The following is a 51,463-nucleotide window of genomic DNA, read 5'->3' on the forward strand; positions in this document are numbered from 1 at the left end:
AACTACAAAACTCCACGGGAACTATTCACTAGTTTCTGTGGAGTTTAGAAATGTACTTTTCTGGTACTGATATATTTCGTATTTATTTTTGGACAAGTGGCTAACTTGTTCTTGTAATTTTCGATATTGAATTGATTCAAGAAAAAGGTATCTACCTAACACCTACCGTTATTGCTACTTATTCAATTCCTGCTTACGGTGAAGGGAAATTACCTGATTATATGGTCGATAAAGCTAAAGGCTTTAAGGATAAGTTCTATGCTCGTATGAAAGTAGCAATTAAAGGTGGCGTCACATTAGCTTTTGGTACTGATGCGGGAACTCCATTCAATACTTTTAGCGATATTCCTAAGGAATTGGAATTATTGACAGATGTCGGAGCAAGCAATGAAGAAGCTCTCTTCGCAGCAACTAGAAACAGTTCTCACTTGTTAAGAATCGATGATAAATATGGTTCAATTAAAGAAGGCAAAATTGCTGATTTCTTAGTTTTAGATGAAGATCCATTAAAAGATATCAAGGCCGTTCAACAAAAAGATAAACAAGTTTACAAAAAAGGTAAATTGGTCGAATAAATATTTATATCATTGTGAACTCAAAAAGACACAGTAATCGTTTTTCGATTGCTGTGTCTTTTGTCGCTATTAAAAAATTTCAATTGAAATCAAAGTAATTTCAAGAAGACAGACGCAATAATAACTGATGCGACAGATACTGTTGCAAAGCCTCCAACTAACATTTTTGGCAGGATATTGGCAGTTAAATATTCTTCCTCGCCCTTGTTATTTGCAACACTGTGGCAAACTTCAGTGGTTAAAACAAAATCAGCCGGGAAACCAAATAAAGCTGTCAGTGAACAGGCAAAAGCCATATTTTTACTCATACCAAAAGGTTTTGCTAAAGCAAATGAAGCTAAAAACATTCCAAAGATACCTAAGAAAATCAAGACAATGATTTGGATAATGATATTTCCAATTACTTGTGGGGTCGTGAGACTTAATTGCGAGAAGATATATGCAAGTAGACCATACATCAACCAATTGAAGACGCCTGCTTTGTTTAGGACACTGTCTTCCAAGAAGCCTAGTTGATGGGCGATAACACCGAAGATCAAACAAATGACATTAGCATTGATGACGCCATTCATCAAACCTGCTACCCAATTACTCAATAGAGCAACTAAAGCCACACGAACGATGATAAAGACCGGTGTCTGATATTGGTCGGGTAAATTCAAAACCGGTTTTTTATTATTTTCGTCAACTTTTTCTTGGTGAATCATTTTAAAGACATTTGAGTCGGGGTCGTCTTTTCCATGATTATATTCAGTTACTAAACGATTGCCTTCTTTTCTCAATAAGAGTGAAGTTAAAGGATAGCCAATCATTGAATGCATAATATACATTGAAACAGGTAGTGCGACTAATGTAGTAATACCAGCTGCCTTTAAACCATTAGTCATCAATAGTGCAGCAACTAAACCTCCAGTTAATGGTGGAATAGCGGCAACGACTGTGTGCCAATTGTAAATAAAAGTACCTACGATCAAAGTGAAAATCAATGTGCCGCAAACCCCTAAAAGGGCAATACACACTGCTTTCCACTGAGCTAATAATTCTTTGAAATTCATTAAGGTACCAAGGTGAACCAATAGTAGAGAAATGCCGATTCCAATAAAAGAACTATTAAACGATGCTTGAGCAACAATATTTTTGGGCAAGACGGTCCAAAAGCCAATCACGAAGCAAATAGCTGTAATAAAAATTGAAGGGATGAAGGCTTTTGTTGCAGCCGATACCCAATCTCCAATTAACATAAAAACCATAACAATAGTAAATGCAATAAGATAATTCATAAGCTTGCCCTCCTAAATAACAAGATTAAAAAATTATTAGAATTTAACTTATTCTTTTTTTATTTTTATGTCAAATTTAATTTTTATAATATCAGGAAATCAGGCTTATCAACGCCTAAACTGTGGTAAAGCTTAAATTAAAATATTTATTATTTAAATTGGAAATAATTAATAAAGCGTTGACAATAATTAAAATGAATCTTAGAATTTGGTCAATAAATTTAGGAGGCATTACTATGACACAGACTTTATATAAAAATTTCAATTTATTTGATGGCAACAAAGCTAGTATTCAAAAGGATGCTTGGTTTATCGTTGATGATGAGTCAGGCAAAATTGTTAAATTAGGTTTTAAGGATACACCTAATTCACAAGAAGTTGTTGATCTCAAAGGGAAGTACGTGATGCCAGGATTGATTAATGCTCACACTCACATCATGATGAATCCCCAAACGAATAAATTGGAGTATTTGTCTGAAGCTGAAGTTACTTTTACTGTCTTAAAAAACCTAAAAGAATTGTTAAAAGCAGGTATTACATATATCAGAGATTGCGGCTGTGCCTTTGATGTCGATATTAAATTGGCTAGATTGCAGGCCGAGGGTCAACTAGGTGGTACCGAAATCTTGCCTTCAGGTCGTCCTATGAGCATGACTGGTGGTCACGGTGATTTTACCGAAGGACTAGATGGCGAAACGACTTGGGGTAATTTAGTAGATTCTACTGATGAGATGAGAAAAGCAGTCCGTCACGAATTTAAATTGGGTGCTAAGAACATCAAGGTTATGGCAACTGGTGGCGTTATGTCAGCGACTGACCAAATTGATGATACAGAACTTTCAGTTGATGAAATTAAAACTGCTGTTGAAGAAGCCCATTCAAAACACATGACAGTTGCCGCTCACGCTGAAGGAGCAAACGGAATTCACAATGCAATTGTTGCTGGAGTCGATTCGGTTGAACACGGTTCTTATGTAACTGATGAAGACATCGATCTAATGCTTAAACAAGGCACTTATCTAACACCTACATTGATTGCTGCTTATACGATTCCTGAATACGGCGAAGGTAAATTGCCACAATATATGTTGGATAAGGCCAATTCATTTATTAAAGATTTCTATGAACGTGTTGGCGTGGCAGCTAAAGCTGGCGTTAAATTGACTTTTGGGACTGATGCTGGAACGCCATTCAATGGCTTTAAAGATGCTACTAAAGAGTTTGAATTGATGACCTCAGTTGGTGCAACCAATGAACAAGCTTTGTTTGCAAGTTCTAAGAACAGTGCCAAATTACTTGGAATCGACAAAGATTATGGAACTTTGGAAGAAGGCAAGGTTGCTGATTTCTTGGTTCTAGATAATGATCCGGTTGCTGATGTCAAAGCTATTCAACAAGAAGATAAAGCAGTTTATAAGAAAGGTATTAAGGTGTTTTAGAGGTTATTAATTATGACGAAAACATTTATTAATTTAAACTTGTTCGATGGCGTTAAAAATGAAATTGTGAAAAACAGTTATTTGACGGTTGACGACAAGGGAAAAATTTTGGCAAAGGGCATTGGGACTCCTGATGATTCTTATCAAAAAGTTGATTTGAAAAATAAGTTTGTTATGCCTGGTTTAATTAATGCACATACGCACATTATGATGAATCCAGTTACAAATAAATTGGAATATCTTTCTGAAGCTGAGGTTACATTTACAGCTTTGAAAAATTTGCAGACGTTGTTGCATGCAGGGGTCACTTACATCAGAGATTGCGGTTGTCCGTTTGATGTCGATATTAAATTACGTCGTCTTCAAGAAGATGGACAATTAGGAGGAACTGAAATTTTGCCCTCAGGTCGACCAATGACGATGACTGGTGGTCATGGAGATTTTAAAGAAGATTTAGACGGTCATGTAACTTGGGGTCATTTGGTTGATTCACCAGATGAGATGAGAAAATCAGTTCGTCAGGAATTTAAACTTGGAGCTAAGAATATTAAAGTTATGGCAACTGGTGGCGGGATGTCTTCAACCGATCAAGTTGACGATACCGAGTTAACTGAAAGTGAAATTCGTGTAGCTGTTGAAGAAGCCCACACCAAACACATGACGGTAGCGTCACATGCTCAAGGCAACAATGGGATTCAAATTTCCCTAGATGCTGGAGTTGATTCAATCGAGCATGGTATTTATGTTGATGAAAAGCAAGCAGAGTTTATGAAAGAACACAATGTTTATTTGGTGCCAACCTTGAATGCTTGTGCAGGAATCGATAAGTATGGTGTCGGTAAGATACCAGATTATATGATTAAAAAGAATGATATCGTTAAGAAAGATTTCTTCAAAAATATCGGTATGGCTTTGAAAAAAGGTGTGAAAGTCGTTGTTGGAACTGATGCTGGTACACCATTCAATAGTTTTGAAACTGGTACGACCGATGAATTGGAATTGATTGCAGGACTTGGTGTAAGTCCTTATCAAGCCTTGCTTGGAACGACTAAATATGCGGCTGAATTATTGGGAATTACTGATAATTATGGAAGTCTTGATGTGGATAAGTTTGCTGACTTTTTAGTTTTGGATGAAAATCCACTGGAGGATATCAAAGCTGTTCAACAAAAAGATAAACAAGTCTATAAAAAAGGACAATTAGTCAAATAAAAATTTTCTGTAAATTCTAGAAATAATTTTCAATATTTTGTATAATGAATACAGATATTACAGGTTTGGCTATGACAGAGCATATTGTCATAGCTCATTTTTTTTGGAATTTTCCGTTAAAAATGGGTAATATTAAATATATATCTAGAAAAAAGAGGCAAAAACGTGGAAGATAGAGTATCAACACGTGTAAAATTATCGATTTTAGCGGTTGGATTATTGTCATTTACCGGAATTTTGATTGAAACTTCAATGAATGTAACCTTTCCAACTTTGACTAAGGAATTGAATGTCAGTTTAGGGACCGTGCAGTGGTTGACGACTGGATATTTGTTGCTAACAACCATTGTCATGAGCACAACGGCTTACGTGTTAAAAAAGTTTCATCCGTTGAAAATTTTTATTTTTGCGGCTTCACTATGTTTAGTGGGAACGCTGGTTTGTTTGTTCTCGCCAACCTTTCCAATTTTAATGGCAGGGAGACTTTTGCAGGCGATTGCGACTGGATTGTCAACTCCATTAATGTTTAATTTAATTTTTGAAGAGATTCCACCAGCTAAATTAGGACTTTATACAGGATTAGCTGGAGTGGTGATTTCTTTAGCTCCAGCTTTAGGACCAACTTATGGAGGTATAATCAATCGACTTTGGACTTGGCGTGAGATTTTTGTTGGCGTGATTCCTTTGATTGTAATCTTATTTATTCTTGGATGGTTTACTGTTCGAGGCAAAGTCAGGGGTACAGAGGGAATTTCCTTTGATTATTTAAGTGTTGTCTTTTTGGCGGCAATCTTTTCAATGGTTCTCTTTACCTTTGACCAGGCAGGTAAACATGGCTGGACTTCAAGCCAATTCATCTTGTGGATTATTGCTTCGGTTGTTGTATTCTTGCTTTTTGCTTGGTACAACAAGAAGAGTTCTCGTCAATTGATTGACTTTTCAATTTTGAAATTACCAGTGCTTCGTTTAAGATTATTTGGTTATTTTAGTTTGCAATTCATCAATATTGGTTTGTCATTTGTTATTCCAATTGTTGCGCAAACAGCATTGAAGATGAATTCAGCTCAAGCAGGTTTGACTTTGTTGCCGGGGTCATTATTAGGTGCTTTATTAGGGCCAGTTGCTGGTACCTGGTATGATAAAAAGGGTGCTTTGCCACCTCTTTTGACTAGTGGAATTTTGATTACAGTTGGTTCAGCATTATTTTGGATCAATAGTGATAACTTATCCTTTGTCACTATCACTTTGATTTATATTGTGGTTAGATTAGGCTTTAACTTTGGTTTCGCTAATTCATTATCTGATGGTAGCGTTCAAGTTACTGGTAGAAAAAAATCTGATCAAAACTCGTTATTTAGTATGATGCAGCAATACGCTGGTTCATTAGGTACGAACGTTTTATCAGTCGTTATTTCAGCGGTGGCTTTGACTAGTGGTACAAATGATGAGGTCATAAATACCCTCATGGGTGCTAAACTCGACTTTATTTTGTTGACCGTTTTGTCAGCTTTAGTCTTGTTATCGGTGATTTATATTTATTACAAATATGAAAAAAAGAATAATTAATTTTTAAGTCCTGACTTTTAGAGAATCAGGACTTTTTTTAGTGTCGACAAAACTGTTACAAAGAGTCTTGATTTGTTAAAATAGTAGTAGTTAATTTCGGTTTTATTGGAGAATATATGTCAGAAAATAAAAAATTACTTTTAATAGATGGAAACAGTGTCTCGTTTCGAGCATTCTTTGCAATGCACAACGTTTTAGACAAATTCGTCACTGGTGAGGGAATCCATACTAATGCCTTGTATGCCTTCAATAATATGTTAGAAATCATCTTAAAAGATGAAAAGCCAACACATGCTTTAGTAGCCTTTGATGCAGGGAAAACGACCTTTAGAACAGAGATGTTCAAAGAATATAAGGGTACACGTGCTAAAACTCCACCTGAATTGATGGAACAATTGCCTTTGATTCAAGATTTATTGAATTATCGAGGAATAAAAACTTATGAATTGCCAAATTATGAGGCAGATGACATCATCGGAACTATGTCTCATAAAGCCGCAAATGAAGGCATGGATGTCACGATAATCACAGGTGATCGGGATTTGACCCAATTATCAACTGATAAAATTACCGTTAAAGTCAATGTTAAGGGTGTCACTGAAACGGAGAGCTACACTCCAGAACACGTCAAAGAAAAATTAGGAATCACACCCAAACAAATTATCGATATGAAAGGCTTGATGGGAGATAACTCCGATCATTATCCTGGGGTCGAAAAAGTCGGTGAAAAGACCGCTATCAAATTAATCAATCAATATGGCAGCGTTGAAGATGTTTATGACCATGTTGATGAGATGAAAAAAAGCAAATTAAAAGAGCATCTAATTAACGATAAGGACAAAGCTTTTTTAAGTAAGAAACTCGCCACGATCGATTTAGATGCTCCAATTGAAATTGGTTTAAGCGATGTTGAATATCATGGCGATAATCAAGAACAATTGATGCAGTTTTATCAAAAGATGAATTTCAAATCATTTTTAGATCGAATGGATGCACCAACAAAAGATTCGACAGCTGAATTAGCTGACCTTGATGTTAAGGAATTAAATAAAGCAAGTGTCGAAAAATTAGTTCAAGAAAATCAAACTTTAACGTTGATTGTTGAAGGTTTTGGCGATAACTACCATACTTCGCCAATTATTGGTCTAATGATATCTGATGGGAAAAATTACTATGGAACGACTGACTTTTCTATTTTGGAAAATGAAGCTTTGAAGGCTTGGTTAGCTGATAGTTCTAAGGAAAAGTATTTGTTTGATAATAAGGCAACGATTGCGATGTTGCATCGCTATGGCTGTGAAATTGATGGCGTGACGTTTGATATGCTGTTAGTCGCTTACTTGTTGGATTCTAATGATAATAAGCAAGACATCGGACTCGTTGCCAGAAATTACAATATCAATTTACCAACCGAAGATGAATTTTATGGCAAAGGCGTCAAAAAAGCTGTGCCAGAAGATGATGATTTATTATTGAAATTTTTAGCTCAAAAAGCTCAAGTTATCGATAAACTCAAAGATAAAATGATGGCTGAATTAAAGGACAATGATCAAGATAGTTTATACGATGAAATTGAATTGCCATTGTCTAAAGTCCTAGCTGAAATGGAAATCAAGGGAATTACTGTTCAAGCATCGAAATTAAAAGAGATGGAGAATACCTTTGGTGCCAAATTAGCTGAGATTGAAAAAGATATTTATAAAGATGCTGGGAAAGAATTTAATATCAATTCACCTAAGCAACTGGGCGTCGTCTTGTTTGAAGACTTAAAACTGCCAGTTATTAAAAAGACTAAAACTGGTTATTCAACGTCAGTCGATGTCTTAGAGAAATTGAAAGATAAATCGCCGCTGGTTCAAAAAGTCTTAGATTATCGTCAAATTTCTAAGATTCAGTCAACTTATGTTGTTGGCCTCCAAAAATTCATTCAACCCGACAACAAGATTCATACGATTTACTTGCAAACTTTGACGCAAACGGGTCGTTTGTCATCAATTGAACCTAACTTGCAAAATATTCCGATTAGAGTTGACGAAGGTAAAAAGATTCGTAAAGCCTTTGTTCCTCAACATGATGATTGGGAGATTTTCTCAGCTGATTATTCTCAAGTTGAATTGCGTGTGCTAGCTCATATTTCGGGAGACGAGCATATGCAAGAAGCCTTTAAAGAAGATTACGATATTCATGCTCACACTGCTATGCGTATCTTTGGCTTGAATAGTACTGACGAGGTAACTCCGAATATGCGTCGCCAAGCTAAAGCGACTAACTTTGGTATCGTCTATGGAATTAGCGATTATGGGCTATCTCAAAATATTGGTATTAGTCGAAAACAAGCTGGAGCTTTTATTGATTCTTATTTTGAACAATATCCTGGCGTTAAGCAGTACATGGATGATATCGTTAAGTATGCTCGTGAAAATGGCTATGTTGAAACAATTATGCATCGTCGCCGTTATTTGCCAGATATTCATTCAAAGAATTTTAATGTTAGAAACTTTGCTAAAAGAACCGCTATGAACACTCCTATTCAGGGAAGTGCGGCTGATATTATTAAGGTTGCTATGATTAATATGCAAAAGATGCTTGAAAAAGAGAAATTACAAGCTAATTTATTATTACAAGTACATGATGAAATGATTTTTGAAGCTCCAAAATCAGAAATTGAGACGTTAGAAAAATTAGTACCAAGCGTGATGGATTCGGCAGTTAAGTTGGATGTTCCTTTGAAGGTCGAAACAGCTCATGGAAAAACTTGGTATGAAGCAAAATAGGTGATAAGATGCCAGAAATGCCAGAAGTTGAAACAGTTAAACGTGGTTTAAATGCCCAAGTAAAAGGGCGCAAAATTATGCATGTTGAAATACGTTATCAAAATTTAATTACTGGGGATGTTGAGCAATTTATTGAATTTGTGACCGGCAGCACCATTACTGATGTGGGTCGCCGAGCAAAATTCTTGTTGATTCATTTGGATAATGGTTATACAATTATCAGTCACTTAAGAATGGAAGGCCGTTATCGTGTTTCGGCTGATCCTGCAGCAATTGATAAGCACTCTCATGCAATTTTTACATTAGATAATGGTCAAAAAATGATTTATAATGATGTTCGAAAATTTGGTAGGATGCAACTGTGGCCAACCGATGATTTACAAAATAATAAGTCGATTCAAAAACTTGGGCCAGAGCCACTATCAAGTGAATTCACTTTTAAAAATCTCAAGCCTAGAATTATGCGTCATCGAAAAGATATTAAAACTGTTTTATTGGATCAATCTGTAATGAGTGGTCTAGGTAATATTTATGTCGATGAGGTACTTTGGAAAGTAAAAATACATCCTGAAACTCCCGCAAACCATTTAACGGATGAAAATATTCAAGCCATTATTGAAGCTTCCAACGAAGAAATGAAAATGGGAATTGAGTCTGGTGGTTCAACTGTTCGATCTTACGTCGATGCCACAGGTCATACAGGACATATGCAAGACCGCTTGAAAGTCTATGGCAAAGAGGGAACTCCTTGTCCAAGATGCGGTACAGAAATTAAAAAAATTAAGGTTGGCGGACGTGGAACGCACTTTTGTCCATATTGCCAAGTAGTCCAATGAGTAAGATATATGGTTTTACCGGCGGTATTGCAACAGGTAAGTCAACAATTTTAGATTTGTTTTTAAAAAAGGGTTATCAAGTTTATGATGCTGACAAAATTGCTCGTGAAGTAGTAGTCCCAGGTTCAATTGGTCTACGTCAAATTGTTGATGTTTTTGGAGAAGATATTCTAAAAAAAGATGGAACTTTAAACCGAAAAAAATTAGGTTCGATTGTTTTTGGCGATTATCAAAAATTGAAAAGCCTCAATAAGATTACTCGTCCTTTGATTAAGAAAAGAATTTTAAAAATTATATCTGAAACTAAGAATTCAAAAAGTGCAACCATCAGTATTTTCGAGATACCCCTTTTGTTTGAAGGCGGGTATCAAGCTTATTTTGATGGTGTAATCAGTATTAATATCAAACCACAAGTCCAATTGAAACGACTTATGGAACGTAATGGTTTGAGCAAAAAAGTTGCTTTAGAGCGAATCAATTCTCAAATGTCGATGGATGAAAGAAACCAAAGAGCGGATTTTATTATCGATAATTCCAGTGATTTAGATCATCTGCAAGTAGATTTTGATAAGTTGATATCACAACTTTAATTAAGAAAAGAGGTTAGAATCTTGATTTGTCCACATTGTCATCATGATTCATCAAAGGTTATTGACAGTCGTACCAGTGATGAAGGACGTGCTATTAGACGTCGACGCGAGTGTGAAAATTGCGGTACAAGATTTACGACGTTTGAAAGATTAGAAAAATCACCACTTTTAGTTATTAAGAAAAATGGCAATCGCGAAGAATTCAGTCGTGAAAAGCTTTTACGTGGTTTAGTTAGAGCTGCTGAAAAGAGACCAGTTACGATGGACCAAATGAACGATATCGTTGATAAAGTTGAAAATGCGATTAGAGCAACTGGTGAGAGCGAAGTCAGATCACAAGTTATCGGTGAACATGTGATGAAGATTCTAGCTAAAGTTGACGATGTAACTTATATTCGCTTTGCCAGCGTCTATCGTGAATTTAAGGATATGAATGGTTTTATGAAAGAAGTTCAAGAAATGATGTCTAACGGTAAAAAGTTGGATAAGAAGTAAGGGGGCGTGCCGGTGTCTACAGGTAATTTTGCATCAGATAAGTTTACGCCACTAGTAGGCTATTGGTGTCTACCCAATGGTCATCTAAACGATGATGATCGACATATTTTAACAGATTTATATTTACCAATTTTAGGGATTGAGGCATTCAGTCTCTATTTGTTGTTATGGGAGAAAGTTCCCAATAAAGAATTGGTAACGCAAAGAAAGCCCCACGCCGATTTGTTGGGGCTTTTAGGCATTGATTTAAGACGGTTTTATGAGGCTCGAATCAAAGCTGAAGCTTTAGGTTTAATCAGGACATTTGAAAAGAAAGATGATTTGGGACCGTACTATGTTTATCAACTGATAGAACCATTATCACCTGATGAATTCTTTAAGGATGACTTAATGAGCATTTTTCTTTACGAACAAGTAGGTGAGAAAAAGTATCATTTATTGGCTGATAAATATTCTCACTCTGATCTTGTTTTGAAGAATTCCCAAGAAATCACAAAAGACTTTCTAGAAGTTTTTCAGTTGAGCAATAATGATTTGATCAACACGCCTTCAGAAGTTAAGAATACTCAAAATAGTTTCCAAACACAGCCTTCAAAGAAAAATCCATCTTTAAATGAGAAAAAGATGGAGCCACTCGACTGGGAATTAATTACGGACCGTTTGCAGCAATCTTATCGAATCAGTTCCGATAATGTCTTAGAAAATCAAGAATTGATTTTGAATTTGCATGCCTTTTATGGACTAGATGAAATGACTTTGATCAATTTGATTGGGAAAACATGCAATATCGTGACTAATAAGATTGACCCAACAAGACTCAAAAAATCAGCTCAAGACCGTTTTGAAAAGAATGTCAATATTTCTGTAAAGAAGCAGGCTTTGGAAGAAGTTTCGAGTCCTAAAGAAGATGAAAATGCGTCAACCAAGAATTGGAATCGTGCTGAGCAACAAATTTTACAACAAGCTAAAACCATGACCCCAGCAGACTTTTTAGCTGCTCAAAAACAAAAGAGCGGTGGTTTTACTGGTACAGTCGAATCAAGGGCATTACGAAATATGGCAATGAAAAGTTATTTGCCAGTTTCCGTATTGAATATCATGGTCTATTATATTCTGCAAAATTCACCAACATTAACGCTGCCTTTGATGGAGACAATGGCTAATGATTGGCAGCAAAATAAGGTTCAGACGGCTGAACAGGCTTTGCAAAGAATCAATGATTTTCAAACCAAGCCTCGTAATCCCAAACGACATTTCAATAACAATAAAAATCGTAAAGTTGAACAAGCTACTGATTGGAGTAAAGTTAAAGCAAAGGTTCCTCAGAATCAAAATACTCAAAAGAATCAGACTAATCTTCAAGATAGACTAAAACGATTAAGAAATAAGGATAATTAAGCATGGAAAAATTAGGAAGCAGATTGGCAGAATATTTAAATTCAAAGAATTTGACGGAGGATTATCGCCGTCTTCTTAATGCAGCTTTAAAAGACGAAGATGTTCAAAAGTTTTTGAAAAAAAATAGCGATGAGATTAATCCCAATGCTATTTCTACCAGTGCTGCTAGCATTTATGAATTTTATAATAATAAGCACCATAAAAGTGAATTGACTCAGGGCTATTATCCTAAATTGATTGTCAGCAACCACAATATTGAAGTTGCCTATTATCCAAATGAAAAATTGCAAAACCGCGAGAAAAAAGATCAATATGAGTCTGGATTTGTTTTGATGGATATGGCTTCTGATATTCGGAATGCTAAATTGGACGATTACAGCGGTCAAGGTCGAGAGGATGCTTTGAGTCAAGCTCTAGATTTCATTGATCATTATTTAAATCAAAAAAAATTTATTCCTGGTTTATATTTGGCTGGTGATTTTGGCGTTGGCAAGACGTATCTTTTGGGAGCAATCGCAAATGAATTATTTAAACATGATGTTCATACGACCCTGATGCATTTTCCTACTTTTGCCATTGAAATGAAAAATTCAATTGGAACTAATAGCGTTTTAGAAAAGGTCAATAAGATTAAAGATGCTGAAATTTTAATGCTTGATGATATTGGTGCTGATTCAATGTCTAGTTGGATTAGGGATGAAGTCTTGGGAGTTATTTTGCAATATCGAATGCAAGAGAATTTACCAACTTTCTTTTCGTCGAATTTTTCCATGAATGAATTGGAAAAGCACTTGTCGATAAACCAACGAGGTGAAGAAGAGCCAGTTAAAGCTAAACGAATTATGGAGCGAGTTAAGTATCTATCTCGTGAAGTGATCGTGACTGGTCCAAACAGAAGATTTCAAAAATAGCTTGCAATAATAAAAAATTAATGTTTAAATGAAGCCAATGAAAGATAACACTTCGGTTCTACTCAGGGAGGGTACGATTACTGGAAGCTTACCCATTACTGGAGTTACCATTTTCGTTTAAAATTGTATAATTGTCAGTTACTTTATAACTAAATGAGAGAAAACTGTTATTTGTTGTACAGTTTTAAACTGGGTGGAACCGCGCGAAATACGTCCCTGAAGTATATGCATATTTTTGAATATGTTTATACTTCAGGGACGTATTTTTTTGTTATCAAAATTTTAGGAGGATAGGTCTATGTCAAAAATCAAATTAACATTCCCAGATGATTCAGTTAAGGAGTTTGATCAAGGCACAACTACTTTGGACGTTGCTAAGTCAATTAGCACATCATTGGGCAAAAAAGCTGTTGCTGGTAAACTTAACGATACATTAGTCGATCTAAAACGTCCCATCAAGCAAGACGGTAAGATTGAAATTATCTCAGCTGAAGATAAAGAAGATGCACAAGAGGTACTTAGAAATACTGCTGCTTTGGTATTCAGTGCTGCAGCTAAGAACTTTAAATCAGATCTTCACTTCGGTGAAAAACAATCAAACAGTGATGGTTTCTACGTTGACACTGATAGCAAGTCAGGACAAATCAGCGTTGATGAATTAAAAGAAATTACTGCTTTGATGAATAAAATCATCAAAAACAATGATGAAATTAAAAGATCAATGATGGACAAGAAAGACCTTGTAGAAATGTTCAAAGATGATCCATACAAGTCATCATTGATTGGTGCTATTGAATCAGTCCAAATTCCTGTTTATGAGTTGGATGGATTTGTTGATTTCGGTTACGATGCAGTTCTAGTAAATCTTAGTGCTTTGAAACACTTTGAATTGCTTTCAGTTGCTGGTGCTTACTGGCAAGGTAAGTCAAGTAACCCAATGCTTCAAAGAATTTATGGTACAGCCTTCTATGAAGAAGATGGCCTAAAAGCTGACTTGAAGCGTCGTCAAGAAATCAAAGAACGTGACCACAGAACTATTGGTCGTGATCTTGACTTGTTCTTCGTTGATCCAGAAGTTGGTGCCGGTCTTCCATATTGGATGCCAAATGGTGCAACAATCCGTCGTGTTATTGAAAGATACATTGTTGATAAGGAAGTTGCTTGGGGTTACCAACACGTTTATACACCAATCCTTATGAACTTAAATGCTTATAAGACTTCAGGTCACTGGGCACACTATCGTGAAGACATGTTCCCACCAATGGATATGGGTGATGGCGAAATGCTAGAACTTCGTCCAATGAACTGTCCTTCACATATTCAAATTTACAAGCACCACAACCGTTCATACAGAGATTTGCCTCTTCGTATTGCTGAATTAGGTATGATGCACAGATATGAAAAATCAGGTGCGTTGAGTGGTTTGCAACGTGTTCGTGAAATGACATTAAATGATGGTCACACATTCGTTGCTCTTGATCAAATTCAAGAAGAATTCAAACGTACACTACAATTGATGGTTGAAGTTTATAAAGACTTCGATATCAAAGATTACTCATTCCGTCTAAGTTACAGAGACCCTGCTAACACAGAGAAGTACTTCGATGATGATGAAATGTGGGATAGATCACAATCAATGCTTAAGGGTGCTATGGATGACCTTGGTCTTAAGTACTACGAAGCTGAAGGTGAAGCTGCATTCTATGGTCCAAAACTTGATGTTCAAACAAAGACAGCTCTAGGTAATGACGAAACATTGTCAACCATCCAACTAGACTTCATGCAACCAGAGAAGTTCAAGTTGACATATGTTGGTTCAGATGGTGAAGATCACCGTCCAGTTATGATTCACCGTGGTATCGTTTCAACTATGGAAAGATTTATTGCATACCTAATTGAAATGTACAAGGGTGCATTCCCAACATGGTTAGCTCCAACACAAGTAAGAATTATTCCAGTTAATGATAAACTTCACTCAGATTATGCAAATGATGTTCTTTCAGAATTACGTGCTAAGAATATCCGTGCTGAAATCGATGATCGTGATGAGAAGATGGGTTACAAGATCCGTGACGCTCAAACAATGAAGATTCCTTACACAGTTGTTGTTGGTGATGATGAAGTTAAAGATGCTACCGTTTCTGTAAGAAAGTACGGTCAAGATGATTCTTCATCAGAAAATGCTAAGATGTTCATTAATAGTGTTGTGGCTGATATTAGTAATTTCAGTCGTGAAGATTAATAAAGTCAAATAAAAGTTAAATTTTTTAAGCCTAACCACGTAAAAAACGTGATTAGGCTTTTTTTAATTGAATTAAAATTTGTTAAAGAATGAGCAATCTAAGCTGTTTGACATGTTTATACATAAAAACTAGTTTCAAAAATTTCAGTCAATTTTTGAGAATTAAATTAATTAAAAAAAGGACCAGAGGTACTTTTTAAATTTAAATAGTATCTAAAAGGCGATATAGCAACATTGTTCACGATTTATGAACAGTTGTTTATTTATATTGATATAAATATAACAATTATATATTAATCAAAAAGTGATAATTGTGAAATCAAAGTTTTTTTGGATTTCTGGAAGCCAATCTTACCAGTGGATACCTCCAAAATCCCAGTTTGTGAAGTAAAAAAAGGCGTTGCCAGCTCTTTTTGTAAGCGTTATCATGCATTTGTAAGGAAATAGTTATAGACTTCACAAAAGGAGCGTGTGAGTATGCAAATTGGTATTATTAAGGAACAAAAAGAAGGAGAAGGCCGTGTAGCGGCTACTCCAGAAAATGTTCGTAAAATGGTCGATGCCGGAAATGAAGTTCTTGTTGAAAAGAACGCCGGAGTTGGTGCTGGATTTTCTAACGATGAGTATGTTGAAGCTGGTGGTAAACTAGTTAGCCATGCTGATGGTTGGAAAGCTGATTTAATCGTTAAAGTTAAGGAACCAGATCCAGAAGAATATCAATACTTTACAAAAGGCAAGATTGTTTGGGGATTCCAACACTTGGCATCATCTAAACCAACAGTTGAAGCTATGATGAAAGCTGGAACAACAGCTATTGGCGGCGAAACGATTGTTAAAGATGGCAAGTTGGAATTATTAGCACCTATGAGTGCTATTGCCGGTAGAAGATCTGTGATTATGGGAGCTTATTATCTTGAAGCTCAACACCAAGGACAAGGAATTCTATTACCAGGAATTCCAGGAATCGAAGCTGGTAACGTAGTTATCTTTGGTGGTGGTAATGCTGCTACAAATGCTGCTGAATTAGCTTTAGGTATGGGATGCTCAGTTGTAATCATTGAATTAAAGGATGAACGTATCAAAGAACTTCAAAAGAAGTTTGCTGACCAAAACTTCCGTGCTGTTAAATCAAATGAAGAAAACTTGGCTAAAGAAATCAAAGATGCTGACGTCTTTATTTCAACAATTTTAATCCCAGGCTCAAAACCACCTAAGTTGGTTAAAGAATACATGATTAAATCAATGAAACCAGGCAGCGTTGTTGTTGATGTCGCAATTGATCAAGGTGGAACTGTTGAAACAATTGACCACCCAACAACAATTGATGACCCAATCTTCGTTAAAGATGGAATCATTCACTATGCTGTTCCAAATCAACCTGGTGCTGTACCACGTACAGCTACAATGGCTTTGGCAAAAGGCAATATCGATTACTTATTGGAAATTGCTGATAAGGGAATTGATCAAGCAATCATGGATGATGATGCATTAGCTTCTGGTGTAAATATTTATGAGGGTAAAGTTACAAACAAAGGCTTAGCTGATTCATTAGATGTTCCATTTACAGATTTGAAAGAACTATCCGTTAATTAAAATAAAAAATTGGTGAGGTAGGAAAAATGATTAAAGGCGTAAATGTTAATACTATGGTAGATATTCACGATATCCAAGAGGCTCAGGCTATTGTTGGTAAATATGCCCGTAAGACTCCTTTAGTACAATCAATGTTTTTGAGTAGAAATATTGTTGGTGGCGATGTTTTCTTAAAGCTAGAAAACATGCAATTGACTGGATCATTCAAATTCAGAGGCGCTAACAATAAAATTAATCATTTAAGTCAAGAAGAGCGTGACCGTGGCGTTATTACAGCATCTGCTGGTAACCACGCTCAAGGTGTTGCTTTAACAGGTCACCTTCTTGGAATCGACACAACAGTTGTTATGCCAGATGAAGCACCACAAATGAAACGTGATGCAACACGTGGCTACGGTGCTGAAGTTGATATTCACGGAGCAACTTTTGATGATGCCCACGAATGGATGCGTGAACGTGCTGAACGTGAAGGAAAGACAATCGTTGATCCATTTAATGATAAATATGTTATTGCTGGACAAGGAACAATTGGATTGGAAATCCTAGATGATATTTGGGATGTAGATACAGTTATCGTTCCTGTCGGCGGTGGCGGCTTGATTTCAGGTATCGCAGTTGCTTTGAAATCATTTAATCCATCAATTCACATTGTTGGTGTTCAATCAGAAAACGTTCACGGCATGTATTCATCAGTTAAAGCTGGTAAGATTACAAAACATCACGATGACTTTACACTCGCTGATGGAACGGATGTTGCTACACCTGGTGACATTACATTCCCAATTGTTAGTCAATTAGTTGATGAAATTGTTCTTGTTAATGAAGATGAAATTGCTGGAGCAATGAAAGACTTGCTACAAAGAACAAAGGTTGTTGCTGAAGGTGCCGGTGCACTTCCAGTTGCAGCTCTTGAATCACATAAGATTGATGACAGATGGCTCAAGAATAAGAAAGTTGTTGCTATGGTATCTGGTGGTAACGTTGATTTGGGCCGAGTATCAGAAATCATCGACCACTTCTTCAAACCAGTTGAAGCTGATGGGGGAATCGGCTAGACAGAACTTTTGAAGACAACAAGAGATGCTGCATCCTGAGGTGCAACATCTCTTCTTTTTTAAAAAACGAAAATGGATGTTTCTCTTTGTATTGGAGGTTAATATTATGGGCGATCAAGATACTGGTTTAAAGAAAACAATTGGCTTCTTTCCCGCCTTTGCAACCGTAACTGGAACTGTTATCGGTACTGGAGTTTTCTTCAAAGCTTCAGCCGTTACCAATTACACTGGTTCCGTCAGTTTGACGATGCTGGTTTGGTTGATAGGTGGAATTATTACCATTTGTGCTGGTCTTACGGGAGCCGAATTAGCTGCAGCATATCCTGAAACAGGTGGTTTAACAAGATACATTGAACATAGTTATGGAGGATTCTGGGGCTTTATGGCTGGCTGGGCCCAAGCAATCATTTATTTCCCAGCTAATGTTGCCGCTATCTCAATTGCATTTGGGACTCAATTTGCACATTTGTTCACACTCTCGAATGCTTGGATAGTTCCGGTAGCAGTTTTAAGTGCACTTTCAGTTACATCCCTGAATTGGATCAGTGCTAAAGTTGGTGGACGCGTCACTTCAATTTCATTAGTTGCTAAACTGATTCCATTAGCATTGATAGTACTCTTTGGATTCTTGCACAAAGGACCGGTTGATTTCTCGCTGTTCCCTGTTGTTGCAGGTCCACATCGTAACTTTATTGCAGCCATTGGTAACGGACTCTTAGCTACTATGTTTGCTTATGATGGCTGGATTCACGTTGGTAATATCTCAGGTGAAATGAAAAATCCGCGTAAAGATTTGCCAAGAGCAATTTCTCTTGGGATTGCCGTTATCATGATAGTTTATTTATTAGTTAATGCCGTCTTCATGTTTGTTTTGCCTCTCGGCCAAATTTCCGGTAATTTGAATGCTGCTTCAGATGCATCAACTGCCATCTTTGGCGACATGGGAAGTAAATTAGTTACAATTGGTATTTTAATTTCTGTTTATGGTGGTTTGAATGGCTATACAATGACAAGTATGCGTGTTCCTTATGTTATGGGTAAAGAACACAAATTGCCATTTGGCGATACTTTTGCAAAATTAAATAAAGCAGGAATACCTTGGGCAGCCGGGGCTATTCAATTGGCCATTGCTTGTTTAATGATGCTATCAGGCCAATTTGATGCAATTACCAATATGCTGATTTTTGTAATCTGGATTTTTTATGTAATGGCGTTTGTCGCTGTTATTAAACTCCGTCACACAAAACCAGATTTGTATCGTCCTTACAAAGTTCCGCTATATCCAATCATTCCAATTGTTGCAATTATTGGTGGAACCTTTATTCTAGTCTGTACTTTATTTACTGAATTCTTAACAACTATGATTGGTATCGTTGTTACGGCTGTCGGTATTCCATTTTACTTCTACCTCAAAAAGAAATGGAACTTCGATGAAGTTGAAAATGATTCAAGCGATAAGAATGATGTTAAAAAGAATAAAAGTGACTTAAAAGAGGTTACTGAATAAAAATAAAAATTCTCGAATTTTTGGTAAAGCAAGTAAACTTACTAAATAATCCGAGGATTTTTTTATCTTGAAATGTTTGAATTAATTGATATGACAGTGCTAATCTAAATTCATCAGTTATTAATTGGAGGAATAGAATGAAAGCATTAACGATAAATTCAAATCAAAATAAAATTGAAGATATTAAAATATCAGAAATGGAAAAGCCCCAAATCCTAGACGATGAGATTTTAATCAAAGTGCATGCAGTTGGATTAAATCCTGTCGATTATAAAATGGCTGAGGGTCATAATCCTAATTGGAGCTATCCCCATGTCTTAGGATTAGATGCAGCCGGTGAAATAGTTCAGGTTGGTAAAACTAACCCTAAGGATTTTAAAGTTGGACAAAGAGTTTTCTTCCACGATGATTTAACAAAAAATGGCGTGTATGCTGAATACGCCAAAGCTAAGTATAATATAGTAGGAAAAATTCCAGATAATGTCACTTATCAAAGTGCAGCGGCAATCTTATGCAGTGGGTTAACAGCATATGCAGCTATTTTTAGAAAGATGAATTTGACTGGGAAAAAGACTATTTTAATTCATGCTGGAGCTGGCGGAGTTGGTAGTATTGCTATTCAATTAGCTAAACACCTTGGTTTGACAGTAATTACAACTGTTTCTGAAAAGAAAAAAGATTTTGTTAAAAAAATTGGTACCGATTATATTATCGATTATAAGAATCAGGATACTGATGAAATGATTAAGCAGATTACATCGGGTATTGGGGTAGATGTAATCATTAATGATGTTGGTGGAATTGAGTCTCAAAGGGATTTAAACCGCTTAGCTTATAATGGTGCTGTAGTTGATATTTTAAATGTCCCTGACATTATTCATTACAATTTGAGTGCAAAGGGACAAAGCGTTTTGAGTTTGAATTTAGGTGGTGCTCATCAAGGAAAAACACCGAGTCAATTGGATGATTTAGGCGTTATGGCTGATTCTTTAGTTAAATTAGTCAGTCAAGGTGTAGTTGATCCCTTGATAACAAAAGAAATCAGCTTTGCAGAAATTCCTGATGGCTTAGAATTATTAAAAAAACATCAAACCGTCGGTAAAATCGTTGCGACTGTTTGATGTTTTAAGTTAAATAAATTTAGTTATTAAATATATGGAAAAGTACTTTCTGATGAAATATTAGTTGTCTCTGAATTTTCACCGTGGGCAAGTATTTGACCATCTATTTTGATATTATGAACGATTGCACCACTGTCAGCGACAAGGGATGTGATCTGTTTACCAAAAGTTTCAATGTTTCCGTGAATGTTTAATTTTTTGACTTCACCGCCATTTTTGATACTAAGAGCATTAGCAGGAAGTTTAACGTTGATTCCTTTAACGAGTGAATTACCAGTATCTCCATTGGTTTTGATATCTCCATCGATAAAAATCGAACCAACTTTTTTGGAAATTTGAATGCCGATGGAGCCATCGCCAAATGTATTAATGGAAGAAAAGTGTCCTTCTTCCAAAGTTCCATCATATTGATTGTAGGCTCGAGCCCCAAGTCCATAAGTTTCGATTGGAGCTTTAGCAGTGAAAGTTTTGAAAGTGCCAAAATTAACGAAGCCGATTCCAGAAGGTCCGTAAGAAGTGACGGTATCGTTTACGACCCAGTTGTCGACTTCTCCCCAAGCGTCAAGTACCATGTCATTGACGCCGTAAGTAGTAGTTTTTCCGCTTTGAATTACAGAACTTGCATAGGCACCATTGACAATAAAAATAGCACCAGTGATCAAGTCGGCAACGCCAAAGGGAATTTTACCAGTTGAATGAACCTCATTTGTTTGCAGCTCTTTGACTTTGACTTTTCCACCATTGTCGCCAAAACCAGCGATGAAAACGCCTGAACCAAAGACAGGGTTATTTTCTTGTCCAATAGAAATATCTGTAGCTTCAATTGTCAATAAACTAGAACTATCTGAATTAAAATTGTAAATTGTCAAAGCACCTTGCAAAACATTAACCCCATATTTTTGTGGTTGTTCTAAATAATGTCTGGCATCGGCTTGAAGAATGTTGATTTTATTTAAAATTAAATCTGCGGTTTTAGTGGGGGACTTTGCAATGAATGAAAATTGACCGGAGAGCGTTAAATTTTTAAATTCAAAATGGCCTAAATCTTCTGAAAAGCTCGCAGAGAAGATAGCTCTTTTTTCACTAGGTGCTAAAATTGATAAGTCAGAAATTTGGTTGTCTTGTGTCACGCCAATTCCATCGCTATCTTGAAAAATTAATGCAGGCAAGGATTTATTTTCTTGAGGAATTCCAACTAATTTAGTATTTGGAGATATAATCAGTGGATAATTAACGGTGATATTTCGTTTGATTTCTATTTTGGGCTCATTTGTTGAAATTGCTTCAACTAATTCAATGAAATTATTTACTTTACTCATGATTTCTCACATCCTAATTTATAATAACTGTATTTAAATACTCTTTTCATAATTATTCCAGCTATCATAATTCCTTTTGAGAAATGAAAATGTTAAAATTAAATAAGAGACCAACAGAATATTAATATACCAAGCTTTATAGATATAAAATGTATTGAACGGTAGTCGAATCGTCTAGTGAGAGTTGTAGGCTTGATTTTACTTTGAATAAAAGTATTGACACTTACATGATCTATTGATATAGTTAATAACTGTTGAGATTAAGCAGAAGCGCCCGCTTCTCACCTATGCATTCGCCTCTAGGTTAATACGATTGCGTAAATATATAGTGGGCATGCTTGTGCAGCCCGCTTTTTTTGTGGGTTAAATTACTTCGGAGGTGACTACTCATAGCAAGAGAATTGTTAATAAATGATCAAATACGTGCAAAGGAAGTACGTTTGATTTCTGAAAATGGCGATCAAGTTGGTGTAAAACCAAGGGCAGAGGCACAACGTTTAGCTGAAGCCGCAAATATGGATCTAGTCCTTATGTCCCCAGGTGCTAAACCACCTGTTGCCAGAATTATGGATTATGGTAAATATAAGTTTGATCTTCAAAAGAAGGATCGCGAAGCACGTAAAAAACAAAAAACCGTTAGTCTTAAAGAAGTACGTCTAAGCCCAACTATTGAAGAGAATGATTTCAATACCAAGCTTAACAATGCTCGTAAGTTTTTAGCTAAGGGTGATAAGGTCAAAGTTTCTCTTCGCTTTAGGGGTAGAGCAATTACTCATAAAGAGATAGGTAAGGAAGTCTTAGACCGTGTCGCTGAGCAGACTAAGGATGTTGCTACAGTAACAACCAGACCTAAGATGGATGGACGTAGTATGTTCTTGATGCTTGATCCAATTAACGCTAAAGATAACAAAAAGAAGAAATAGTGGAGGGATTTTCATGCCTAAACAAAAGACACACCGCGCATCAGCAAAGAGATTTAAGAAAACTGCTAATGGTGGTTGGAAGAGAATGCACGCTTATACAAGTCACCGTTTCCACGGTAAGACTAAGAAGCAACGTCGTCAATTGGCTAAGCCAGGTATGGTTAATGCAAGTGATATGAAACGTATCAAGCAAATGTTAGCCACATACTAATTTGCCACACTAATTATTAAGTCTTTATAATAAAAAGGAGGAGTCATTATGCCACGTGTAAAAGGTGGAACAGTAACTCGCAAACGTCGTAAGAAAGTTTTAAAATTAGCTAAGGGATATCGTGGATCAAAACATATCACTTTTAAAGCAGCTCATACTCAAATAATGGTATCATACCGTTATGCATTCCGTGATCGTCGTCAAGTAAAACGCGATTTCCGTAAATTATGGATTGCAAGAATCAACGCTGCTGCTAGAATGAATGAAATCAGCTACAGCAAATTGATGCATGGCTTGAAGTTAGCTAATGTTGACATTAACCGTAAAATGTTGGCTCAAGTAGCTATCGAAGATCCAAAGGCATTCACAAGTTTAGTAGATACAGCTAAAAAAGCTTTAGCTTAAATTTAAAACGTAATTTGGATAACCCCAAATTACGTTTTTTTACTAAATAGCAAAGTAAACGAGGATTAAAAATGTTTAAACCATATATTATGCTAGATAAGATCACTGATATCGATGTCGATTCTCTGAAGAAATTGCACATCACGACCATTATGACAGATTTGGATAATACCCTTTTGCCTTGGAATAGTGATAAATATGACTTATCGTTACGTAAGTGGCTCAATCAAATGGCCAAGAATAATATTGAAGTTATGGTTGTTACCAACAACAGTTATGAACGGACAGAAAAAGCCGTCGAACAATTGCCAGTTAGTATCGTTGCCAGAGCTGTTAAGCCTTTGCCTTTTACAATTATGAGACATTTAAGAGAGAATGGTATTAACAAAGAAAACGTCTTGTTTGTCGGGGACCAAGTGATGACAGATGTTTTAGCAGGTAATGGGGCCGGTTTAAAGACTGTTTTAGTCAAGCCATTAGTTAACACTGATGCGAAAAAAACACGTGTTAATAGATTTTTTGAACGTCCAATTTTAAAAGCAATGCAAATGCGTGATAAGAATTTATATTGGAAGGACTCATTAAATGACAGAAAGTAATGAGAAATTATACTGCATCGGCTGCGGTGCTCAACTTCAAACAGAAGATAAAGACAAGCCCGGTTTCGTGCAGGCATCTACTCTAAAAAAGTACACAGAAGATGATTCAAAGGAACTCTTATGCAAAAGATGCTTCCGACTTCGTAATTATAATGAAATCACTGACGTTGATGTGTCAGACGATGACTTCTTGAAATTGCTCGACTCAATTTCTGCAGAAGACGCCTTGGTAGTTAACGTAGTTGATATCTTTGATTATGAGGGTAGCGTCATTCCTGGATTGCAACGTTTCTTCGGCGATAAGAAAATCTTAGTCGTTGGTAATAAGGTCGACTTGTTGCCAAGCTCAGTTAATCAAAATCGCTTATTGAACTGGTTGCAACAAAAGAGTAAAGAAAATGGAATCAAGTCAGTTGATCAAATTATGGTTTCTGCAGTTAAAGGAACTAATATTGATGAATTGATGGAAATGATTGAGAAGTATCGTGATGGCAAAGATGTTTACGTCGTTGGAACTACTAATACTGGTAAATCTACTTTGATTAACCGTATCATCAGTTCTAATTCAGATATCAAATATTTGATTACGACTTCTAGATTTCCTGGAACAACGTTGGACCGAATCGATATTCCTTTGGACGATGGACATAGTTTAATTGATACGCCAGGAATTATTCACCGTTATCAACTAGCCCATTTCCTAAATGCTAAAGATTTGAAGACAGTTACACCTAAGAAACCATTACGTCCAGCAACGTTCCAATTACGTGATGGCCAAACGATTTTTGTGGCTGGTTTAGCAAGATTTGATTTTCTAGACTACAAGACTAATGTGACATTTTATGTCAATCAAGGTTTGCCATTACATCGAACAAAGACCATTAATGCAGATGAATTTTATCAAAAACACTTAGGCGATATTTTAACTCCACCAACGGACGTTAAAGACTTCCCTAAATTCAAGAGTCAAATCTTTTCGGCACATGAAAAATCAGATATAGTTATCTATGGATTAGGTTGGCTAACCATTCCTGCAGGTACAAAAGTTAAAGCATATGTTCCTGATGGAGTGCATGTTTCGATTCGGAATGCGATAATTTAAGGAGAAACAATGATTATAAAAGGAAAAAAGAACCGTTATTTAAGAAGTCAAGCAGCTACAATGAAGCCTGTACTTCAAGTCGGTCGTGAGGGTATTAGTGATAATTTAATCAAACAATTTGAAATTTTGATTGAAAAAAATGAATTGATTAAAGTGTCACTCTTACAAAATACCATGGTTGAACCACAAGATTTAATTGAAGCTTTACAAAATGTTGACGATAGTATCGTTCACATTCAAACAATCGGTTCAAAGATGATTTTCTATCGAAAAGCTTCAAAAATCAAAAATCGTAAATACTCGGTTGAGTTAGAGAATATTTAAATTTAAGTGATGAAAATATGAATACTCAAAAACAATTATTAACTAAAGCTAAATTAGAATTTCACAGTAATTTACCAAAAAGACATATTGGAATCCTTGGTGGGACATTTAATCCCATTCATTTGGGACACCTATTAATAGCCGAACAGGTTTATGAACAGCTTTGTCTTGATAAAGTTTTGTTCTTGCCTGATAAGGTTCCGCCTCATCGAGGAGTAAAAAAATCTTTGCCTGATATTAATAGTGATGATCGAGTCAACATGATCAAATTAGCGATTAGAGATAATATGCATTTTGATTTAGATATGACCGATATAAAACGTGGTGGGATTAGTTATACTTATGAAACTATTAAGTTATTAAAAGACTTAAATCCCAACACAGAATATTACTTTATTGTCGGTGGAGATATGGTTGAGAACCTTCCTAAATGGTCCCATATTGATGAACTAGTTCAAATGGTTCACTTTGTAGGCGTTTGTCGAAAAGGTTTTGAAAAAAAATCGAAATATCCGATACTTTGGGTCAACACACCAGAACTAGAGATCAGTTCAAGTATGATTCGAGAACGGGTCAAAAAAGGACAATCGATCAAATATTTAGTTCCTGATGATGTGGCCTGGTATATCAAGGATAGGGGGCTTTATAGTGAATGATTTTAAGTATGATGACATAAAAAGCAATTTGAATCGTGACCAAATTTTAGATAGAATGCATGATACGCTTAGCGATTTTCGTTATACGCATTGTTTGCGAGTCGAAAAAGTTAGTCGTGGTTTAGCTGCTGAATTTGGTGGCGACGTAGAGCGTGCTGGCTTAGCAGGTTTACTGCATGATTATGCTAAAGAACGAAGCGATGAAGAATTCATTGATGTTATCAAGAGAAAAAATTTAGACCCAGAATTGTTGAATTATAATAATGCAATTTGGCACGGAATCGTTGGTGCTGAAATTATTAAAGATGAATTGGGTATTTATGATGAAGACGTGTTGAATGCAATCCGCAGACATACTGTTGGAGCAACAACTATGACGCAGGTTGATAAATGTGTATTCGTGGGTGATTTCATTGAACCAGAAAGAGATTTCCCTGGAATCAAAACAGCTCGTGCTTACGCTGAAAAATCATTAGATTCAGCCGTGGCTTATGAATTGAAGCATTCAATACAACACTTAGTAGAAAAAAATCGAGAAATATATCCAGCAACTTTTATTAGTTACAATTATTGGATAACAAAAGGAGACTTATAATTTGGATTCAAAGAAAATAATGGAAATCGCTGTTAAAGCAGCCGATGAAAAGCATGCTAATGACATCAAAGTTTTGAACATCAGTGAAGTAAGTATCATGGCTGATTACTTTGTAATCATGGATGCTGGTTCCCAACGTCAAGTTGATGCTATCGTTCAATCAGTTTTGGATAAAGCTTCAGAAAATGATATTGATGTGGGACATGTTGAAGGAAATCGGAACTCAGAATGGGTTTTGATTGATCTTCATGATGTAGTTATTCACGTCTTCACTTCAGAACAACGTGATTTCTATAATCTTGAAAAACTTTGGTCAGATGCTTCAGAAGTAGATATTTCTGATTTGGTAACTGAATAATGATTTATAACTCATTTGCACGAGTATATAGTGAGTTGATGGATGATTCACTGTATGCTAAATGGGCTGAATATGTTGAAAAAGAAGCCGGAACAATTGATAAGACGCTGTTAGACGTTGCTTGTGGAACCGGTGATTTAACAATCTTGTTAGCTGATAAATTTCACGTTACAGGAACTGACCTTTCCGATGAGATGTTAAAAATTGCTGAAGAAAAAGCTCAAAAGGCTAAGAAAACTATTCCCTTTATTCAAAGCAATATGATGGATTTATATGATTTTGAAAAATTCGACGTCATTACTTGTTTTGACGACTCAATTTGTTACTTAAAGGATGAAGATGAGTTGGCAGTTGCCTTTAATCAAGCATTTGAACACTTGAATGCAGGCGGAAAGTATTTATTCGATGCACATTCCTTGTATCAAATGGATGAAGTTTTTCCTGGTTATATGTTCAATCATCGAACTGAAGACTCAGCTTTTATGTGGAATAGTTTTGAGGGTGAATATCCTCATAGTATCGAACATGAATTGACCTTCTTCAATTGGAATGACAAGATTAAGGGATATTCGGTCAATACTGAGCTTCATAAGGAAAGAACTTATCCAATAGAAACGTTTAAAATGATTTTAAATGATATTGGCTTTAAGAATATCCAAGTGAGTGCTGAGTTTGGCAAATCAGAAGTGAAAAATGATTCAACAAGATGGTTCTTTTCAGCTGAAAAGTAGAGGATCTTATGACAAAAATTTATGGGTTCGTTGCGGAATTTAATCCATTTCACAATGGACATAAGTTATTTATCGATGCAATCAAACAAAAATATCACCCTGATGTATTAATTGCCGTTATGTCGGGCAATTTTGTTCAACGGGGTGATTTTGCCATTTTGGACAAGTGGAAAAGAGCAAGACTGGCAATTGAAAATGGAGTCGATTTAGTAGTCGAATTGCCACTGGCGAGTGCTGTACAACCAGCAGGCTTATTTGCTGAGGGGTCGATAAGAGTTTTGAATTCCTTGGACATCGATACGTTAGTTTTTGGAACTGAAGAAAAATTAGATTTTGATGAAATTGCTCAACAAATCTCATCCATTAAAGCTGACTTTAAACCAAATTATCAAAATAGTTCAGCTCAAAATTTGACTGATTTTTATCGTTCAAAGGGACTTGAGATTTCCAAACTACCGAATCAACTTTTAGGCTTGAATTATGTTTTACAGATCAAACAAAACCATTTTTTGATTGATACGAAAACAATTCTTAGAAACCAGTCTGATTTTAGTGCAACTAAAGTTAGAAATTGCTATATTAATGGTGAGCCAATTGCTGGATTAGTACCTAAATTGACTCAAACATTAATGAGTGAACAAAAAATTGCTACATGGGAAGATTTTTTTCCCTATTTGAAATATCAAATTCTAAATTCTTCAATCGATGAATTGCAGCAAATTTATCAGATGGTTGAAGGGTTGGAGTACAAATTAAAGAAAGAAATTGTTGATAGTGATAATTTTCAACAATTCATCGACCGAGTTAAATCAAAACGTTATACTTTGGCTCGTTTGAGACGTTTAATGATGTATACGTTATTAAATGTGAAAGAATCTGAAATTAATAATGTGAATAAAAATCCTTATTTGAGAATATTAGGATTTAATTCATCAGGTCAAAAGTATCTTAATGAATTAAAGAAAAACGACCTGAATTTAATTACTCGTGTCGGGAAAAAAGAACAAGCTGCTTTAGACTTAGAAATCAGAGCTGATAGAATTTATCAAATGATAACTAAGGAAAAGCAAGATTTTGGAAGAATACCTTACATGAAAGGGGTAAATTAATGCTAAATTGGGATGTTCAAGACGTTCGCCGTTACAAAGACAAACCTTTTGAATTTGAGGAAGAACTCGATTTAACTAAAGAGCTGACAACTCGTTCCGACGATGTTTTAGATTCAGCTCCAGTCGAAGTGAAGGGCCAATTATTCAATGATCATGGTCTAGTAATTTCAGATGTCAAAGTTAAAACAACTTTAAAAGTACCTTCAACAAGAAGTTTATTGCCAGTAGAATTACCGGTCGATATTAGAATTAATGAAGCTTATAACATTGATGATCTTGCAGAAGAAGACTTGGAGGATTACGCTGTTGTGATTTCTGTCAACGATGACAATCCAACTATTAATATTTATGAATCAGTGATTGATAATATTTTATTGAGTATTCCTTCAAAGGTCTTAACTAAGAAAGAAGAACAAGAAAATATCATGCCTTCTGGTAAAGACTGGGAAGTGATTTCTGAAGAAGATTTCAATTCGCAAAAAGAAGAAGAGCATGTGAATCCAGAATTTGCGAAATTAAAAGGTTTATTTAAAGATGATGGTGATAAGAAGTAGAGATATTTTAACTACTTCTTTTTTTCTACCCTTATTTGTTCTAATGAAATATTTCTTATAAGGTTAGATGTAAAACTAACATTAAAATAATCGTAAAATGAAGCGGTTTTATTCACTCCTTTTTTGATTTTTTGTTAGAATTAATATGTGAACAAAAATCGGAGGTAATTATTAATGGCAAAACCACAAATTGGTGTTATTGGTATGGCTGTCATGGGTAAGAATCTTGCCCTAAATATTGAGAGTAGTGGATATGAAGTTGCTATCTATAACCGTACAGGTTCAAAGACTAAAGCGGTTGTTGAGGAGCATCCAGAAAAGAAATTAGTACCTAGTTATACAATTGAGGATTTTGTAGATTCACTTGAAAAACCTCGTCGTATTATGATGATGGTTAAAGCAGGTGCTGGTACTGATGCTGTTATCGGACAACTCTTGCCTTTATTAGACAAGGGCGATGTTTTGATCGATGGTGGTAATACAAACTTCCAAGATACTATTGAACGTAACAAACGTTTGGATAAATCTGGAATCAACTTTATCGGTATGGGCGTTTCCGGTGGTGAGCTCGGTGCTCTTCACGGACCATCATTAATGCCCGGTGGCCAAAAAGAAGCTTATGATCTAGTTGCTCCTATTTTGGAACAAATCTCAGCCAAAGCTGACGAAGATGGTGCACCATGCGTTACATACATCGGACCTAATGGTGCCGGCCACTATGTAAAGATGGTACACAATGGTATCGAATATGGCGATATGGAACTTATTTCTGAAAGTTACAACTTGTTGAAGCACTTGTTTAACAATGATGTTAATAAGATTGCTGAAGTCTTCCAAGACTGGAACAAGGGTGAACTATCAAGTTATTTGATCGATATTACTTCACAAATCTTGACTAGAAAAGACGATGAAGGAACTGACGATTATATTGTCAATAAGATTTTGGACAAAGCTGGTAACAAGGGTACTGGTAAATGGAGTTCACAAAGTGCTCTTGAACTAGGCGTTCCACAATCATTGATTACAGAATCAGTTTACTCACGTTATGTTTCTGCTTATAAAGATGAACGTGTTAAGGCAAGCAAGGTTTTACCTAAGCCTGAAAAGACACCAGAAATCAAGAATGTCGATGAATTAGTTGAAAAGATCCGTAAAGCTTTGTACTTCAGTAAACTAATCAGTTATGCTCAAGGATTTGCTCAAATGAAGGCCGCTTCTGATCACTACGATTGGGATTTAAACTACGGTAAGATTGCTCAAATCTGGCGTGCTGGTTGTATCATTCGTGCTCAATTCTTACAAAAGATCACTGATGCATACGACGAAGAACCAAAATTGGACAACTTATTGATGAACGATTACTTCAAGGGTATCGTTAAAGAATATCAATCAGATGTTCGTGACGTTGTCAGCTTTGCTGTTCAAGCCGGAATTCCTGTTTCTGGATTCATGGCTGCTATCTCATACTACGATCAATATCGTTCAGAAGAACTCCCTGCAAACTTGATTCAAGCTCAAAGAGATTACTTCGGTGCTCACACATATGAGAGAAATGACAAACCTGGTACATTCCACTATACTTGGTATGAAGAACAATAATGTAGTAAAAATTTGGGACGGGGGACCGTCTCTTTTTTTGTTTAAAAAAAATAAAAATAAAAGCTTGTCTTCTTTTAATTTTTGCTATATGTTAAAATCATTAATGCATTGCCAAAAGAGAGACACATTTGAATTGATGATTAGTCTATAATTAAAGATAATTTAATATTTATGTATAGGAGATACGTATGGCTAAAATACTTGTTATTGAAGACGAAGAGAATATGGCAAAATTCGTTCAACTCGAACTTCAACATGAAAATTATGAAGTGACTGTCGAACGTGATGGTAGAACCGGCCTCGATGCAGCGTTGTCAGAAGATTGGGATTTAATCTTGCTTGATCTGATGTTACCTGAATTGAACGGTATCGAAGTTTGTCGTCGCATTCGTCAAGAAAAAAATACACCAATTATTATGATGACAGCACGTGATTCAATTATTGATCGTGTATCAGGATTAGATCACGGGGCTGACGATTATATTGTTAAACCATTTGCAATTGAAGAATTGCTTGCAAGAATCCGGGCATTATTAAGACGTATCGATTTAGATATCGATGTGACAAGAAATAACGATCAAGTTTTAAAATATAAGAACTTGGTTATTGATAAGACTACTCAAACTTTGAAGCGTAATGGGGAAGTAATTGACTTGACTCGACGCGAATATGATTTATTGAGTGCCTTAATGGAAAATGTTGGAACCGTTTTGAGTCGTGACGACTTATTGGAACGTGTTTGGGGAACAGGTTCATCAACTGAAACAAATGTCGTTGATGTTTATATCAAATATTTGAGAAATAAAATTGACCGCCCAGGAGCACCTAGCTATATCTCAACTGTTCGTGGCAAAGGGTACGTGATGCGTCGATGAGAATTTCAATCCGTTTCAAATGGACTGCTTTAATTTCAATTGTTATCTTAATGGCTTATGTTTTTGTCAGCATTATAGCGATGCGGACAGTTGATAATGTAGCTTCAGTGAATGAAATTCATGCATTTACCACCAAATTGATCATTGGTGGAGTCGTAGTTTTTATTTTAGGCGTGCTGTTGAGTTTTTATGCGGTAACGATGGTCTTAAATGATTTGAAAAAAATCAATGTGACAATCGATGCTTTGAATAAGAAACCTGATTCTGACTCTAGAATAAAAATACGTAAAAGAAATGATGAAGTTTATGATTTAACAGTTAATATCAATAAAATGTTAGATCGAATGCAAGCTTACACGAATCAACAAAAAGAATTTGTGGAAGATGTTTCACACGAATTGCGGACCCCAGTTGCTGTACTCGAAGGACATTTAAGTATGTTGCAACGTTGGGGTAAAGACGATCCCGAAGTTTTGAATGATTCAATCAATTCATCGCTTCAGGAATTAAAACGAATGCAATCCTTGATTCAAGAGATGCTAGATCTTACACGTGTTGAACAGATCGACAGTGCATATTTGGAACAGACAACTGAGGTCAAACCATTGTTTACGCAAGTTTACAATGATTTCAAAATGTTGCATCCAGATTTTGTGATCAATTTCGACGACGATATCCGTGAGGGTAGTAAAGTTAAGATTTATCGCAATCACTTGGAGCAAGTCTTAGTTATCCTATTGGATAATGCATTTAAATATTCAGCTGATCGAAAAGAAATCAATTTGGCTGCTTCGACTAATTCAGCATTGTTGGAAGTGGTCGTCCAAGATTATGGGCTTGGAATCGCTAAAAATGACCTTAAACGGATTTTTAATAGATTCTATAGAGTTGACAAGGCCCGCTCAAGAAAACGTGGAGGAAACGGTCTAGGACTTTCTATTGCCAAGCGATTGATTGAAATCTATCATGGTAGCTTGGAAGTTGAAAGTGTTGTCGGTTCTGGAACGGTTTTTAAGATTGAATTGCCTATATTACAACCAGAAGAAACAACAAAAAAAGATAAAGAATCAAAAAAGTAATTCTCAATTAAATTTGAGGATTTTTTTTAAACTCAAAAAGGCTATCAATTCATTATTGAATTGATAGCCTTTTATCATGAAACTATTTATTTTTGTTGCGATTTTGTTTGCCTTGATTTAATTCACGAATACTCTTGTGTAGTTCTTTTTCAGCTTGTGCACTTTGATTTGCAGTACCATTATCATTTGTTTTTGCACTTGAAGCTCCCGAGTTTAAAATGTCATCAAGCATTTCTTGCGTGACAACTATTTTAACTGGATTCTTTGCTAATTCAGCATCAGTTTGTTTTCTGATTCTTGGGGTAACGATGTAATTTGTAATCAATTGTTGAATCACGATTACGATACCACCGACCAAGAAGTAAAGTGCAAGAGCAGCAGTTGAAATCATTGAAATGAAGAATGTCATCATAGGACTCATGAGTAGCATTGTTTGCATTTGTTTTCTTTGTTCCTGTGGAACGATTTGTAAGGACATCCAACCTTGAATCAAGTAGAAGACGGTCGCAATAATGGCAACAATCATACTTGGTTTACCAAGAGGGATTGATAAGAAGGTAGCAGTACCGATTTGCTTTGAATATTGTACGGCTTGATAAATACCAATCAAGATTGGCATTTGAAGAAGCAATGGCAAACATCCCATACCACCGGTTAAACTTAAATTATTCTTCTTATAAACTTCCATCATTAAGCTACTGATTTTCTGTTGAGCATCAGGATTCTTAGCTTTCTTTTGTGCGTTTTGAATTAATTTCAATTGAGGTTGCACAGCACGCATTTTTTCTTGTTGCGTCGTTGATTTATATTGTTGGTTCAATGATAAAGGAACCAAAATCAAGCGAACGACAAAGGAAATAATCATGATTCCCCAAGCATATGCGTTTGTACCACCAATTATTTGTGCTGTCTTTAGAATCAAATTTTGGAACGGAATTCCTAGCCATTTGTAAATAAATCCATATGGCCCACTAGTAGGAGCGTGCAAGTTTGCGGAACTTTGAGCACATCCAGTCAAAACTAGTGTCAGTACTAAAACTAGCGACAGTACTGATATATATTTGACATATTTTTTCTTCACTTAAATAAACCACCCTTTTAATCGTATACAGAGTAATATACTTTAACTCTTTTGACGTTTCAACCAATCACAGTGAATTTCTTGTAATGTTGTAAGTCGTCAGAAAAATTATAGTCCAATTTAGTTACTTTTCCAAAGGGTGAAGGGGAAGATTTTATCCGATTAAGGAAAATATATAAGATTTTTTGGTCTCCTTCGGCCTCGATTGAAACTGAACCGTCCATTTCATTTTTCACTGTGCCAGTAACTCCCAGTTCGTTAGCTACTTGAAAAGTTGAATAGCGAAATCCAACTCCTTGAACTAAGCCATCGGCATTAATGGAAAGATGTTTCACAACTGATCACCTCAAATTCTCGAATGTGTTAATATTTATATTATAGAACAAGAGGGATGGATGATATGAAATATATTGAATCGAAAAAAAATGATGAAATCAAACAACTGAAGAAATTATCAGCTACAAAAAATATTCGTAAGACTGGAACTTATATGATTGAAGGCTTTCATTTAGTTCGTGAAGCTGACCAATATGAGCAAGAATTTGTGAAGCTCTTAGTTACGGAAAAATACGAAGATGATCGATTAGTTAAAAAATACCACGATATTGCCGTAACGATTTCTGAAGATGTTGCTAATGATTTATCAGAAACAAAGACGCCACAAGGAATCTTTGCTGTCATTAAAGTAAATGAAGAAAATGATTTAACTGACTTTTCTGGAAAGTGGGTCATGCTAGACGACGTCCAAGATCCCGGAAATGTCGGAACAATCGTCCGTACAGCTGATGCAGCAGGATATGATGGAGTAATCACAAGTTTAGACTCAGCTGATTTCTATCAACCAAAAGTTCAACGTTCGATGCAAGGAAGCCAATTCCATCTACCCATCTACCGAATGGATATTAATCGTGCTATCAACTTAGCCAAAAAGTCACAATTAAAAATTTATGGTTCACAAGTAAATGCTAAAGCAAAACCATACAATGAATTAACCAAGATTGATAATTATGCATTAGTTATGGGCAATGAAGCTCACGGAGTTACAAAAGAAGTATTAGGCGAAACCGATGAAAATATTTATATACCAATTCTTGGAAAAGCCGAATCACTCAACGTAGCAGTAGCTGCCGGAGTTTTAATGTACGGATTACAAACACTTTAGAACTTGCTAAACTTGTAAGTTTTTGTATAATCAACTATATAAATAAAATATTTAAACTTTGACGAAAAATAGTAACTGCAGATTTCATGACAGGAAGAGCCATTGACTGAAAAAGGCTTGATGAAAGAAACAGCGAATTCACTTTCTGAGTTTTTAAGTTAGTTACTATATAACTACTTGAGTGCATGTTTTTAAACATGAACTAGGGTGGTACCGCGAGTCCTCGTCCCTTTTTTAGGGATGGGGACTTTTTTTTGAGAGAGCGCAGCAGGGGCGGTCAGCCCACGAGGATTAAGACCAATATCTCAGGTGATTGCGAAGCAATCGCCAGAGATATTAGACTTAACCGGAATGGGTTGCCCCTGCGGAGCTCGTTTCAACCATATATCAGTGGAGCAATGGTTATTAAACAAGAGGACATAAAACTATTTTAAAGTTACCTCTTCCACATAACACAATCCCCAATAGTTATTAAAAAAATATCTAACATAAAAATTTCAATCAATAGAATTCAAGACCACCAAGGAGAAACAAAATGTCATTAAATGAAACACTAAAGAACCTAAGAGAAAATGGTATCGACGAAGCCAAAAAAGCTCAAAAGCTTCAAGAATTAAACGACCTAAGAGTTAATCTTTTAGGTAAAAAGGGACCTATCACTAAAGCCTTAAGAGGTATGAAAGATGTTCCTGCAGAAGAACGTCCTGAAATAGGTACCTTAGCTAATAATGTAAAAAAAGATATTCAATTGGCCATTGAAGAAAAAATGGAAGAATTGAATAAAAAAATCGTTGCTAAAAAGCTGGCTGAAGAAACAATTGATGTAACTTTGCCTTCCACTAGTCAAAATCAAGGTACAAAGCATATTTTGAATCAAACGATTGAAGACATTGAACAATTCTTTATCGGTCTAGGTTACGAAGTTGCTGGTGGCTATGAAGTTGAAGAGGACCACTACAATTTTGAAAGATTGAACATCCCTAAGAATCACCCAGCTCGTGATATGCAAGATACTTTCTATTTATCAGATGAACTTTTAATGAGAACTCAGACTTCTGCACAAGAAGGTCGTGACATGGAAGCTCATGACTTTTCAAAGGGTCCTTTAAAGATGATTTCACCAGGTGTCGTTTACCGTCGTGATGATGATGATGCTACTCACTCTCACCAATTCCATCAAATTGAAGGTTTAGTCGTTGATAAAAATATCAGTATGGCTGACTTGAAAGGTACCTTAGATGCACTTTGTCGTCACGTCTTTGGACCAGACCGTGAAATAAAATTCCGTCCAAGTTATTTCCCATTTACTGAACCATCAGTTGAAGTTGATGTTTCTTGTTTTAACTGTGGTGGAGAAGGCTGTCGTATTTGTAAGTACACCGGCTGGATCGAAGTTTTAGGTGCCGGACTTACGCACCCTAATGTTTTAAAGATGTCAGGAATTGACCCTAATGAATACAGTGGTATGGCTTTTGGTCTTGGACCAGAACGTTTTGCCATGCTTAAATATGGAATCAACGATATCCGTGATTTCTACTTAAATGATGTAAGATTCCTAGAACAATTCAAAGGAGTAAATTAAGATAATGAAGATTTCAACAAGTTGGTTAAAAGAATACATTCCAGTTACACATACAGTCGAAGAAATGGCTAATAAAATTTCTTTAACTGGGATTGAATCAAGTCCAGTTAAATTAGGAGAAGAGTTGACTGATTTAGTTGTCGGCCATATCACAAGCGTGATAGCTCATCCTAATTCAGACCACTTAAAAGTTTGCCAAGTAGATGTTGGTGAATCAGAAGAAATTCAAATCGTCTGTGGTGCTCCTAATGTGGCAAAAGGTCAATACGTTATCGTTGCAAGACATGGCGCACACTTGCCTAATGGCGTTAGGATCAAGCGTGGCAAAATCCGTGGCCAAGAGTCAAATGGCATGATTTGTGGTTTAGACGAAGTCGGCGTCCCTAGTCAATACATGCCTGAAGAATTTGCTAACGGCATTTATGTTTTCGACGACCCTCAAAAACCAGGCGAAGATGTTTATGATCTCCTTGGTTTAAAAGATGAAATGATCGATATCGATATCACGCCTAATCGTGCTGATACTTTGGGTATGCGTGGTGCTGCTTGGGAAATCGGTGCAACTTATAATGAAAAACCAACATTTAAGAAACCAGAATTGAATCAAACAAAAGTTCAAGACGATGCAGATGTCACTGTAAAAGTCGCTGAAAAAGACTTAGTACCTGATTATTTATTACGTGAGTTAAAAGGTGTAACTGTTTCTCACAGTCCGCTTTGGATGCAAAGAAGGTTGTGGAATCAAAACATCCAACCAGTTAATAATGTCGTCGATGCAGCTAACTACGTTATGATTGAATACGGTCAACCTATTCAAGCTTATGATTTAGATAAACTTCAAGATAAAGACTTAACAGTTAGGTTCGCTAAAGATGGCGATAAATTAGTATTGGATGATCAAGATAAGGTTCTTGATAAAAATGACTTGATTGTTGCTTCTAATAAGGAAATTTTAGGATTAGCTGGAGTAATTAATGGCAAAACTGCTGCGGTTGACGAAAATACGAAAAATGTTTTACTAGAGGCAGGGGTTTTTGATGGTGCCACTGTTCGTAAAACTGCTCAAAGACACGACCTACGTGGCGATGACTCTAACCGTTTTGAAAAGGGCGTTGATAATGGCATCGTTGACGAAGCACTTTTACGTGCCACTCAATTAGTTGATCAAAATAGTGACGCAACAACTATTTCAAAGGATATTGTTGGTAATTACACTAAGGCAGAACCAACTGTTATCAAAGGTAGCATTAATCATATTAATCATTTGATGGGCTTAGACCTTTCTAGTGATGAGATTCTTGATATTTTTGACCGCTTAGGTTTTGAAACAGAATTATCTGGCGATGATGTGACTGTTACGATTCCAACTCGTCGTTGGGACATGACTATCGAAGCCGACTTGGTTGAAGAAGTTAATCGAATTTATGGGTACGAGAACTTACCTAATACTTTACCTGCAGGAATGGAGACACGTGGCGGCTACAGCAAGAAGCGAGAATTAAGCAATAAGCTTCGCGATATTTTACTTGGTGCCGGCATGGATGAAGTTATTAATTTCTCGCTTTTAAGTAAAAAAGAAGTTGAAGATTTCAACACGATTCACACAGAATATACTAAGTTATTGCATCCGATGACTGAAGATCACGAATACTTACGCAACAGCTTGATTCCAGGTTTAGTTAGAAACGTGGCTTATAATCAAGCTCGTAAAAATGACAATCTCAAGATTTTTGAGCAAGCTAGAATATTTGACCGTCCAACTGGTCAAGCTCGTCCAAATGAAGTATCTTATATTTCAGGTGCTGTCAGTGGAGATGTCGTAGTCGATTCATGGAATACTCAAGCTCAAAAAGTCGATTTCTATTATGTTAAGGGAATCGTGGATGAACTATTGTCATTTACCAATAGCGATGCCACATTTAGTTATGAAGCTACTGATGAATACAAAAACCTTCACCCAGGTCAAACAGCTAAAATTTTAGCTAACGATCAAGTAATTGGTCTTATTGGTAAGTTGCATCCTGATTATCAAAAATCCCAAAATGTTTCGGATACGTTTGTTTTTGAATTGAATATCGATCTATTGTATGAATTGAATTCTAAGAACGTAAAAGCTCAAAGTGCGCCTAAATATCCTGCTGTAACTCGTGATTTAGCTATTTTAGTTGGAAAAGATATTAATAATAGTCAAATTATTGCTGACATTTTCGCTAATGGCGGCAAATACTTGCAAGATGTTAATATCTTTGATGTCTATCAAGGTAAAAATATTCAACCAAATCACAAATCACTTGGTTATCACTTAGAATTCTTAAATCCTAACGATACTTTAACTGATGAAGAGGTTGAAAAGGCATTCTCACTTGTTAAAGAAAGTTTGGTACAAAAATTTAACGTAGAAATTAGATAATTATGCTGAAACTAATGGTATAATTCTAATAAATTAACTCGGGAGGCTGTGTCTTGAGCCAGAAGGATGATAAAAAAGAAGCATTGAAACGTGAATCGGGTGAAAAAGTAAAAACCCGAGCTCAAGAACGTTCAGTAGCTAATCATATAGCTTATTGTATAGTAGGGGTGATTGCTGTTTTAGCAGTAGTCGTTGCTATTATCGGCTTCAATTATGTAAACAGTTCATTGCAACCTTACAATGAAAAGAGTAAGGAAACGATAGTCGTTAAAATACCAATGGGGTCTTCGACTAAAGAGATTGCTAAAACACTTGAAAAAGATAAGATTATTAAGAGTGCAACAGTTTTCAATTTTTATACGAAAGCTCAAAACTACAATAATTTTCAGGCTGGTTATTTCAAATTCAAACAGTCGATGGATATGAGTCAAGTCGTTAAACAGCTTCAAAAAGGTGGTACGGCAGAAGTCCCAGCTGGTGCATCTACTGATTCAGTGTTAGTTCGTGAAGGTGTTACAATTGACGAGATTGGTGACCAAATTCAAAAGAGTACTCATTTTAAGAAGAAAGATTTCTTGAAATTAATGAAAAACAAGAAATATTTGAAGCAACTTCAAAAGAAGTACCCTGAATTATTGGATTCAACCATGGCTAAAAAGAATGTTAGATATCATTTGGAGGGTTATTTATTCCCTGCGACTTATGGAATCTACAAAGGTTTGACTTTGAAACAATTAGTTAACCAAATGGTTGAAAAAGAGAATCAAGAACTAGAACCTTATTACGATAAGATTAAGGAGAAAGGTCTGACGGTTCAACAAACTTTGACTTTGGCATCATTAGTTGAACGTGAAGGTGTTAAGAACTCTGATCGTAGAAAGATTGCTGGCGTGTTCTTCAATCGTATTGATATTGATATGCCAATTCAATCTGATATTTCTGTCATGTATGCTTTGAATAAGCATAAGACGAAGTTATCAAGAAAAGATGTTAGAGTAAAATCTCCATATAATCTCTATAAACATGCAGGTTATGGTCCTGGACCATTTAATACTCCAAGTCTTCAAGCAATTGAAGCTACTTTGAATCCTGCAGATAGAGATGAAAATTATCTCTACTTTGTTGCAAGTTTGAAGACAGGTAAGGTATATTATTCACATACATTAGAGGAACATGAGAATAAGAACTCTTCATTAGGTCAATAATGTATAATTAAATAGAAAAATAAATGTCATCTAATCACAGTAGATTAGATGACATTTTGAAATTAGATTAAATAATTAAAAGGAAGTTTTTAAAAATGGCAGACAGAAGTTATCCAATGACAGCTCAAGGTAAGAAAGACCTAGAAAAAGAATTAGAAAACTTGAAGAAAGTTAAACGTCCGGAAGTTATCAATCGTATTAAAATTGCTAGAAGTTTTGGTGATCTTTCAGAAAACTCTGAATACACATCTGCTAAGGATGAACAAAGTGTGATTGAATCAAGAATTTCTTCAATCATTGAACAAATTCAATATGCAAAAGTAATCGATGCTGATGAAGTTGCTGAAGATGAAATTTCAATCGGTAAAAAAGTTACTGTTCAAGAAGATGGCGAAGAACCAGATATTTATACAATCGTTGGTTCATCAGAATCTGATCCTGACTCTGGCAAGATTTCAAATGATTCCCCAATTGCTAAGGCATTATTAGGCAAGCACGTAGGCGATACAGTAACTGTTGAAACACCTGTTGGCAGTTACGATGTGAAAGTCAAAGCCGTGGAAGTTGCTTAATGAAGACGTTTTCTGCTATGTTTATCTTAGTAAAATATTGAGGTGAACATGATGAAAATAGAGTTAACTGACAAAGCAACGCAATGGTTTGAAAAAGAATTAGATTTAGTACCTGGTGATGGAATACATTTCTACGGTAAGGTCTATGGCAAAACAATGGTTCATGAGGGATTTTCAATAGCAATGCGTAAAGAAAAACCTGTCGATCCTGTAGCAGATACAGTCATTGATGGTGTATCATATTACATAACTGACAGTGATACTTGGTTTTTTGCAAGATATGATTTGTTAGTTGATTATGATCCTGATCTTGATGGACCAAAGTATATTTTTAAATCGAATGAATAATCGTTCGTTTTTTTGAAGGATAAATATGAGAAGAATACTGGATATAATAAAGAAAAGAACAGGTAGTCAAGCGAAGTCTACTATTCCATTTCGACTAAACCTGCTTTTTTTTATTGTCTTTGTTCTATTCGCAATGCTAGTTGGACAGCTTGCTTATTTACAGATCGTTTATGGTGGTAAATTTCAAGCAGAAGTTGATCGAACAGATAAGACAGTAATGACAGGCAGTGTCCCTCGTGGGATGATTTATGATTCAAAAGGTAGACTTTTGGTTGGGAATTCAACTGAAAATGCTATTTCTTATACGAAAAGTGGAAGCGTCAGTTCATCTGATATTTATACGATCGTTAATAGATTAACTAAATATATGTCAGTTGAAGTTGATGATTTAAGTTCACGTGACAAAGCTGATTATATTTTGTCAGCTCCTGGGAAATCAGAAAAAGTCACTAAACAGATGCCTAAATCGCAACGGGTAAATTCCGATGGGGATGCTTTATCCTCTAGTAAACTTTATAATAATGAAGTTAAGTATATTGAGAAACAAGGTATTCATCTAAATAAGAAAGATTTGCAACGTGCGACATTGTTTAAAAAAATGAGTGCTGCTTATTCATTATCAACAGTTTTCCTAAAAGATAAGGATCTTACTTCTAGAGAAATTGCTCAAGTTAGTGAGCACTTGACTGAACTTCCAGGAGTAAGTATTGGAACTAACTGGAATCGTGAATATCCACAAGGTAAATCAATTGCAAGTATTATCGGTGGGGTATCTACTGAACAACAAGGTATTCCAGATAGTGAATTGAATACGATGCTTGCTGCTGGTTATTCACGAAATGATCGTGTCGGTACTAGTTATCTAGAAAAGAGTTATGAATCGATTCTTGCTGGAACTAAGAGTCAACGTGAAGTCCAAGTTGGTTCAAATAATCAAATTAAAAAGAGTAAATTAGTTTATGGTGGTCAAAAGGGTGGAAACCTTAATTTGACGATTGATTCAAAATTCCAAAAGAAAGTCCAAGCGGATCTTAAGGAACAATATGATGCTGCTAAATCAGCAGGTATTACTCAATACTCAGATGGTGCATATGTTGTGGCAATGAATCCTAAGACTGGAGCTATTTTAGCAATGGCTGGAATTCACAATAATCCTAAGACAGGTAAGACTTCTGAAGATGCTTTAGGTGTCATTAACAGAACCTTTGTTATGGGTTCTGCTGTTAAAGGTGCTACTGTTTTAGGTGCTTTGATGGATGGAGTTATTACGCCATCAAATAATACAATTGCTGATGAACCGGTTTATCTACCAGGTACAGCGGTTAAAAAATCTGTTTATCCAATTGGTACTTTTAGTAGTTTAACTGCTGAGCAAGCTCTACAATTTTCTTCCAATGAGTATATGATGGCTCTAGCAATGAAGGAAGGACATGCCAAATATGTTCCAAAGGAATCATTAACGTTAGATTCAGATATTTTCTCGAAGATGAGAGGTTATTTCAATCAATTTGGGTTAGGTGTCAAAACTGGTATTGATATTTCTGGTGAAACAACAGGGATCGAAGGTTCAACTAGAAATAGCAGTGGTCAATTGAAGACTGGTTCTGCACTTGATTTGTCCTATGGTAACTATGATGCCTATACCTTAATTGAAATGGCACAATACATTTCAACAATTGCTAATGGTGGTTATCGTCTAAGGCCTTATATTGTTCAATCAATTCAAAAGACTAAGGACAACGGTAAGAAAGGTGCTTTGACATCAGTTACTAAACCATCTGTCTTGAATAAGGTTGGGTTCACCCAAGATGAGTTGAATGTCGTTAGAAAAGGTATGTATGCCGCAGTTCATGGTAGTGGTTATTGGACAACAGCTACTAAATTAGCTGATATAAGTCCTTCAGTTGCTGCTAAAACTGGTACAGCTCAATCATTCTACTACGACCCTGATAATCCAAGTTCAGATCCACCAGAAACAATTACAACTAGTCTAGTTAGTTTCGGTCCTTATAAGAATCCTAATATTGCTATGGCAATTGTATTTCCTAATTTAACTAGTGAAACAGGTAGTTATCCAAACTTGCTGGCAAAACAAATTTATACTGACTACTTTAAGATGACAGGTCAGAAATAATCTGAATTTGACCTTTTAAAATTACTGAAAAAATGATATATTTAATTAGTTGAATTTAGTTAAGTTTTATGAAAGGATGTTCCAAAGATGAGAGTAAACATAACAATGGAATGTACTTCATGTCATGAACGTACATATCTAACAAGTAAAAGCAAACGTAACAATCCAGATCGTCTTGAACTAAAGAAATATTGTCCACGCGAACGTACTGTTACTTTGTATCGTGAAACAAAATAAACAACAGGTTAAACCCCTGTTGTTTTTTTTTCTAAGGAGTGATGATTAGTTGGATAAAGTAAGCTTTAGAAAAAAACAGATTGATTTAGTTAGCGACTTTATGAAGTCTGACAAAGCTCAAAAAGAAATCAATAATCTTTATTTTCAATTGTTTAATAATCTTGATTTTCAAAATTCGTCAAGTATCGGAATCACTTTGAGTATGAACGATGAGATTCCGACTTTTCCAATCATTAATCAATGTTGGGAAATGGGAAAAGAAGTATATATTCCAAAGACTTTTTCTGATTATTCAATGACGTTTGTTAAATATACCCAAGATACAGAACTTGAGGATAATTATTATGGAACAAGTGAACCAAAGAATTATCAAACTGATGTCATGAATCCACCAGACTTATTGATAACTCCTGGACTTGCTTATTCTAGTGATAAGAATCGTTTGGGAAAGGGATTCGGATGTTTTGATAGATATTTGGCGAAATATCCAACTAAAACGCTTGCTTTAGCGTTATCAATTCAATATTATCAAGATACGCCTTGGCCAGTGTATGTTTTGGATAAAAAAATTGATGACATAATAATTTCTTCGGTGGACCAAAATGCAGATATTCAGTAGACAAAATAAAGCCTATGTAACGTGGACCCTCTTGGCCATAACAATTGTTGTATTTTTGATAGAGACCTTCATTGGAGGCTCACAAAAATACAGCACTTTGATTTTAATGGGGGCAAAAACTAATTGGTTAGTACAAGCTGGTCAGTGGTGGCGATTATTTACTCCAATATTTTTACACATTGGCTTCTTCCATATTTTAATGAATGGGTTTACACTGTTATATGTTGGTCAAGTTTTAGAACCTATTATCGGTCATTGGCGATTTTTAGCGATTTATTTAGTAAGCGGCGTTACTGGAAATTTGGCAAGTTTTGCTTTTGGAGCAAACAACGCTATTTCAGCGGGGGCCAGTACTTCCTTATTTGGGATGTTTGCAGTCTTTTTAGCACTTGCTGCGATCTATCGTGAGAATCGTTTTATTATCGAATTAGGAAAAAGTTTTTTGGCATTGATAGTTATCAATTTATTGATGGATCTAACTATGAGCGGGATTGACATTTGGGGTCATGTTGGTGGCGCTCTTGGCGGGTTGTTGTTGGGATACGGTTTATCCGTTCCAAAAAGCAGACGGCCTAAAATGATTTATCGAATAATTTCAATAATAGCTGTTTTTGCCATCGCTTATTTTATGTATGCAAAGGGTATGATAGTTTATGGATAATATGAGCTTTAGAACCCTCTATGATGTACAACAATTATTGAAAAAATTTGGGACTTTCGTTCACCTTGGTAAGAGACTTTGGGACATCGAACTCATGTTTATCGAAGTAAAAAAGTTGTATGAAAATGAAATGATCGACAAACAGACCTTTATACGTGCTCAATTGGTCTTAAAAAGGGAGCACAGAAAAGAAGAAGAAAAGGACAGATCAAAGTGACAGACAAAAAGTTAATCGGTGTTGACCTTGGTGGTACAACAATTAAATTTGCTATTCTTACTGATAAAGGTGAGATTCAACAAAAGTGGAGTATTGAAACAAATATTCTTTCTGACGGACAATTAATTATTCCAGATATTATTGATTCTATTAATCACCACATTGAGATGTACGGTATGACTTCAGACCAATTTGACGGAATTGGATTGGGTTCACCTGGTACAATCGATCACGCTAAAGGCACAATCAAAGGTGCTTATAACCTTAACTGGACTAATGAAGTTTATCCAGTTCGTGATATCGAAAAGGGCACAGGTCTTCCTGTAACAATTGAAAATGATGCTAACGTAGCTGCTTTGGGTGAAAAATGGCAAGGTGCTGGTAACAACGCTGATGATGTTGTCTTTGTAACTCTTGGTACTGGTGTTGGTGGTGGTATCATCGCTAACGGTAAATTGATTCAAGGTGCTAATGGTGCAGCTGGTGAAATTGGTCACGTTACTGTCGATCCTAATGGCTTCATGTGTACTTGTGGCAAGAGAGGCTGTCTTGAAACAATTGCTTCTGCTACTGGTATTGTACGTGTTGCTAGAGATCGTGCTTCTGAATATGCTGGAGATTCAAAACTAAAGGCTATGCTTGATGATGGTCAAGATATTTCTGCTAAAGATGTTTTTGATTTGGCTAAAGAAGATGACGATTTAGCTTTGATCGTAGTTAACTATGTTTGTGAATCATTAGGATTTGTTTTAGGTAATATTGCAAATACTTTGAATCCCAAGTATATTGTTATTGGTGGTGGAGTTTCTGCTGCTGGTGATTTCTTGTTGAACAAAGTTGACAAGGCTATGCGTAAAAAAGAGTTTGCTACTATCAAAGATTCAACTAAATTGAGATTAGCAAGTCTTGGAAATGGTGCAGGAGTTATTGGTGCAGCTTCATTGATTAAAGTTGATTAGGGGTTTTTGTTAATGCAAGTTTTGAATACAGTTTTGTACATTATTGTCATTGGTTTTATAATCTATTGGGTTGGTTCATGGCTCTACTTTTGGTACAAAGGTAGACAAATGAAGGGCTCATTGGATCAAGAAACTTTTGAAACGACGATGCGAAAAGCTCAAATTGTTGACTTGAGAGAGAAAAATGCATTTGACTCAAAACATATTTTAGGTGCTAGAAATTTGCCTTATACTCAATTGAAATATAATGAAGGTGAGTTAAGACCTGATCTTCCAGTGTATCTTTATGGAGATAGCAAAAATATTTGTGTTCGTGCAGCTCTAAAGTTACAAAAAAAATGGGGCTTTGAGGACGTTAAGTGGTTAGAGGATCGCTTTTCCGATTGGGAAGGAAAGACTAAAAAAACTACTAAAATATAAAAAAATGCTGTGCAGAAAAAATTCTGGCACAGCATTTTTTTAGTATAATTGTTATAATGATTAGCCTTGATGTGCTTGTAAACTCTTACGGTTAGCACGTTTACGGTTAGCTTCGATACGGTCATTTTCCTCAGTTTCAGGTTCGATTACCTTCTTTTTGAAGGCATGTAATGCTCCATATACTGCTGTAGCTGTTGTTAATGAGCCAACAAGGAAGCCTTTAACAAAACGTAGATGTTTTTGATTTTTTGCCATATTACTATTCCTCCTGTCTTTAATTCCCATTATGGCGTATTTCCTTTAAAATATCTATCAAAGACTGTTCAAAATGAGGTGTTTTTTTGATAAAAGTAGTTGCGATTGTAGGACCAACCGCCGTTGGTAAGAGTGCATTAGGTCTAAAAATAGCACAAAAATTAAATGGGGAAATAATTTCTGGCGATTCAATGCAAATTTATCGTAATTTGGATATTGGAACAGCCAAAGATTCTCCTGAAGAATTGAGATTAGTTCCACATCATTTGGTCGATATTTGTAATCCAGATCAAAGATATACAGTTAAAGATTTTCAAAAAAAAGCGCGTGATATCATAACCAAACTGGACGCGGAAAATAAATTGCCGCTGGTCGTTGGAGGAACTGGTTTTTATTTGAGTTCTTTGATAAATAATTTGAATCTTGGCGGGAAGAATTCCGGTTCTTCCGTTAGGCCAAAATTATTGGCAATTGAGCAAAACGGCGGGATTGAAGAATTGCAATCAGTGCTCAAAAAACTAGATCCAGTAGCCTTTGATAAGATTGATATTGATAATCCACGCAGAGTGATGCGTGCAATTGAGGTTATCAAGACGACTGGGGCTTCGATTACTTCCCAAAATGATGGCTCTAAATGGGCTGATTTTTATTTAGTTGGATTAAACGATGATCGTCCTAAATTATATGACCGAATCAATCGTCGAGTTGATAAAATGGTTGATATGGGCCTTTTGGATGAAGCAAAGTATGTTTATGACCATCGTGATGAATTTTTGCAAGCTAAAAATGGCATTGGTTATAAAGAATTATTTCCATATTTTGCTGGGCAAAGCGATTTGAATACTTGCTTATTTGAATTAAAAAAGAATTCGCGTCATTTTGCTAAACGTCAACTGACCTATTTCCGCAATCAGATGGATGTCGATTGGTATAATATTAGTGAAGATACCAATTATCAAACAACGATTGAAAATAAAATTGTTAAATTCATGGGGGAAAATAGTAATGAGTAGATGGAATGCTGACTTTCCGGATAAGTTGAAGTCACTGATAAAAGATGTGGATTTGATGATTGCTCCAAAATTAATGGAAATTGATGAACAAGTTTTGGATAATCAGAATAAGGTTTTAAAAGCCTTTCGAAAAGAGAGTATTGATGAAAGCAGTTTGTTGGGTACGACTGGCTATGGGGATGATGACCGAGGACGTGATCAATTAGAAGCTGTGTATGCCGATGTCTTTAAAACCCAAAAGGCTCTAGTTCGTCCACAGTTCGTTTCTGGAACCCATACCCTTGCAACTGTCTTGTTTGGATTGTTACGGCCAGGAGACAACCTTTTATACGTCACTGGAGAGCCTTATGATACGATGCAAGAAGTAATTGGGACTGCCGGTAATAAAAAGGGTTCTTTAATTGATTACAAAATTGGTTTCGATTCGGTCAAAATGAAGGGCGATAAGGTTGATTTTGATTTAATGAAGCAAAAAATCAAAGAACAGCATCCTAAAGTTATCGCTATTCAAAGATCTCGAGGCTATTCAACGCGCAAAAGTTTAACCGTTTCTGAAATAGCAGAGATTATTAAGCAAATTAAAACAGTCACGGACGCTATAATTTTTGTTGATAATTGCTATGGAGAATTTTCAGAAACAATTGAGCCCACAGAAGTTGGAGCAGACATCATGGCCGGTTCTTTGATTAAGAATGCTGGCGGTGGCTTAGCGAAAACTGGAGGCTACATCGTTGGTAAAAAAGATTTAGTCGAACTAACAAGCTATCGTTTGACGGCACCGGGAATAGGCGCTTTTGAAGGAGCCACGATTGACCGTCTTAGTGAAATGTTTCAAGGATTTTTCTTGGCTCCGCGAGTGACAGGCAATGCTATTAAGGGCGCAATCTTTGAAGCGGCTATTTTTGAAAAACTTGGTTTGAACGTTTCGCCTAAATGGGATGCCGACCGGACAGATTTGATTCAGACGATTGAATTCAACGACCCGGACAAGATGATAAATTTTGCCAAAATGGTTCAGAAATTTTCGCCAATCGACTCCAATGTTTCACCAGAACCTAGTGCAATGTCAGGCTACGAAGATCAAGTCATTATGGCTGCCGGAACTTTTGTCTCTGGAGCAAGTATTGAATTCTCATGTGATGGACCAATGCGTCCCCCATATATAATTTATATTCAGGGCGGTTTGACCTATGAACATGTAAAAATTGCAATTGCTAATGCTTGTAAAGAACTGTTTTTTTCATAAACTATATAAAACATTAATTCAGAAAAAGAATTGATGTTTTTTTTGCTTTGAGTCAGTTTTTGAAAGCTATGATATAAATTTTATGAAACTAGAATCTATATAGTATTGTTTCACAGAACATTCTGAATAAAGAGGCCTATTATTTAAGTAAAAAGCGAACAATAACTGGGTATTTTCATAAATTGTCTATAATTAAGGATTCTTTTAAAAGAATTTGCAGTAAGACTACATTTATTATGAAAATTATTTTTAGCAAAATAATAAACGCCTATTTAAAAGTTTAATCAAGGATTATCTTAGGGGTGGCTAAATTAACAATTAAGTTAGACTATGGAACCGTTTAGTTTAATCTTTTGAGTAACAAAATAAATTACTCCGAACTATTACAAGTTTTAAAAATAAAATAGTTTGTTTCTATTGATTTTTATTTAAAAGCGTGTAGAATAAGAAATCATAAAAGTAGGAGGTAAACAATATGAGATATAAAGTTACTTTAGATAATAAACGTCAATTGTTTACCGTATTCGATAAGAAAAACACTCGGGTTTCTGCATGCGGTAAGTCAATTGAAGAAGCTATGAACAAAATATTGAAGTTGAGCGCATAAAACTGGTTTAAGGTGAATCGTTTATTACTAATTTTGTGAGTATCAATACAATTAGGTTACAACTTCTTTAAAATACAAAACTTCTAGTAAATAAATGATATATTAAATGAGCAACGAGAGTTGCATTTTATCCTCAACAAAATAGAGAAGCTCCTTTCAATTTTTTGAAAGGAGCTTTTTTTGTGGTTTCATTTGAAAAGAACTAGACTACTTTTGAAATGTTATAAAAAGGGGTAGTGTCGATGCAAGAAAGAAAGCTTCATCGAAAGAATGAAACCAAGCAGTGGCGAGTGATTCAACAACAAGAACTAAAAAAATTACGTAAAGTCTCACAATACCTACTATTCAATGTCGCAGCCTATTTGGTTATTTCTTTAATTGAGTTTTATCTGGCTAAAATTGGCCATTCCCAGACTTTACGAGCTGATGCTTTAAATAATTTATCTGGTATCGTTTCGGCAGTTTTATTGCTGACTGGAAATTTTATTGCTCGAGATATTAATGACGATGATGTGATGGGGCAGCCATTGCCAGATGATCTTCAAAACAATGGTCAAAAATTGCAGCTGATTCGCTTTCACTATGAGACGATTTATACTATGATAACGGGATTAGTAATGATGGCTATCTCAATCAATGTTGTTTATTCTGGATTCAAGGGTCTGTTTCAGGAAGATATTAAAGCCATTCCACAACCAATCACGTTGGTTGGTGCGGGAATTGCTATGTTGATTATGTTATTAGTCTGGTGGTTTAATAAAACTTCCGGTTTGAAGTTACAAAACGCGGCTTTAGTTGCTGCCTCTAAAGATAGTTTTAGCGATGCTTTAACTAGTTTAGGAACGATGATTGCGATTGGAGGAGCTTTGTTGTTTAGAGTCACGTGGCTGGATGGAGTTTCCAGTATTATTGTTGGCTTGTTTATTTTGTTTGCAGGTGTCAAAATTTTTCGAGATAGTAGTCTGAATTTGGCTGATTATTTTGATCCACAAGCTGAAGCACAATTCAAAATGGCAATCGAGAAAATTCCTCAAGTTAATGGCGTTGAGGAAATCAATGCCCATTATAGCGGAAATATTGTCACGCTCGATGTTACGATTTCAGTCGAAGCGCATATGGAAGTGCAAGATAGCTTTTGGCTATGTGAAAAGATTGAAGCACAAATGCGACATCAATTTGGTATCGTTGATACTGATGTGATTGTCGTTCCGGCATAAATTATGTGGGCACGGTAGAGTAAGCTATTAAATTATTTAGAATACTTAGAGTTCATGAAATAAAAAAATAATCCTTAAATGCTGTATATAAGCACTTACGGATTATTTTAAAATTTAAAATGATTTAATTATGTCACAGGTGAGATTCGAACTCACGACCTACGGTTTAGAAGACCGTTGCTCTATCCAACTGAGCCACTGTGACATCACTCGTACTATTATAGAGAAAAGAAACTTAACTTGCAATAACAAAATGAAAAAAGATGTAAAACTTACTTTAATATTTTTATAGTTACGAATTGTATCAAAATTGGTCTTAATTGAAATAATGTGGGATTTTTGTGGGTCATGAATTTTGCGAAAATTACAAGAACAAGTTAGCCACTTGTCCAAAAATAAATACGAAATATATCAGTACCAGAAAAGTACATTTCTAAACTCCACAGAAACTAGTGAATAGTTCCCGTGGAGTTTTGTAGTTTAAC

The 51,463-nt window shown here is 35.7% G+C and carries 52 protein-coding genes and 1 tRNA gene; 47 read left to right on the forward strand and 6 right to left on the reverse strand.

All coding sequences use genetic code 11. The annotated features are described in order from the left end of the window. The first annotated feature begins 131 nt into the window (after positions 1-131). Positions 132-575, forward strand: coding sequence for an amidohydrolase family protein (locus tag FHL06_RS08845; RefSeq protein ID WP_238333996.1), 444 nt, complete (start codon positions 132-134; stop codon positions 573-575). Positions 576-664: 89 nt separating this feature from the next. On the opposite strand, the gene FHL06_RS08850 is transcribed toward FHL06_RS08845, so the two are convergent. Continuing rightward, the gene (locus tag FHL06_RS08850) at positions 665-1,855 is read right to left on the reverse strand and encodes a hypothetical protein (RefSeq protein WP_153385863.1); all 1,191 of its coding nucleotides are present in this window, start codon (positions 1,853-1,855) and stop codon (positions 665-667) included. Between the two features lie 236 nt (positions 1,856-2,091). Between FHL06_RS08850 and FHL06_RS08855 the strand changes: the two genes are divergently transcribed. From FHL06_RS08855 to FHL06_RS08920, 14 genes are all read left to right on the forward strand, one after another. Next, entirely contained in the window at positions 2,092-3,294 is a 1,203-nt protein-coding gene (locus FHL06_RS08855; RefSeq protein WP_153385864.1) for a metal-dependent hydrolase family protein, read from the forward strand. A gap of 12 nt (positions 3,295-3,306) precedes the next feature. After that, positions 3,307-4,506, forward strand: a complete 1,200-nt coding sequence (locus tag FHL06_RS08860) for a metal-dependent hydrolase family protein (protein ID WP_153385865.1) — start codon at positions 3,307-3,309, stop codon at positions 4,504-4,506. Between the two features lie 165 nt (positions 4,507-4,671). Then, positions 4,672-6,072 (forward strand): MFS transporter, encoded by a 1,401-nt coding sequence (locus FHL06_RS08865; RefSeq protein ID WP_162000202.1) that lies wholly within the window; start codon positions 4,672-4,674, stop codon positions 6,070-6,072. Positions 6,073-6,188: 116 nt separating this feature from the next. Next, positions 6,189-8,846 (forward strand): DNA polymerase I, encoded by a 2,658-nt coding sequence (polA, locus tag FHL06_RS08870; RefSeq protein ID WP_153385866.1) that lies wholly within the window; start codon positions 6,189-6,191, stop codon positions 8,844-8,846. 8 nt (positions 8,847-8,854) lie between these two features. Beyond that, complete coding sequence (mutM, locus tag FHL06_RS08875; RefSeq protein ID WP_153385867.1) at positions 8,855-9,682, forward strand: DNA-formamidopyrimidine glycosylase; 828 nt, start codon at positions 8,855-8,857, stop codon at positions 9,680-9,682. Next, positions 9,679-10,272, forward strand: coding sequence for a dephospho-CoA kinase (gene coaE, locus FHL06_RS08880; RefSeq protein ID WP_153385868.1), 594 nt, complete (start codon positions 9,679-9,681; stop codon positions 10,270-10,272). The genes mutM and coaE overlap by 4 nt, the downstream gene beginning before the upstream one ends. 21 nt (positions 10,273-10,293) lie before the next feature. Then, positions 10,294-10,767, forward strand: a complete 474-nt coding sequence (gene nrdR / locus FHL06_RS08885) for a transcriptional regulator NrdR (protein ID WP_153385869.1) — start codon at positions 10,294-10,296, stop codon at positions 10,765-10,767. 12 nt (positions 10,768-10,779) lie between these two features. Beyond that, complete coding sequence (locus tag FHL06_RS15015; RefSeq protein ID WP_153385870.1) at positions 10,780-12,165, forward strand: DnaD domain protein; 1,386 nt, start codon at positions 10,780-10,782, stop codon at positions 12,163-12,165. 2 nt (positions 12,166-12,167) lie between these two features. Next, positions 12,168-13,076: a primosomal protein DnaI gene (gene dnaI / locus FHL06_RS08895; RefSeq protein WP_153385871.1), complete on the forward strand. Its 909-nt coding sequence runs from the start codon at positions 12,168-12,170 to the stop codon at positions 13,074-13,076. 298 nt (positions 13,077-13,374) lie between these two features. Next, positions 13,375-15,318 carry a threonine--tRNA ligase gene (gene thrS, locus FHL06_RS08900; RefSeq protein ID WP_153385872.1) on the forward strand — a complete coding sequence of 648 codons (1,944 nt, stop codon included), beginning with the start codon at positions 13,375-13,377 and terminating at the stop codon, positions 15,316-15,318. A gap of 477 nt (positions 15,319-15,795) precedes the next feature. Further along, entirely contained in the window at positions 15,796-16,911 is a 1,116-nt protein-coding gene (ald, locus tag FHL06_RS08905) for an alanine dehydrogenase (protein WP_153385873.1), read from the forward strand. 26 nt (positions 16,912-16,937) lie between these two features. Next, complete coding sequence (gene tdcB, locus FHL06_RS08910) at positions 16,938-17,966, forward strand: bifunctional threonine ammonia-lyase/L-serine ammonia-lyase TdcB (protein ID WP_153385874.1); 1,029 nt, start codon at positions 16,938-16,940, stop codon at positions 17,964-17,966. Between the two features lie 106 nt (positions 17,967-18,072). Then, positions 18,073-19,473 carry an APC family permease gene (locus FHL06_RS08915; protein WP_153385875.1) on the forward strand — a complete coding sequence of 467 codons (1,401 nt, stop codon included), beginning with the start codon at positions 18,073-18,075 and terminating at the stop codon, positions 19,471-19,473. A gap of 137 nt (positions 19,474-19,610) precedes the next feature. Next, a complete protein-coding gene (locus tag FHL06_RS08920; protein ID WP_153385876.1) occupies positions 19,611-20,594 on the forward strand; it encodes a zinc-binding dehydrogenase in 984 nt (327 codons plus the stop codon). Positions 20,595-20,620: 26 nt separating this feature from the next. Here the strand turns inward: FHL06_RS08920 and FHL06_RS08925 are convergent, their stop codons facing one another. Continuing rightward, entirely contained in the window at positions 20,621-21,913 is a 1,293-nt protein-coding gene (locus FHL06_RS08925; protein ID WP_153385877.1) for a hypothetical protein, read from the reverse strand. Between the two features lie 389 nt (positions 21,914-22,302). On the opposite strand from FHL06_RS08925, the gene infC reads away from it, so the two are divergent. The 15 genes from infC (at position 22,303) to FHL06_RS09000 (ending at position 33,033) form a co-directional block, all read left to right on the forward strand. After that, a complete protein-coding gene (gene infC, locus FHL06_RS08930) occupies positions 22,303-22,836 on the forward strand; it encodes a translation initiation factor IF-3 (RefSeq protein WP_162000204.1) in 534 nt (177 codons plus the stop codon). A 13-nt stretch (positions 22,837-22,849) separates the two neighbouring features. Further along, positions 22,850-23,047: a 50S ribosomal protein L35 gene (rpmI, locus tag FHL06_RS08935; RefSeq protein WP_057867869.1), complete on the forward strand. Its 198-nt coding sequence runs from the start codon at positions 22,850-22,852 to the stop codon at positions 23,045-23,047. A 48-nt stretch (positions 23,048-23,095) separates the two neighbouring features. After that, the gene (rplT, locus tag FHL06_RS08940) at positions 23,096-23,452 is read left to right on the forward strand and encodes a 50S ribosomal protein L20 (protein ID WP_025084494.1); all 357 of its coding nucleotides are present in this window, start codon (positions 23,096-23,098) and stop codon (positions 23,450-23,452) included. Between the two features lie 71 nt (positions 23,453-23,523). Beyond that, on the forward strand, positions 23,524-24,051 hold the full coding sequence (locus FHL06_RS08945; RefSeq protein ID WP_153385879.1) for a YqeG family HAD IIIA-type phosphatase: 528 nt from the start codon (positions 23,524-23,526) through the stop codon (positions 24,049-24,051). Further along, positions 24,038-25,153 (forward strand): ribosome biogenesis GTPase YqeH, encoded by a 1,116-nt coding sequence (yqeH, locus tag FHL06_RS08950; RefSeq protein ID WP_153385880.1) that lies wholly within the window; start codon positions 24,038-24,040, stop codon positions 25,151-25,153. Before FHL06_RS08945 ends, yqeH begins: the two co-directional genes overlap by 14 nt. A gap of 9 nt (positions 25,154-25,162) precedes the next feature. Continuing rightward, entirely contained in the window at positions 25,163-25,477 is a 315-nt protein-coding gene (locus tag FHL06_RS08955; protein ID WP_153385881.1) for a YhbY family RNA-binding protein, read from the forward strand. A 17-nt stretch (positions 25,478-25,494) separates the two neighbouring features. Further along, a complete protein-coding gene (locus tag FHL06_RS08960) occupies positions 25,495-26,133 on the forward strand; it encodes a nicotinate-nucleotide adenylyltransferase (protein WP_153385882.1) in 639 nt (212 codons plus the stop codon). Continuing rightward, positions 26,126-26,728: a bis(5'-nucleosyl)-tetraphosphatase (symmetrical) YqeK gene (gene yqeK, locus FHL06_RS08965; RefSeq protein ID WP_337692547.1), complete on the forward strand. Its 603-nt coding sequence runs from the start codon at positions 26,126-26,128 to the stop codon at positions 26,726-26,728. The genes FHL06_RS08960 and yqeK overlap by 8 nt, the downstream gene beginning before the upstream one ends. Position 26,729: 1 nt before the next feature. Continuing rightward, positions 26,730-27,086 carry a ribosome silencing factor gene (gene rsfS, locus FHL06_RS08970; RefSeq protein ID WP_153385883.1) on the forward strand — a complete coding sequence of 119 codons (357 nt, stop codon included), beginning with the start codon at positions 26,730-26,732 and terminating at the stop codon, positions 27,084-27,086. Then, positions 27,086-27,817: a class I SAM-dependent DNA methyltransferase gene (locus tag FHL06_RS08975; protein ID WP_153385884.1), complete on the forward strand. Its 732-nt coding sequence runs from the start codon at positions 27,086-27,088 to the stop codon at positions 27,815-27,817. The genes rsfS and FHL06_RS08975 overlap by 1 nt, the downstream gene beginning before the upstream one ends. Positions 27,818-27,825: 8 nt before the next feature. Then, positions 27,826-28,926 carry a nucleotidyltransferase gene (locus FHL06_RS08980; RefSeq protein ID WP_153385885.1) on the forward strand — a complete coding sequence of 367 codons (1,101 nt, stop codon included), beginning with the start codon at positions 27,826-27,828 and terminating at the stop codon, positions 28,924-28,926. Continuing rightward, positions 28,926-29,480: a YceD family protein gene (locus FHL06_RS08985; RefSeq protein WP_153385886.1), complete on the forward strand. Its 555-nt coding sequence runs from the start codon at positions 28,926-28,928 to the stop codon at positions 29,478-29,480. The genes FHL06_RS08980 and FHL06_RS08985 overlap by 1 nt, the downstream gene beginning before the upstream one ends. A gap of 174 nt (positions 29,481-29,654) precedes the next feature. Continuing rightward, a complete protein-coding gene (gene gndA / locus FHL06_RS08990; RefSeq protein WP_153385887.1) occupies positions 29,655-31,079 on the forward strand; it encodes an NADP-dependent phosphogluconate dehydrogenase in 1,425 nt (474 codons plus the stop codon). Between the two features lie 188 nt (positions 31,080-31,267). Next, complete coding sequence (locus FHL06_RS08995; RefSeq protein ID WP_153385888.1) at positions 31,268-31,954, forward strand: response regulator transcription factor; 687 nt, start codon at positions 31,268-31,270, stop codon at positions 31,952-31,954. Next, on the forward strand, positions 31,951-33,033 hold the full coding sequence (locus FHL06_RS09000; RefSeq protein ID WP_153385889.1) for a sensor histidine kinase: 1,083 nt from the start codon (positions 31,951-31,953) through the stop codon (positions 33,031-33,033). Before FHL06_RS08995 ends, FHL06_RS09000 begins: the two co-directional genes overlap by 4 nt. 82 nt (positions 33,034-33,115) lie before the next feature. Here the strand turns inward: FHL06_RS09000 and yidC are convergent, their stop codons facing one another. Further along, the gene (gene yidC, locus FHL06_RS09005; RefSeq protein WP_162000201.1) at positions 33,116-34,114 is read right to left on the reverse strand and encodes a membrane protein insertase YidC; all 999 of its coding nucleotides are present in this window, start codon (positions 34,112-34,114) and stop codon (positions 33,116-33,118) included. Positions 34,115-34,173: 59 nt separating this feature from the next. Beyond that, entirely contained in the window at positions 34,174-34,449 is a 276-nt protein-coding gene (locus FHL06_RS09010; protein ID WP_162000200.1) for an acylphosphatase, read from the reverse strand. Between the two features lie 65 nt (positions 34,450-34,514). On the opposite strand from FHL06_RS09010, the gene FHL06_RS09015 reads away from it, so the two are divergent. The 13 genes from FHL06_RS09015 to FHL06_RS09075 all read left to right on the forward strand — a co-directional run bounded on the left by FHL06_RS09015 (position 34,515) and on the right by FHL06_RS09075 (position 46,640). Next, a complete protein-coding gene (locus FHL06_RS09015) occupies positions 34,515-35,276 on the forward strand; it encodes a TrmH family RNA methyltransferase (protein ID WP_153385890.1) in 762 nt (253 codons plus the stop codon). 535 nt (positions 35,277-35,811) lie between these two features. Further along, entirely contained in the window at positions 35,812-36,858 is a 1,047-nt protein-coding gene (gene pheS, locus FHL06_RS09020) for a phenylalanine--tRNA ligase subunit alpha (protein ID WP_153385891.1), read from the forward strand. Positions 36,859-36,862: 4 nt separating this feature from the next. After that, a complete protein-coding gene (pheT, locus tag FHL06_RS09025; RefSeq protein ID WP_153385892.1) occupies positions 36,863-39,268 on the forward strand; it encodes a phenylalanine--tRNA ligase subunit beta in 2,406 nt (801 codons plus the stop codon). 53 nt (positions 39,269-39,321) lie between these two features. After that, positions 39,322-40,473, forward strand: a complete 1,152-nt coding sequence (gene mltG, locus FHL06_RS09030) for an endolytic transglycosylase MltG (RefSeq protein ID WP_153385893.1) — start codon at positions 39,322-39,324, stop codon at positions 40,471-40,473. Positions 40,474-40,568: 95 nt separating this feature from the next. Then, the gene (greA, locus tag FHL06_RS09035; protein WP_153385894.1) at positions 40,569-41,045 is read left to right on the forward strand and encodes a transcription elongation factor GreA; all 477 of its coding nucleotides are present in this window, start codon (positions 40,569-40,571) and stop codon (positions 41,043-41,045) included. Positions 41,046-41,096: 51 nt separating this feature from the next. After that, positions 41,097-41,393, forward strand: a complete 297-nt coding sequence (locus tag FHL06_RS09040; RefSeq protein WP_153385908.1) for a HesB/YadR/YfhF family protein — start codon at positions 41,097-41,099, stop codon at positions 41,391-41,393. Positions 41,394-41,430: 37 nt separating this feature from the next. Continuing rightward, positions 41,431-43,527 carry a peptidoglycan D,D-transpeptidase FtsI family protein gene (locus tag FHL06_RS09045; RefSeq protein WP_420360964.1) on the forward strand — a complete coding sequence of 699 codons (2,097 nt, stop codon included), beginning with the start codon at positions 41,431-41,433 and terminating at the stop codon, positions 43,525-43,527. A gap of 87 nt (positions 43,528-43,614) precedes the next feature. Further along, entirely contained in the window at positions 43,615-43,764 is a 150-nt protein-coding gene (gene rpmG, locus FHL06_RS09050; protein ID WP_153385896.1) for a 50S ribosomal protein L33, read from the forward strand. 49 nt (positions 43,765-43,813) lie between these two features. Then, positions 43,814-44,383, forward strand: coding sequence for a 5-formyltetrahydrofolate cyclo-ligase (locus FHL06_RS09055; protein WP_153385897.1), 570 nt, complete (start codon positions 43,814-43,816; stop codon positions 44,381-44,383). Then, positions 44,367-45,044: a rhomboid family intramembrane serine protease gene (locus FHL06_RS09060; protein ID WP_153385898.1), complete on the forward strand. Its 678-nt coding sequence runs from the start codon at positions 44,367-44,369 to the stop codon at positions 45,042-45,044. Before FHL06_RS09055 ends, FHL06_RS09060 begins: the two co-directional genes overlap by 17 nt. Next, positions 45,037-45,261: a YqgQ family protein gene (locus FHL06_RS09065; protein ID WP_153385899.1), complete on the forward strand. Its 225-nt coding sequence runs from the start codon at positions 45,037-45,039 to the stop codon at positions 45,259-45,261. Before FHL06_RS09060 ends, FHL06_RS09065 begins: the two co-directional genes overlap by 8 nt. Further along, positions 45,258-46,220 carry an ROK family glucokinase gene (locus FHL06_RS09070; protein ID WP_337692548.1) on the forward strand — a complete coding sequence of 321 codons (963 nt, stop codon included), beginning with the start codon at positions 45,258-45,260 and terminating at the stop codon, positions 46,218-46,220. The genes FHL06_RS09065 and FHL06_RS09070 overlap by 4 nt, the downstream gene beginning before the upstream one ends. Before the next feature lie 21 nt (positions 46,221-46,241). Next, the gene (locus FHL06_RS09075) at positions 46,242-46,640 is read left to right on the forward strand and encodes a rhodanese-like domain-containing protein (RefSeq protein WP_162853726.1); all 399 of its coding nucleotides are present in this window, start codon (positions 46,242-46,244) and stop codon (positions 46,638-46,640) included. Positions 46,641-46,700: 60 nt separating this feature from the next. Here the strand turns inward: FHL06_RS09075 and FHL06_RS09080 are convergent, their stop codons facing one another. Beyond that, positions 46,701-46,895, reverse strand: a complete 195-nt coding sequence (locus FHL06_RS09080; RefSeq protein ID WP_153385901.1) for a DUF3042 family protein — start codon at positions 46,893-46,895, stop codon at positions 46,701-46,703. Between the two features lie 86 nt (positions 46,896-46,981). Here FHL06_RS09080 and miaA point away from each other — a divergent pair, with 86 nt between their 5' ends. The 4 genes from miaA (at position 46,982) to FHL06_RS09095 (ending at position 50,978) form a co-directional block, all read left to right on the forward strand. Continuing rightward, complete coding sequence (gene miaA, locus FHL06_RS09085) at positions 46,982-47,908, forward strand: tRNA (adenosine(37)-N6)-dimethylallyltransferase MiaA (protein WP_153385902.1); 927 nt, start codon at positions 46,982-46,984, stop codon at positions 47,906-47,908. Continuing rightward, a complete protein-coding gene (locus tag FHL06_RS09090) occupies positions 47,901-49,154 on the forward strand; it encodes a methionine gamma-lyase family protein (protein ID WP_153385903.1) in 1,254 nt (417 codons plus the stop codon). Before miaA ends, FHL06_RS09090 begins: the two co-directional genes overlap by 8 nt. A 475-nt stretch (positions 49,155-49,629) precedes the next feature. Continuing rightward, the gene (locus FHL06_RS14930; RefSeq protein ID WP_272950457.1) at positions 49,630-49,761 is read left to right on the forward strand and encodes a hypothetical protein; all 132 of its coding nucleotides are present in this window, start codon (positions 49,630-49,632) and stop codon (positions 49,759-49,761) included. A gap of 242 nt (positions 49,762-50,003) precedes the next feature. Further along, positions 50,004-50,978, forward strand: coding sequence for a cation diffusion facilitator family transporter (locus FHL06_RS09095; protein ID WP_153385904.1), 975 nt, complete (start codon positions 50,004-50,006; stop codon positions 50,976-50,978). A 131-nt stretch (positions 50,979-51,109) separates the two neighbouring features. Here FHL06_RS09095 and FHL06_RS09100 read toward each other — a convergent pair. Then, positions 51,110-51,183: transfer RNA gene (locus FHL06_RS09100), tRNA-Arg, on the reverse strand. Between the last annotated feature and the right edge of the window lie 280 nt (positions 51,184-51,463).

This window comes from Companilactobacillus halodurans (genome assembly GCF_009600985.1).
Classification (GTDB): Bacteria; Bacillota; Bacilli; order Lactobacillales; family Lactobacillaceae; genus Companilactobacillus; species Companilactobacillus halodurans.

Bases quoted from the DNA above. Each gene is read 5' to 3' on its own strand.
- FHL06_RS08850 (WP_153385863.1), bottom strand. From the start codon at position 1,855: ATGAATTATCTTATTGCATTTACTATTGTTATGGTTTTTATGTTAATT.
- FHL06_RS08855 (WP_153385864.1), top strand. From the start codon at position 2,092: ATGACACAGACTTTATATAAAAATTTCAATTTATTTGATGGCAACAAA.
- FHL06_RS08860 (WP_153385865.1), top strand. From the start codon at position 3,307: ATGACGAAAACATTTATTAATTTAAACTTGTTCGATGGCGTTAAAAAT.
- polA (WP_153385866.1), top strand. From the start codon at position 6,189: ATGTCAGAAAATAAAAAATTACTTTTAATAGATGGAAACAGTGTCTCG.
- mutM (WP_153385867.1), top strand. From the start codon at position 8,855: ATGCCAGAAATGCCAGAAGTTGAAACAGTTAAACGTGGTTTAAATGCC.
- coaE (WP_153385868.1), top strand. From the start codon at position 9,679: ATGAGTAAGATATATGGTTTTACCGGCGGTATTGCAACAGGTAAGTCA.
- dnaI (WP_153385871.1), top strand. From the start codon at position 12,168: ATGGAAAAATTAGGAAGCAGATTGGCAGAATATTTAAATTCAAAGAAT.
- thrS (WP_153385872.1), top strand. From the start codon at position 13,375: ATGTCAAAAATCAAATTAACATTCCCAGATGATTCAGTTAAGGAGTTT.
- ald (WP_153385873.1), top strand. From the start codon at position 15,796: ATGCAAATTGGTATTATTAAGGAACAAAAAGAAGGAGAAGGCCGTGTA.
- tdcB (WP_153385874.1), top strand. From the start codon at position 16,938: ATGATTAAAGGCGTAAATGTTAATACTATGGTAGATATTCACGATATC.
- FHL06_RS08915 (WP_153385875.1), top strand. From the start codon at position 18,073: ATGGGCGATCAAGATACTGGTTTAAAGAAAACAATTGGCTTCTTTCCC.
- FHL06_RS08920 (WP_153385876.1), top strand. From the start codon at position 19,611: ATGAAAGCATTAACGATAAATTCAAATCAAAATAAAATTGAAGATATT.
- FHL06_RS08925 (WP_153385877.1), bottom strand. From the start codon at position 21,913: ATGAGTAAAGTAAATAATTTCATTGAATTAGTTGAAGCAATTTCAACA.
- rpmI (WP_057867869.1), top strand. From the start codon at position 22,850: ATGCCTAAACAAAAGACACACCGCGCATCAGCAAAGAGATTTAAGAAA.
- rplT (WP_025084494.1), top strand. From the start codon at position 23,096: ATGCCACGTGTAAAAGGTGGAACAGTAACTCGCAAACGTCGTAAGAAA.
- FHL06_RS08945 (WP_153385879.1), top strand. From the start codon at position 23,524: ATGTTTAAACCATATATTATGCTAGATAAGATCACTGATATCGATGTC.
- yqeH (WP_153385880.1), top strand. From the start codon at position 24,038: ATGACAGAAAGTAATGAGAAATTATACTGCATCGGCTGCGGTGCTCAA.
- FHL06_RS08955 (WP_153385881.1), top strand. From the start codon at position 25,163: ATGATTATAAAAGGAAAAAAGAACCGTTATTTAAGAAGTCAAGCAGCT.
- FHL06_RS08960 (WP_153385882.1), top strand. From the start codon at position 25,495: ATGAATACTCAAAAACAATTATTAACTAAAGCTAAATTAGAATTTCAC.
- FHL06_RS08975 (WP_153385884.1), top strand. From the start codon at position 27,086: ATGATTTATAACTCATTTGCACGAGTATATAGTGAGTTGATGGATGAT.
- FHL06_RS08980 (WP_153385885.1), top strand. From the start codon at position 27,826: ATGACAAAAATTTATGGGTTCGTTGCGGAATTTAATCCATTTCACAAT.
- FHL06_RS08985 (WP_153385886.1), top strand. From the start codon at position 28,926: ATGCTAAATTGGGATGTTCAAGACGTTCGCCGTTACAAAGACAAACCT.
- gndA (WP_153385887.1), top strand. From the start codon at position 29,655: ATGGCAAAACCACAAATTGGTGTTATTGGTATGGCTGTCATGGGTAAG.
- FHL06_RS08995 (WP_153385888.1), top strand. From the start codon at position 31,268: ATGGCTAAAATACTTGTTATTGAAGACGAAGAGAATATGGCAAAATTC.
- FHL06_RS09000 (WP_153385889.1), top strand. From the start codon at position 31,951: ATGAGAATTTCAATCCGTTTCAAATGGACTGCTTTAATTTCAATTGTT.
- FHL06_RS09015 (WP_153385890.1), top strand. From the start codon at position 34,515: ATGAAATATATTGAATCGAAAAAAAATGATGAAATCAAACAACTGAAG.
- pheS (WP_153385891.1), top strand. From the start codon at position 35,812: ATGTCATTAAATGAAACACTAAAGAACCTAAGAGAAAATGGTATCGAC.
- pheT (WP_153385892.1), top strand. From the start codon at position 36,863: ATGAAGATTTCAACAAGTTGGTTAAAAGAATACATTCCAGTTACACAT.
- greA (WP_153385894.1), top strand. From the start codon at position 40,569: ATGGCAGACAGAAGTTATCCAATGACAGCTCAAGGTAAGAAAGACCTA.
- FHL06_RS09040 (WP_153385908.1), top strand. From the start codon at position 41,097: ATGAAAATAGAGTTAACTGACAAAGCAACGCAATGGTTTGAAAAAGAA.
- rpmG (WP_153385896.1), top strand. From the start codon at position 43,615: ATGAGAGTAAACATAACAATGGAATGTACTTCATGTCATGAACGTACA.
- FHL06_RS09060 (WP_153385898.1), top strand. From the start codon at position 44,367: ATGCAGATATTCAGTAGACAAAATAAAGCCTATGTAACGTGGACCCTC.
- FHL06_RS09065 (WP_153385899.1), top strand. From the start codon at position 45,037: ATGGATAATATGAGCTTTAGAACCCTCTATGATGTACAACAATTATTG.
- FHL06_RS09080 (WP_153385901.1), bottom strand. From the start codon at position 46,895: ATGGCAAAAAATCAAAAACATCTACGTTTTGTTAAAGGCTTCCTTGTT.
- FHL06_RS09090 (WP_153385903.1), top strand. From the start codon at position 47,901: ATGAGTAGATGGAATGCTGACTTTCCGGATAAGTTGAAGTCACTGATA.
- FHL06_RS14930 (WP_272950457.1), top strand. From the start codon at position 49,630: ATGAGATATAAAGTTACTTTAGATAATAAACGTCAATTGTTTACCGTA.
- FHL06_RS09095 (WP_153385904.1), top strand. From the start codon at position 50,004: ATGCAAGAAAGAAAGCTTCATCGAAAGAATGAAACCAAGCAGTGGCGA.